This window comes from Enterobacter cloacae complex sp. IR5422, assembly GCF_049238165.1.
Classification (GTDB): domain Bacteria; phylum Pseudomonadota; class Gammaproteobacteria; order Enterobacterales; family Enterobacteriaceae; genus Enterobacter; species Enterobacter roggenkampii.
Genome location: NZ_JBMKHT010000032.1, coordinates 1 through 53686, shown reverse-complemented (window position 1 = coordinate 53686; position 53686 = coordinate 1). Strand labels below are relative to the sequence as shown.

General features: G+C 55.5%; 51 protein-coding genes and 1 tRNA gene. 22 read left to right on the top strand and 30 right to left on the bottom strand.

The annotated features are described in order from the left end of the window. Nucleotides 1-246 (top strand): hypothetical protein (locus tag ACOTXT_RS15705; protein ID WP_421625347.1); only part of this gene is annotated, 246 nt, incomplete at its 5' end. 576 nt (nucleotides 247-822) lie between these two features. Here the strand turns inward: ACOTXT_RS15705 and asnS are convergent. After that, nucleotides 823-2223: an asparagine--tRNA ligase gene (asnS, locus tag ACOTXT_RS15700; protein ID WP_021240867.1), complete on the bottom strand. Its 1401-nt coding sequence runs from the start codon at nucleotides 2221-2223 to the stop codon at nucleotides 823-825. A 166-nt stretch (nucleotides 2224-2389) separates the two neighbouring features. After that, the gene (gene pncB, locus ACOTXT_RS15695) at nucleotides 2390-3592 is read right to left on the bottom strand and encodes a nicotinate phosphoribosyltransferase (RefSeq protein ID WP_021240866.1); all 1203 of its coding nucleotides are present in this window, start codon (nucleotides 3590-3592) and stop codon (nucleotides 2390-2392) included. 254 nt (nucleotides 3593-3846) lie between these two features. Here pncB and pepN point away from each other — a divergent pair, with 254 nt between their 5' ends. Continuing rightward, nucleotides 3847-6459, top strand: coding sequence for an aminopeptidase N (gene pepN, locus ACOTXT_RS15690; RefSeq protein ID WP_008499945.1), 2613 nt, complete (start codon nucleotides 3847-3849; stop codon nucleotides 6457-6459). Nucleotides 6460-6509: 50 nt separating this feature from the next. Here the strand turns inward: pepN and ssuB are convergent, their stop codons facing one another. The 5 genes from ssuB to ssuE are packed head-to-tail and all read right to left on the bottom strand — an operon-like array spanning nucleotide 6510 to nucleotide 10750. Further along, on the bottom strand, nucleotides 6510-7280 hold the full coding sequence (ssuB, locus tag ACOTXT_RS15685) for an aliphatic sulfonates ABC transporter ATP-binding protein (RefSeq protein ID WP_045334779.1): 771 nt from the start codon (nucleotides 7278-7280) through the stop codon (nucleotides 6510-6512). Continuing rightward, nucleotides 7277-8068, bottom strand: coding sequence for an aliphatic sulfonate ABC transporter permease SsuC (ssuC, locus tag ACOTXT_RS15680; protein ID WP_333164614.1), 792 nt, complete (start codon nucleotides 8066-8068; stop codon nucleotides 7277-7279). Before ssuC ends, ssuB begins: the two co-directional genes overlap by 4 nt. A 9-nt stretch (nucleotides 8069-8077) precedes the next feature. Then, nucleotides 8078-9223 carry an FMNH2-dependent alkanesulfonate monooxygenase gene (ssuD, locus tag ACOTXT_RS15675; protein ID WP_032663859.1) on the bottom strand — a complete coding sequence of 382 codons (1146 nt, stop codon included), beginning with the start codon at nucleotides 9221-9223 and terminating at the stop codon, nucleotides 8078-8080. Next, a complete protein-coding gene (locus ACOTXT_RS15670; protein ID WP_023343696.1) occupies nucleotides 9220-10182 on the bottom strand; it encodes a sulfonate ABC transporter substrate-binding protein in 963 nt (320 codons plus the stop codon). Before ACOTXT_RS15670 ends, ssuD begins: the two co-directional genes overlap by 4 nt. Beyond that, nucleotides 10175-10750, bottom strand: coding sequence for an NADPH-dependent FMN reductase (gene ssuE, locus ACOTXT_RS15665; protein WP_008499940.1), 576 nt, complete (start codon nucleotides 10748-10750; stop codon nucleotides 10175-10177). Before ssuE ends, ACOTXT_RS15670 begins: the two co-directional genes overlap by 8 nt. A gap of 248 nt (nucleotides 10751-10998) precedes the next feature. On the opposite strand from ssuE, the gene pyrD reads away from it, so the two are divergent. After that, nucleotides 10999-12009, top strand: a complete 1011-nt coding sequence (gene pyrD / locus ACOTXT_RS15660) for a quinone-dependent dihydroorotate dehydrogenase (RefSeq protein ID WP_008499939.1) — start codon at nucleotides 10999-11001, stop codon at nucleotides 12007-12009. A 166-nt stretch (nucleotides 12010-12175) separates the two neighbouring features. Next, entirely contained in the window at nucleotides 12176-12718 is a 543-nt protein-coding gene (zapC, locus tag ACOTXT_RS15655) for a cell division protein ZapC (RefSeq protein ID WP_023292867.1), read from the top strand. Here the strand turns inward: zapC and ACOTXT_RS15650 are convergent. After that, nucleotides 12715-13824: a YcbX family protein gene (locus ACOTXT_RS15650; protein WP_063929849.1), complete on the bottom strand. Its 1110-nt coding sequence runs from the start codon at nucleotides 13822-13824 to the stop codon at nucleotides 12715-12717. The two genes, zapC and ACOTXT_RS15650, sit on opposite strands and share 4 nt — an antisense overlap. Before the next feature lie 98 nt (nucleotides 13825-13922). On the opposite strand from ACOTXT_RS15650, the gene rlmKL reads away from it, so the two are divergent. From rlmKL to rmf, 6 genes are all read left to right on the top strand, one after another. Next, nucleotides 13923-16031 carry a bifunctional 23S rRNA (guanine(2069)-N(7))-methyltransferase RlmK/23S rRNA (guanine(2445)-N(2))-methyltransferase RlmL gene (gene rlmKL / locus ACOTXT_RS15645; protein ID WP_008499936.1) on the top strand — a complete coding sequence of 703 codons (2109 nt, stop codon included), beginning with the start codon at nucleotides 13923-13925 and terminating at the stop codon, nucleotides 16029-16031. Nucleotides 16032-16043: 12 nt separating this feature from the next. Next, a complete protein-coding gene (locus ACOTXT_RS15640) occupies nucleotides 16044-17951 on the top strand; it encodes an ABC transporter ATP-binding protein (protein WP_008499935.1) in 1908 nt (635 codons plus the stop codon). Nucleotides 17952-17964: 13 nt separating this feature from the next. Continuing rightward, nucleotides 17965-19218: a membrane integrity-associated transporter subunit PqiA gene (pqiA, locus tag ACOTXT_RS15635; RefSeq protein WP_008499934.1), complete on the top strand. Its 1254-nt coding sequence runs from the start codon at nucleotides 17965-17967 to the stop codon at nucleotides 19216-19218. Between the two features lie 4 nt (nucleotides 19219-19222). Then, entirely contained in the window at nucleotides 19223-20863 is a 1641-nt protein-coding gene (gene pqiB / locus ACOTXT_RS15630) for an intermembrane transport protein PqiB (protein WP_008499933.1), read from the top strand. After that, entirely contained in the window at nucleotides 20860-21426 is a 567-nt protein-coding gene (gene pqiC / locus ACOTXT_RS15625) for a membrane integrity-associated transporter subunit PqiC (protein WP_008499932.1), read from the top strand. Before pqiB ends, pqiC begins: the two co-directional genes overlap by 4 nt. 255 nt (nucleotides 21427-21681) lie before the next feature. Continuing rightward, nucleotides 21682-21849 (top strand): ribosome modulation factor, encoded by a 168-nt coding sequence (rmf, locus tag ACOTXT_RS15620; protein ID WP_013097261.1) that lies wholly within the window; start codon nucleotides 21682-21684, stop codon nucleotides 21847-21849. 70 nt (nucleotides 21850-21919) lie between these two features. On the opposite strand, the gene fabA is transcribed toward rmf, so the two are convergent. Together fabA and ACOTXT_RS15610 are read right to left on the bottom strand one after the other, a co-directional pair. Then, the gene (gene fabA, locus ACOTXT_RS15615; protein WP_008499931.1) at nucleotides 21920-22438 is read right to left on the bottom strand and encodes a 3-hydroxyacyl-[acyl-carrier-protein] dehydratase FabA; all 519 of its coding nucleotides are present in this window, start codon (nucleotides 22436-22438) and stop codon (nucleotides 21920-21922) included. Between the two features lie 68 nt (nucleotides 22439-22506). After that, the gene (locus ACOTXT_RS15610) at nucleotides 22507-24267 is read right to left on the bottom strand and encodes an AAA family ATPase (protein WP_023343697.1); all 1761 of its coding nucleotides are present in this window, start codon (nucleotides 24265-24267) and stop codon (nucleotides 22507-22509) included. 186 nt (nucleotides 24268-24453) lie between these two features. On the opposite strand from ACOTXT_RS15610, the gene matP reads away from it, so the two are divergent. After that, nucleotides 24454-24906, top strand: a complete 453-nt coding sequence (matP, locus tag ACOTXT_RS15605) for a macrodomain Ter protein MatP (RefSeq protein WP_008499929.1) — start codon at nucleotides 24454-24456, stop codon at nucleotides 24904-24906. 65 nt (nucleotides 24907-24971) lie between these two features. On the opposite strand, the gene ompA is transcribed toward matP, so the two are convergent. Beyond that, complete coding sequence (ompA, locus tag ACOTXT_RS15600; protein WP_008499928.1) at nucleotides 24972-26027, bottom strand: porin OmpA; 1056 nt, start codon at nucleotides 26025-26027, stop codon at nucleotides 24972-24974. 354 nt (nucleotides 26028-26381) lie between these two features. After that, the gene (gene sulA / locus ACOTXT_RS15595; protein WP_023618859.1) at nucleotides 26382-26891 is read right to left on the bottom strand and encodes an SOS-induced cell division inhibitor SulA; all 510 of its coding nucleotides are present in this window, start codon (nucleotides 26889-26891) and stop codon (nucleotides 26382-26384) included. A gap of 217 nt (nucleotides 26892-27108) precedes the next feature. Between sulA and ACOTXT_RS15590 the strand changes: the two genes are divergently transcribed. Continuing rightward, nucleotides 27109-27735: a TfoX/Sxy family DNA transformation protein gene (locus tag ACOTXT_RS15590; protein ID WP_048962070.1), complete on the top strand. Its 627-nt coding sequence runs from the start codon at nucleotides 27109-27111 to the stop codon at nucleotides 27733-27735. Here ACOTXT_RS15590 and yccS read toward each other — a convergent pair. Next, the gene (yccS, locus tag ACOTXT_RS15585; protein WP_023292863.1) at nucleotides 27692-29854 is read right to left on the bottom strand and encodes a YccS family putative transporter; all 2163 of its coding nucleotides are present in this window, start codon (nucleotides 29852-29854) and stop codon (nucleotides 27692-27694) included. The two genes, ACOTXT_RS15590 and yccS, sit on opposite strands and share 44 nt — an antisense overlap. A gap of 19 nt (nucleotides 29855-29873) precedes the next feature. Beyond that, nucleotides 29874-30320, bottom strand: coding sequence for a YccF domain-containing protein (locus tag ACOTXT_RS15580; protein ID WP_008499924.1), 447 nt, complete (start codon nucleotides 30318-30320; stop codon nucleotides 29874-29876). A gap of 123 nt (nucleotides 30321-30443) precedes the next feature. Between ACOTXT_RS15580 and helD the strand changes: the two genes are divergently transcribed. After that, a complete protein-coding gene (helD, locus tag ACOTXT_RS15575) occupies nucleotides 30444-32498 on the top strand; it encodes a DNA helicase IV (protein WP_333164619.1) in 2055 nt (684 codons plus the stop codon). A gap of 59 nt (nucleotides 32499-32557) precedes the next feature. On the opposite strand, the gene mgsA is transcribed toward helD, so the two are convergent. Both mgsA and csgI read right to left on the bottom strand, forming a co-directional pair. Continuing rightward, nucleotides 32558-33016, bottom strand: a complete 459-nt coding sequence (gene mgsA / locus ACOTXT_RS15570; RefSeq protein WP_008499922.1) for a methylglyoxal synthase — start codon at nucleotides 33014-33016, stop codon at nucleotides 32558-32560. 80 nt (nucleotides 33017-33096) lie between these two features. Continuing rightward, a complete protein-coding gene (gene csgI / locus ACOTXT_RS15565; RefSeq protein ID WP_333164622.1) occupies nucleotides 33097-33759 on the bottom strand; it encodes a curli synthesis inhibitor in 663 nt (220 codons plus the stop codon). Between the two features lie 173 nt (nucleotides 33760-33932). Between csgI and ACOTXT_RS15560 the strand changes: the two genes are divergently transcribed. After that, nucleotides 33933-34346, top strand: a complete 414-nt coding sequence (locus ACOTXT_RS15560) for a CoA-binding protein (protein WP_008499920.1) — start codon at nucleotides 33933-33935, stop codon at nucleotides 34344-34346. A gap of 37 nt (nucleotides 34347-34383) precedes the next feature. On the opposite strand, the gene hspQ is transcribed toward ACOTXT_RS15560, so the two are convergent. Together hspQ and rlmI are read right to left on the bottom strand one after the other, a co-directional pair. Next, nucleotides 34384-34701 (bottom strand): heat shock protein HspQ, encoded by a 318-nt coding sequence (gene hspQ, locus ACOTXT_RS15555; protein WP_008499919.1) that lies wholly within the window; start codon nucleotides 34699-34701, stop codon nucleotides 34384-34386. Between the two features lie 60 nt (nucleotides 34702-34761). Further along, nucleotides 34762-35952: a 23S rRNA (cytosine(1962)-C(5))-methyltransferase RlmI gene (gene rlmI, locus ACOTXT_RS15550; protein ID WP_021240853.1), complete on the bottom strand. Its 1191-nt coding sequence runs from the start codon at nucleotides 35950-35952 to the stop codon at nucleotides 34762-34764. Nucleotides 35953-36126: 174 nt separating this feature from the next. Here rlmI and ACOTXT_RS15545 point away from each other — a divergent pair, with 174 nt between their 5' ends. The 3 genes from ACOTXT_RS15545 to yccX are packed head-to-tail and all read left to right on the top strand — an operon-like array spanning nucleotide 36127 to nucleotide 37776. Next, a complete protein-coding gene (locus ACOTXT_RS15545) occupies nucleotides 36127-36684 on the top strand; it encodes a kinase inhibitor (protein WP_172513190.1) in 558 nt (185 codons plus the stop codon). Between the two features lie 10 nt (nucleotides 36685-36694). Then, nucleotides 36695-37483 carry an AraC family transcriptional regulator gene (locus ACOTXT_RS15540; protein ID WP_021240851.1) on the top strand — a complete coding sequence of 263 codons (789 nt, stop codon included), beginning with the start codon at nucleotides 36695-36697 and terminating at the stop codon, nucleotides 37481-37483. An 11-nt stretch (nucleotides 37484-37494) separates the two neighbouring features. Further along, on the top strand, nucleotides 37495-37776 hold the full coding sequence (gene yccX, locus ACOTXT_RS15535; RefSeq protein WP_008499914.1) for an acylphosphatase: 282 nt from the start codon (nucleotides 37495-37497) through the stop codon (nucleotides 37774-37776). On the opposite strand, the gene tusE is transcribed toward yccX, so the two are convergent. From tusE to ACOTXT_RS15505, 6 genes are all read right to left on the bottom strand, one after another. Then, the gene (gene tusE / locus ACOTXT_RS15530; RefSeq protein WP_008499913.1) at nucleotides 37773-38102 is read right to left on the bottom strand and encodes a sulfurtransferase TusE; all 330 of its coding nucleotides are present in this window, start codon (nucleotides 38100-38102) and stop codon (nucleotides 37773-37775) included. The two genes, yccX and tusE, sit on opposite strands and share 4 nt — an antisense overlap. A 68-nt stretch (nucleotides 38103-38170) precedes the next feature. Further along, nucleotides 38171-38722, bottom strand: a complete 552-nt coding sequence (locus tag ACOTXT_RS15525; protein ID WP_008499912.1) for a LuxR C-terminal-related transcriptional regulator — start codon at nucleotides 38720-38722, stop codon at nucleotides 38171-38173. A 10-nt stretch (nucleotides 38723-38732) separates the two neighbouring features. Next, a complete protein-coding gene (locus tag ACOTXT_RS15520) occupies nucleotides 38733-39890 on the bottom strand; it encodes a CfaE/CblD family pilus tip adhesin (RefSeq protein ID WP_264883029.1) in 1158 nt (385 codons plus the stop codon). Nucleotide 39891: 1 nt separating this feature from the next. Continuing rightward, nucleotides 39892-42609 carry a TcfC E-set like domain-containing protein gene (locus ACOTXT_RS15515; protein WP_333164627.1) on the bottom strand — a complete coding sequence of 906 codons (2718 nt, stop codon included), beginning with the start codon at nucleotides 42607-42609 and terminating at the stop codon, nucleotides 39892-39894. A gap of 72 nt (nucleotides 42610-42681) precedes the next feature. Beyond that, the gene (locus ACOTXT_RS15510; RefSeq protein WP_333164630.1) at nucleotides 42682-43188 is read right to left on the bottom strand and encodes a CS1 type fimbrial major subunit; all 507 of its coding nucleotides are present in this window, start codon (nucleotides 43186-43188) and stop codon (nucleotides 42682-42684) included. Nucleotides 43189-43263: 75 nt separating this feature from the next. Beyond that, nucleotides 43264-44007, bottom strand: coding sequence for a fimbrial protein (locus tag ACOTXT_RS15505; RefSeq protein ID WP_333164633.1), 744 nt, complete (start codon nucleotides 44005-44007; stop codon nucleotides 43264-43266). 308 nt (nucleotides 44008-44315) lie between these two features. Between ACOTXT_RS15505 and ACOTXT_RS15500 the strand changes: the two genes are divergently transcribed. Next, a complete protein-coding gene (locus ACOTXT_RS15500; RefSeq protein WP_008499907.1) occupies nucleotides 44316-45068 on the top strand; it encodes a winged helix-turn-helix domain-containing protein in 753 nt (250 codons plus the stop codon). Further along, nucleotides 45065-45541 carry a hypothetical protein gene (locus tag ACOTXT_RS15495; protein ID WP_008499906.1) on the top strand — a complete coding sequence of 159 codons (477 nt, stop codon included), beginning with the start codon at nucleotides 45065-45067 and terminating at the stop codon, nucleotides 45539-45541. The genes ACOTXT_RS15500 and ACOTXT_RS15495 overlap by 4 nt, the downstream gene beginning before the upstream one ends. A 56-nt stretch (nucleotides 45542-45597) precedes the next feature. On the opposite strand, the gene yccA is transcribed toward ACOTXT_RS15495, so the two are convergent. Then, nucleotides 45598-46257: an FtsH protease modulator YccA gene (gene yccA / locus ACOTXT_RS15490; protein ID WP_021240844.1), complete on the bottom strand. Its 660-nt coding sequence runs from the start codon at nucleotides 46255-46257 to the stop codon at nucleotides 45598-45600. 270 nt (nucleotides 46258-46527) lie between these two features. Between yccA and ACOTXT_RS15485 the strand changes: the two genes are divergently transcribed. The 3 genes from ACOTXT_RS15485 (at nucleotide 46528) to ACOTXT_RS15475 (ending at nucleotide 48922) form a co-directional block, all read left to right on the top strand. Further along, on the top strand, nucleotides 46528-48156 hold the full coding sequence (locus ACOTXT_RS15485) for an ABC transporter substrate-binding protein (RefSeq protein WP_333164636.1): 1629 nt from the start codon (nucleotides 46528-46530) through the stop codon (nucleotides 48154-48156). A 130-nt stretch (nucleotides 48157-48286) separates the two neighbouring features. Beyond that, nucleotides 48287-48374 (top strand) — tRNA-Ser (locus ACOTXT_RS15480). Between the two features lie 290 nt (nucleotides 48375-48664). Then, nucleotides 48665-48922, top strand: a complete 258-nt coding sequence (locus tag ACOTXT_RS15475; protein WP_063453335.1) for a YjhX family toxin — start codon at nucleotides 48665-48667, stop codon at nucleotides 48920-48922. Nucleotides 48923-49023: 101 nt separating this feature from the next. Here the strand turns inward: ACOTXT_RS15475 and ACOTXT_RS15470 are convergent, their stop codons facing one another. The 5 genes from ACOTXT_RS15470 to ACOTXT_RS15450 all read right to left on the bottom strand — a co-directional run. Beyond that, nucleotides 49024-49860: an alpha/beta hydrolase gene (locus tag ACOTXT_RS15470; RefSeq protein ID WP_333164639.1), complete on the bottom strand. Its 837-nt coding sequence runs from the start codon at nucleotides 49858-49860 to the stop codon at nucleotides 49024-49026. A 155-nt stretch (nucleotides 49861-50015) separates the two neighbouring features. After that, the gene (locus ACOTXT_RS15465; protein WP_008499867.1) at nucleotides 50016-50234 is read right to left on the bottom strand and encodes an acyl carrier protein; all 219 of its coding nucleotides are present in this window, start codon (nucleotides 50232-50234) and stop codon (nucleotides 50016-50018) included. A 17-nt stretch (nucleotides 50235-50251) separates the two neighbouring features. After that, complete coding sequence (locus ACOTXT_RS15460; RefSeq protein WP_025912960.1) at nucleotides 50252-51685, bottom strand: AMP-binding protein; 1434 nt, start codon at nucleotides 51683-51685, stop codon at nucleotides 50252-50254. Continuing rightward, nucleotides 51682-52800: an MBOAT family O-acyltransferase gene (locus ACOTXT_RS15455; protein ID WP_055322197.1), complete on the bottom strand. Its 1119-nt coding sequence runs from the start codon at nucleotides 52798-52800 to the stop codon at nucleotides 51682-51684. Before ACOTXT_RS15455 ends, ACOTXT_RS15460 begins: the two co-directional genes overlap by 4 nt. Nucleotides 52801-52928: 128 nt before the next feature. Further along, on the bottom strand, nucleotides 52929-53686 hold a 758-nt coding region (locus ACOTXT_RS15450; protein WP_421625346.1), incomplete at its 5' end, for a D-alanyl-lipoteichoic acid biosynthesis protein DltD.

Here is a 53686-nt window from a genome sequence, read left to right as displayed (position 1 = left end):
GTCTGGCGGCGTTTACTGGAAAACTCACTGTCGGCAAAAGTCAGTTGCTGGCTCATCCGGTTACTCATTCTGGGTTCAGGTTACAACACGATGATCTCACATCTCGGACTTATTCGCACCTTCCTTAGAGTCTTTGTTATAGATTTCTGCAGCGTTGGCTGCACCGGCTACCAGCAGGGCAGGGATTACCACTGCCAGAATATTGCGCTTCATCATTATTTATTACCCTCATTGGTTTTTTTATGACACTCGCCACTGCCGTCAATAAATTCTGTCAATAAATATTTCCGGAACTATTGATGAGAGTTTGGTGTCTTTATGTATCTGACAGGCATCTTTCCATTCGCCGAAGCGTTTCGCTAGCCTGAAAGTGCTACAATTCTCAAGATTGAGTAACCAAAAGAAAATATATGTAACTAAATGTGTATTTTTGGGAACTTTGTGAACCACCTCAAACTTCAGAACGGCCTGGTTAATTAAGCGACAGTATCTATCCTATATATATGAATTCCTTATGATTAATTTGGATAAAGGCAATTCATATAAACAGACGATAAACGACTCGTTTTTTCTTATGACGCCGAAAAGCCTTCTGGATGGCTGTAAAATTGGTTGAAATTTGTGCTATTGCTTGAGGATGTAATAAGCGCAATAAGAATAGGGTTTATTTTTTGTGGCTGGATATTTCGCGGAAACAAAACGTAACAGGTAGTGGTTGTGACGGGGTGAAGGTTTGAAGATGCTGACTTTACGCTGACGAAAACTGACAATACAGGATAAAATAATGGCCAGCACAGGCTGGCCATTTTAGTCTTTTACCGATTAGAAGCTGGCGTTACGTGGCGTACGTGGGAACGGAATCACGTCACGAACGTTCTGCACACCGGTCACGTAGGCGATCAGACGCTCGAAGCCCAGACCAAAACCAGCGTGCGGTACGGTACCGTAACGACGCAGATCGCGGTACCAGCTGTAGTCCGCAGGGTTAAGACCCATCTCTTCCATACGCGCGTCCAGCACGTCCAGACGCTCTTCTCGCTGAGAGCCACCGATGATTTCACCGATGCCCGGCGCCAGGACGTCCATCGCTGCCACGGTTTTACCGTCTTCGTTAAGGCGCATATAGAAGGCCTTAATGTCTTTCGGGTAGTTTTTAACGACAACCGGCGCTTTGAAATGCTTCTCGGCCAGATAGCGCTCGTGCTCAGACGCCAGGTCTACGCCCCAGTAAACCGGGTTCTCGAACTTCTCACCGCATTTCTCGAGGATCGCCACCGCGTCGGTGTAGTCCACCTGCGCAAAATCGGCAGAGACGAAGCGCTCCAGACGGGCTACCGCGTCGCTGTCTACGCGCTCGGCGAAGAATTTCATGTCGTCCGGACGCTCTTCCAGCACCGCTTTGAAGACATACTTCAGCATCGCTTCCGCCAGACCCGCGACATCGTCCAGGTTGGCGAACGCCACTTCAGGCTCCAGCATCCAGAATTCCGCCAGGTGACGGCTGGTGTTGGAGTTTTCGGCACGGAAGGTAGGGCCAAAGGTGTAGATTTTAGACAGCGCGCAGGCGTACGTTTCGCCGTTGAGCTGACCGGATACGGTCAGGAAGGCCTCTTTACCAAAGAAATCTTTGTCATAGTCCACTTTACCTTCCGGGGTGCGCGGCAGGTTTTCGAGATCCAGCGTTGAGACGCGGAACATCTCACCGGCGCCTTCCGTATCGGACGCGGTGATCAGCGGGGTAGACACCCAGAAATAACCCTGCTCATCGAAGAAACGATGCAGCGCCTGTGCCAGCGTGTGACGTACGCGAGCAACCGCACCAATCAGGTTGGTACGTGGACGCAGGTGCGCCACTTCACGCAGATACTCAATGCTGTGACGTTTAGCCGCCATCGGATAGGTATCCGGATCTTCAACCCAGCCGGTGACTTCAATGGCAGAAGCCTGAATTTCGAAACTCTGACCCTGGCCCGGGGATGCCACGACCACGCCGGTGACGATAACGGAACAGCCCGTCGTCAGGTGCAGAACGTCATCATTGTAATTGGGCAGAGAATTATTAATGACGGCCTGTACAGGATCAAAGCAGGAACCGTCATAGACGGCAAGGAAGGAGATGCCAGCTTTAGAATCTCGGCGGGTACGCACCCATCCGCGCACGGTGACTTCTGAGTCAACGGCGACACGGCCCTGGAGTACGTCGGCTACAGGCACAACGCTCATAATATTCTCTCTGTTAATAGTCGGAAAAAATAAACACTTGTCCACCCTTATGGGGGGATATCTATGTTACCTGCCATCCGCTATCAGACAAGTAAATTTCGCGGTCAAAAGGGAAGAATTGAGAAATAAATAAGAAGAGGGGAGCCATGAAGGCTCCCTTAAGCGCTTAACTGGCTTTTTTGATCTGGGGAAGATCGAAGGCTTTGCGCAACGCGCGGACAAACGCCTTGTCATGGCAGATGGTTTTGCCCGGGCTGTCGGAGAGTTTCGCCACCGGTTTGCCATTACATTCCACCAGCTTTATCACGATATTCAGAGGTTTTACCTGAGGAATGTCGCAGGTTAACCGGGTACCGATCCCGAAGCTCAGGTTCACTCTGGCGTTGAAATGGCGATAGAGTTCGACGGCTTTCGCCAGATCGAGATTATCGGAGAAGACCAGCACCTTGCTCATCGGGTCAATGCCCAGTTTCTCGTAATGGGCAATCGCCTTCTCACCCCACTCAACCGGATCTCCGGAATCGTGGCGCAACCCCTGATAACGCTCCGCAAATTCAGGTCCAAAGTCGCGCAGGAAGGCATCCATCGTAATACAGTCCGTGAGGGCAATTCCGAGTTGATTCGGGTACTCCGCAAGCCATGCGGCCAGCGCTGCGCGCTGGCTGTTGGCGAGGTCAGGGCTGATCTGCTGATGCGCCTGGAACCACTCGTGCGCCTGGGTACCCATTGGCGTCAGATTGAGGCGACGGGCCAGATCGTAGTTACTGGTGCCCACGAACCACGGCTCCTGCTGCAGACGTTTAACGATGGCCTCCTGTACGTCGCGCGAAAAACGGCGGCGGGTGCCAAAGTCCATCAGGCGGAAGCGGGACATGTCCAGCCCTGCGGTCAGCGTGGAGAAGTCAGCGAGTTTCTTTTCCAGCGAGGCCACCGCCTGCGCTACACCCGTTTCCGGGGAACGGTAGCGGTGAGCCAGTTCACTGATTACCGCCAGAAGCGGCACTTCCCACATGATCACTTCCCGCCACGGACCTGCAAGGCGAATATCCAGCTTGCCGTTATCGTTAACCACGGTGACCTGCTCCGGCTTATAGCGGAAGTCGCGCAGCCAGTTCAGGTAGTCGGCTTTGAAGAAAGGCAGGCCAGAAAGCCACTGATATTCCTCGTCCTGCAGCGTCAGATGCTGCATAGCATTGACCTGTTCACGAATGGCGTCTGCGTAGATACCGAGCAAGTCGTCGCCACGGCAGCGGAATTCCGCCGCGACATGAACGTCATAGTAATGGTGGAAAACGGCTTGCTGCATGTGCAGTTTATACGCGTCGGTATCCAGCAACGTATGCAGAACTGGAGAAGCGAATTGAGTCATAGGTGCGCAGTAGCATCCTCTCACAGGAGCGTTTAGTACAATAAACAACTCCGGAGTATACCTTGTTTAGTGATTTATTGAACCCCGATCACAACATAAGCGCGTTTTATGGTCGAGGGCATTTTGTGCCCCGTGTTATACAAATGTAGCAAAAAAAGGTATTGACCCTGAAAAGATGAACATTCTGCATAGCGCGTTTTGCGCAACAGGAATATATTGAAACGTTACTCGACAAACGATGCATAAGGTTTTCTATGACACAACAGCCACAAGCCAAATACCGCCACGACTACCGTGCGCCGGATTATCTGATTAGCGAAATCGATCTGACTTTTGACCTGGATGCCACTAAAACCGTTGTCACGGCGGTGAGTCAGGTGACGCGCCACAGCGCAACTGCTGTGCCGCTGCGTCTGGATGGCGAAGACCTGACGCTGGTCTCCCTGCATATTAATGATGAAGCCTGGTCAGACTATAAAGAAGAAAACAACCAGCTGGTCATCGACAACCTGCCGGAACAGTTTACGCTGCGCATCGTGAATGAAATCAGCCCGGCCGCCAACACCGCGCTGGAAGGGCTTTACCAGTCAGGCGTGGCGCTGTGTACCCAGTGTGAAGCGGAAGGGTTCCGCCACATTACCTGGTATCTCGACCGCCCGGACGTCCTCGCGCGCTTCACCACCAAAATCATCGCCGATAAAACCCTGTATCCCTTCCTGCTCTCCAACGGCAACCGCGTAGGCGAAGGCGAGCTGGAGAATGGCCGTCACTGGGTTCAGTGGCAGGATCCGTTCCCGAAACCGTGCTACCTGTTTGCGCTGGTGGCAGGGGACTTCGACGTGCTGCGCGACACCTTCAAAACGCGCTCAGGCCGCGAAGTGGCGCTGGAGCTGTTTGTTGACCGTGGTAACCTGGACCGCGCGCCGTGGGCGATGACCTCGCTCATCAACTCCATGAAGTGGGACGAAGAGCGCTTTGGCCTCGAATATGACCTCGACATCTATATGATCGTTGCCGTTGATTTCTTCAACATGGGCGCAATGGAGAACAAAGGCCTGAACGTCTTTAACTCCAAATACGTGCTGGCGCGTACCGATACCGCCACCGATAAAGATTATCTCGATATCGAACGCGTCATCGGCCACGAATATTTCCACAACTGGACCGGTAACCGCGTCACCTGCCGCGACTGGTTCCAGCTGAGCCTGAAAGAGGGCCTGACCGTCTTCCGTGACCAGGAGTTCAGCTCCGATCTGGGGTCACGCGCGGTGAACCGCATCAACAACGTGCGTACCATGCGCGGCCTGCAGTTTGCGGAAGATGCCAGCCCAATGGCGCACCCGATCCGTCCGGATAAAGTCATCGAAATGAACAACTTCTACACCCTGACGGTGTATGAGAAAGGCGCTGAAATTATCCGCATGATCCACACTCTGCTGGGTGAAGAGAATTTCCAGAAAGGGATGCAGCTCTACTTCGAGCGTCATGACGGCAGCGCGGCCACCTGCGACGATTTTGTGCAGGCAATGGAAGATGCTTCTAATGTCGATCTTTCCCACTTCCGCCGCTGGTACAGCCAGGCCGGTACGCCGATTGTTACCGTCAAAGACGATTACAATCCGGAAACCGAGCAGTACACGCTGACCATCAGCCAGCGCACGCCGCCGACGGCAGAGCAGGAAGAGAAATACCCGCTGCATATTCCGTTCAGCATCGAGCTGTACGATAACGAGGGCAAAGTCATTCCACTGCAGAAGGGCGGCCACCCGGTACACCACGTGCTGAACGTGACCCAGGCCGAGCAGACCTTTATCTTCGATAACGTCTACTTCCAGCCGGTGCCTGCGCTGCTGTGTGAATTCTCCGCGCCGGTGAAGCTGGAGTACAAGTGGAGCGATCAGCAACTGACGTTCCTGATGCGTCACGCCCGCAACGACTTCTCCCGCTGGGATGCGGCGCAAAGCCTGCTGGCGACCTACATCAAGATCAACGTAAACCGTCACCAGCAGGGTCAGCCGCTGTCGCTGCCTGTTCACGTGGCTGACGCGTTCCGCGCGATCCTGCTGGATGAGAAGATTGACCCGGCGCTGGCCGCTGAAATTCTGACCCTGCCGTCAGCAACGGAAATCGCGGAGTTGTTCGAGATTATCGATCCGATCGCGATCGTGGCGGTGCGTGAAGCGCTGACCCGTACGCTGGCTGCTGAACTGGCTGACGAGTTCCTCGCCATTTATAACGCCAACAAGCTTGACGCTTATCGCGTTGAGCACGCGGACATTGGTAAACGTTCTCTGCGTAACACCTGCCTGCGCTATCTGGCGTTTGGTGAAACCGAGCTGGCGAACACCCTGGTGAGCAAGCAGTATCACGAGGCGGATAACATGACCGACGCGCTGGCCGCGCTGGGCGCAAGCGTTGCCGCCGAACTGCCGTGCCGCGATGCGCTGATGCAGGAGTATGACGACAAGTGGCATCAGGATGGTCTGGTAATGGATAAGTGGTTCATCCTGCAGGCGACCAGCCCGGCGGCCGATGCGCTCAGCAAGGTGCGCAGCCTGCTGAAGCATCGTTCCTTTACCCTGAGCAATCCAAACCGCGTGCGCTCGCTGATTGGCGCGTTTGCCAGCAGCAACCCGGCCGCATTCCACGCCGAAGACGGCAGCGGTTATCAGTTCATGGTGGAAATGCTGACCGAGCTGAACAGCCGTAACCCGCAGGTGGCGTCGCGCCTGATAGAGCCGCTAATCCGCCTGAAACGCTACGATGAGAAGCGTCAGGCGAAGATGCGTGCCGCGCTCGAGCAGCTGAAAGGGCTGGAAAACCTGTCTGGCGATCTGTACGAGAAGATTGCTAAAGCGTTAGCGTAATAAAAGTTTACCCTCCCTCTCCCTGTGGGAGAGGGCCGGGGGTGAGGGCATCAGGCATTAGCCTTAGCTCGCTGTAACTCCGTGCTCCCGCGTTTCATCACCCGATCCAGCACTTCTGCCTCCAGCTCCGCCAGTCTTGCCGAGCCCACGCGACGAGGCCGGGGAAGATCCACCGTCAGATCCAGACCGATTTTTCCTTCCTCTATTAACAGCACCCGATCGGCCATTGCGACGGCTTCGCTCACGTCATGCGTCACCAGCAGTACCGTAAAGCCGTGCGTCTGCCAGAGGGAACCAATCAAATCCTGCATTTCGATTCGCGTCAGGGCGTCGAGCGCGCCCAGTGGTTCATCGAGCAAGAGCAGGCCCGGACGGTGAATCAACGCCCGCGCCAGCGCAACGCGCTGCTTCTGTCCACCCGAGAGTGCGGCAGGCCATTCATCGGCGCGATTTTCCAGCCCAACGGCGGCCAGCGCCTGGCGGGCTTCATCCCGCCAGTTACCCTTAAGACCGAGCCCGACATTGTCGATAACCGATTTCCACGGCAGCAGGCGTGCATCCTGGAACATCATGCGGGTATCATCCTGAATATTCGAAAGCGGCGTCGTTCCTGCCAGAATGTCGCCGCCGTTGGGGGCTTCCAGTCCGGCCAGCAGCCGTAGCAGCGTACTCTTGCCGCCGCCGCTGCGCCCGACTACGGCCACAAACTGTCCGGCGGGAATATGCAGATCCAGCCCGTTAAGAATGGTGTTATCGCCGTAGCGTTTGGTGACACCGTTCAGCAGTAACGGGGTCCCCTGATTCAGTCGTGCAGTATTCATGCTTTCGCCTCCTGAAGGGTATAGGCCGGATTCCAGCGCAGCCAGCTGCGCTCCAGCCACTGGGCGCTGACGTCGGCGAGTTTGCCGAGCAGGGCGTAAAGGATAATGGCAACTACCACCACGTCCGTTTGCAGGAATTCGCGGGCGTTCATTGCCAGATAACCAATCCCGGAGTTAGCTGAGATGGTTTCCGCCACAATCAGCGTCAGCCACATCAGGCCGAGCGCGAAACGCACCCCGACCATAATGGAGGGCAGGGCGCCCGGCAGAATCACGTTAACAAAGAGGGAAAAACCCGATAATCCGTAGCTGCGCGCCATCTCCACCAGACCACGATCGATATTGCGGATGCCGTGCCAGGTGTTGATGTAAATCGGGAACAGCGTGCCCAGCGCCACGAGGAAGATCTTGGCGCTCTCATCAATCCCAAACCACAGAATGACCAGCGGGATCAGCGCCAGATGCGGCACGTTGCGCAGCATCTGGATGGAGGTATCCAGCAGCCGCTCGCCCCAGCGTGAAAGGCCGCTCACCAGACCCAGAACCAGCCCGATACTGCCGCCGATGGAAAACCCGATCGCGGCGCGCCAGGAGCTGATCGCCAGATACTGCCACAGCTCTCCGCTGACGCTCAGCGACCAGAACGCTTCTACAACGCCCTCCGGAGAGGGCAGAATGCGGCTCGACAGCCAGCCGGTGGACGATGCGAGCTGCCAGAACGCCACAATGCCGACGGGTAAAAACCACGGCGCGGCGCGCAGCAGCCATTTTTGTGAGGTGGCAGACATGGTCCCTCCTTAGCTCTGTGCGGCTTTGCGTGGAATAAATTCGTTTGCCACGGCTTCGCCCTGCAGCTGGAGCGGCTGCGGCTGCGGAACCTCCGGAATGGCGACATCAAGATGCGGGAACAACAGCTCGCCGACCTTGTACGCCTCTTCCAGGTGCGGATAACCGGAGAGAATAAAGCTGTCGATACCCAGTTCGGCGTATTCATTGATGCGCGCGGCCACGGTCGGGCCGTCGCCGACCAGCGCCGTGCCCGCACCGCCGCGCACCAGGCCGACGCCCGCCCACAGGTTCGGGCTGATCTCCAGATTCTCGCGCTTGCCGTTGTGCAGGGACGCCATCCGGTGCTGCCCGACGGAGTCGGTTTTGGCAAACGCGGCCTGCGCTTTGGCGATGGTCTCATCGTCCAGATGAGAAATCAGACGGTCCGCCGCCCGCCAGGCCTCATCATTGGTTTCACGCACAATCACGTGCAGGCGAATACCGAAGCGCACCTTGCGGCCATGGGCGGCCGCTTTCGCGCGGACCTGAGCGATTTTTTCTTTCACCAGCTCAGGCGGTTCGCCCCAGGTCAGATAGAGGTCGACCTGCTCCGCCGCCAGATCCTGGGCTACATCCGACGACCCGCCAAAATAGAGCGGCGGGCGCGGCTGCTGCACCGGCGGGAAGTAGAGCTTCGCGTCGCGAACGTGAATATGCTTGCCTTCAAAGGTGACGGTTTCCCCTTCCAGCAGGCGTCGCCAGACGCGGGTGAACTCGGCGGAGGCCTCATAGCGTTCGGTATGGTCGAGGAACACGCCGTCGCCCGCCAGCTCCTGTGGATCGCTGCCCGTTACCAGGTTAAACAGGGCGCGGCCGTTGGACAGCCTGTCCAGCGTGGCCGCCTGACGTGCCGCCACGGTAGGGGAGACGACGCTCGGGCGTAACGCGACAAGGAACTTTAGACGCTGGGTGACCGGGATCATCGATGCGGCGACCAGCCAGGCATCTTCACATGATCGTCCGGTCGGGATCAGCACCCCGGTGAAACCGATTCGGTCCGCCGCCTGTGCAATCTGCTGCAGGTAGCCATGGTCAACCGGGCGTGAACCTTCTTCTGTACCAAGATAGTGTCCATCACCGTGGGTGGGTAAAAACCAGAAAAGATTCAGACTCATGATTTAGCTCCTTCTTTGCCTGCGGGTTGCCAGATGCGTTCGCGAATAGTGACCTGTTTTGGAACCAGGCGGTTTTGATAGAAGAGGTCAGCCGTTTGTTGCTGAAGTGCGGCGACGTGTGCGTCCACCGGCGTAATGGTGGTCGGCGGACGGTGGTTGAGATAGCTCGCGATCACCGGCTCAGGTAAGCCCATGGTTTTCGCCAGCAGGGCAATGCTCTCCTGACGCTGGCTCTGAGTCAGGGCATCGGCCTGGGTAAAGGTATCCAGCACGCCCTGAATAAATGCGCCGTTCTTTTCCGCATAAGGGCGCGCGGCCAGATAGAACGAGCCGGTCTGCTTCAGCGTGGTACCGTCTTTCAGCACGCGAACGCCACCCTGCAGCAATGCGGCGGAGTAGTACGGGTCCCAGATGGCCCAGGCATCAACGTTCTTCTGCTGGAACGCGGCGCGCGCGTCAGCGGGCGTCAGGTAAACAGGCTGAATGTCAGTGAACTTGAGCCCGGCCTCTTGCAGAGCGCGCAGCAACAGGTTGTGTGAACTGGAACCCTTCTGGAAAGCGACCTTATGGCCTTTAAGATCGGCGACGCTTTTAATGTCGCTGTTTTCAGGCACCAGAATGACTTCGGCCTTAGGCTTGGGCGGCTCAACGCCAACGTAGACGAGGTCCGCTCCCGCGGCCTGGGCGAATATAGGTGGGATATCGCCCGTGCTGCCAAGATCGATACTGCCCACGTTCAGGGCCTCCAGCATCTGCGGGCCGGCCGGGAACTCCACCCAGGAGAATTTGGTGTCCGGGAAGCGTTTTTCCAGAAGCTGGTGGCTTTTTGCCAGCACCATGCTGACGCTGCCTTTCTGATACCCGATGCGTAAACTTTCCGGAGCCGTTTCTGCTGCATGGGCCAGCGAGGTAAGCGCCATCAAACCGGCCAGTCCGATGCGGGTTAACGTTTTAAACATGTGCGACTCCTTGAGGCTGACCAAACGCCGGGGCCTGGATATCCCGGCGATGCAGGGCATGCCAGAACGTTTCCAGAGCGTTATCGAGGCGGGTTTGCAGGTTAGGCGTAAAGTGGGGTTTGTGTTGATAGTCGATGACCTGTGAGTCATCGGCGAAAACGCCGTGGAGGATCTCCTGCGCTTTCAACGCGTTCAGCACCGGCTTCAGGGCATAATCCACGGCCAGTAAATGGGCAACCGTACCGCCCGTTGCCAGCGGCAGCACCACCTTGCCGTCCAGCGCGCGTTCCGGAAGCAGATCGAGCAGGGTTTTCAGGGCCCCGGAAAAGGAGGCCTTATAGATGGGCGTTGCTACGATCAGGCCGTCCGCGCCGTTAAGTTGCTCAATGAGGGTTTTCAGCGCGGGGCTGTCGAAACGGGCGTAGAGCAAATCTTCAGGTTCGAAGTTATGCAGGTTCCAGTGGCACACTTCCACATCCAGAGCATTCAGTTTTTCACGGGCATATTCCAGCAGGGCGCTGGAGCGCGAAGGGAATCGTGGACTTCCGGCCAGGGTAATGACGCGCATACTTCCTCCTTATAACTAATTGTTTGCTTTTATCTAACATTCATAACAATTTTAAGGAGTGTGACACCGCGCGTTTATTCCACTAAATGATTTATCTGCAATTAAAATGCAAAAAAGTGCATAAGAAATGGACGGGGAGGTAAACGATTGCGTTTTACGCGGGTTTTTTGCCGCAGGTCAATTCCCTTTCGCGACGGGATCGCCCATAATCCCCTCCCGGTTTGCACACCGGGAATCCAGGAGAGTTCATGTACTACCCCTTCGTTCGTAAAGCCCTTTTCCAGCTCGACCCTGAGCGCGCTCATGAATTTACATTCCAGCAATTACGTCGTATTACCGGCACGCCTCTGGCCGCGCTGGTGCGCCAGCATGTGCCGGTAAAACCTGTGCAGTGCATGGGGCTGACTTTTAAAAATCCGCTGGGTCTGGCGGCCGGTCTGGACAAAAATGGCGAGTGCATTGATGCCCTGGGCGCGATGGGCTTTGGCTCCATTGAAATCGGTACCGTCACCCCGCGCCCGCAGCCGGGAAATGACAAACCGCGCCTGTTCCGACTGGTGGAAGCCGAAGGGCTGATCAACCGCATGGGCTTCAACAACCACGGTGTTGATCACCTGGTCGAGAACGTAAAAAAAGCCCACTTTGACGGAATACTGGGCATCAATATCGGCAAAAATAAAGACACGCCGGTCGAGCAGGGTAAAGATGACTATCTGATTTGTATGGAAAAAGTCTACGCCTATGCCGGTTATATTGCGGTGAATATTTCGTCACCCAATACCCCGGGCCTGCGATCCTTACAATATGGTGAAGCGCTGGACGATCTTCTGAGTGCCATTAAAAATAAGCAAAATGAACTCCAGGCGATCCACCACAAATATGTTCCGGTCGCGGTTAAGATCGCCCCGGATCTTTCTGCCGAAGAATTGATCCAGGTTGCCGACAGTTTGGTTCGCCATAATATTGATGGTGTAATTGCGACCAATACCACTCTCGATCGTTCCCTCGTGCAGGGAATGAAAAACTGTGACGAAGCGGGTGGGTTAAGTGGCCGTCCGGTGCAATTAAAAAGCACCGAAATTATTCGTGCCCTGTCTGCGGAATTAAATGGCCGCCTGCCGATTATTGGCGTCGGCGGCATTGACTCCGTGATTGCTGCGCGTGAGAAGATGGCGGCGGGTGCGTCACTGGTGCAAATCTATTCCGGCTTTATTTTTAAAGGGCCGCCGCTGATTAAAGAAATCGTTACGCATATCTAATCTTTTCTCGTAATCAGACAACCGGGGCTTTATTTCCAGCCCTGGTTGTTTTATATTCCGTCACTGTTGCTTATTTAGACATTATAGTCTTTTATTAATGATGTTATAAACGAAGCGGCAAACAGGACATTTTTAGTACAGGACGTTTCGGGGACGGGAGAGAAACATGCGAATTAAACCTGACGATAACTGGCGCTGGTATTTTTGCGACGAGCATGACCGAATGATGCTCGACTTAGCCAATGGCATGTTGTTTCGCTCTCGTTTTGCCCGCCGAATGTTAACCCCGGACGCTTTTTCCCCGTCAGGCTTTTGCGTTGACGACGCTGCGCTTTATTTCTCCTTTGAGGAAAAATGTCGCGATCTGATGCTCTCGAAAGAGCAGCGCGCCGAGCTGGTATTAAATGCGCTGGTGGCTATCCGTTTCCTGAAGCCGCAAATGCCAAAGAGCTGGCATTTCCTGCCGCACGGCATGAACTGGACCCCGGCAACGGGCGATGCGGCCAGCGTCAACCTGAGCGATACCGCAGAAGAGGTGAGCCTGCTGGTGGTGGAGCCAGGCGATAATGCCGCGCTCTGCCTGCTGGCCCAGCCTGGCGTGACGATTGCCGGGCGGACGATGCAGCTCGGGGATGCCATTAAGGTCATGAACGACAGGCTGAAGCCCCAGCTTCGCGTGGATGCCTTCAGCCTCGAGCAGGCGGTTTAAGCTTCCAGCTGTACGGACGTTTTCGGGACGCAGCTACAGCACAGAATTGTGCCGTCATTTCCAATTGCCGACTTTTTCAACGCACTCACTTCGCCATCCACCAGTCTGATACGACAGCATCCGCAAATGCCCGCGCGGCAGGAATAGGGTATGCGGATCCCCGCTTGTTCCAGCTGCTCAAGCAGTACCTGCTGGTTGTTACCCCGGATGACGTTGCCCTGCCAGTGAATATCTACCGCAGAGGCGACGTTCGTCTCAACGTCGACAAGCTCATCCTCCTGACCCGAGCCGTACACTCTCGCTGGCCCACGAGCAAGAATTTCGACCTCATCGCCGACGCGGATCGCGCCGCTGGAGCGTGGGATCAGGTTCTGGCCGAAATCGACATCGCCATTATCCTGCGCGGTGCGGAATGATTGCAGGGTTTTCAACGGTTCGCCGGAAGGATGCTTCTGGCCTTTCTCCGGGCTCACCGTGGTGAAAATGCAGCGGCTGCAGGGCTTCACCACGTCAAAAATGACGCTGCCAATGCGGATCACTTTCCAGGTATCTTCGTCCCAGGCCTCGGCACCCGTCACCACCAGGTTCGGACGGAACTGTTCCATCTGAACGCTGGCTTTGCAGCGGCCCTGTAAATCACGCAGCGAGGCTTCGTTCGTCAGCAGGAACGGGAAGCCATCGGCGAAGGAGAGGGGAACGGCGTCGTGTCGCTTCACGCGACGCGTCAGTTCAGGTCCAACCCAGCGCAGCTGCACGTCGCGGGAGAAGAAGCCGCTTAACCAGCGGTTAATTTCATCCGGGGCGATGCGCGCGGTAAAGTGGTTCCCCCACACTTCCGTTGGCGCATCGACGGGCGCAAAATCAGCAAAGCGAATCACCGCGCTGGAACCGTCCGGCGCGGTAAGATGCAAACCGTCGTGAAGCGGGGAAGGGGTAAAGCGAACCATCTGAGGGAACTGGCGTGCGGTAATAAACGTACCGTCAGGCTCGGTGACCATAAAAATTCGATCGAAGGCGAATCCGCTCATGTCGGCCAGCGCGTGAGAGACGCCGATGCCGCGCATGGATTTCACCGGATGAATAAAAAGCCTGGATAACGTCGCCACTGCACACTCCCTCGAATGAAAATAAGCCTTCAACTTTATGACATACACGCCATATTAGCTATAATGCGCGACAATTTTCTAAGAGTAAAAGTGACGATATGAATTCTCTGTTTGCCAGTACGGCCCGTGGGCTGGAAGAGCTGTTAAAAACTGAACTGGAAAGCCTGGGCGCACAAGAGTGTCAGGTGGTTCAGGGTGGTGTCCATTTTGAGGGCGACACGCGGCTTATTTACCAGAGCCTGATGTGGAGCCGCCTGGCGTCGCGCATCATGCTGCCGATGAAGGAGTGCAAGGTTTATAGCGACCTTGACCTCTACACCGGCGTACAGATGATCGACTGGACAGAGATCTTCACCCCGAATGCCACCTTTGCGGTGCATTTCAACGGCGTGAACGACGAGATCCGCAACAGCCAGTACGGTGCCCTGCGCGTAAAAGACGCCATTGTGGACTGCTTTACGCGTAAAAATAAGGAACGTCCGAACGTCGATCGTGAAAACCCGGATCTGCGTATTAACGTCTGGCTGAACGGCGACACGGCGAGTATCTCTCTCGATCTGAGCGGCGCGGGCCTGCACCTGCGCGGCTACCGCGATCGTACCGGCATGGCACCCATCAAAGAGACCCTGGCGGCCGCCATTGTGATGCGCTCCGGCTGGCAGCCGGGCACGCCGCTGCTCGACCCGATGTGCGGTTCCGGTACCCTGCTGATTGAAGCAGCCATGCTGGCCACCGACCGCGCGCCGGGGCTGCATCGCGGTCACTGGGGCTTCAAAGGCTGGGCGCAGCACGATGAAGCGCTCTGGAAAGAGGTCAAAGACGATGCGCAGACCCGCGCGCGTAAAGGCTTGGCGGAGTACACCTCCCACTTCTACGGCTCCGATAGCGACCCTCGCGTCATTGAGCGCGCGCGCAGCAACGCCCGCCGTGCCGGTATTGGCGAGCTGGTCACCTTCGAAGTAAAAGACGTGGCAAACCTGACCAACCCGCTGCCAAAAGGCCCGTACGGTACCGTGATCAGCAACCCGCCATACGGCGAACGTCTGGACAGCGAACCGGCGCTGATTGCCCTGCACAGCCTGCTTGGCCGCAACATGAAGGACCACTTCGGCGGCTGGAACCTGTCTCTGTTCAGCGCCTCGCCGGAACTGCTGAGCTGCCTGCAGCTGCGCGCCGACCGCCAGTTTAAGGCGAAAAACGGCCCGCTGGACTGCGTGCAGAAAAACTACCATCTGGCGGAGAAGGCGGCCGACAGCAAGCCGTCCGGCGTGGCGGAAGATTACGCTAACCGTCTGCGCAAGAACCTGAAGAAATTTGAGAAGTGGGCGAAGCAGGAGGGCATTGAATGCTACCGCCTGTATGATGCCGACCTGCCGGAGTACAACGTGGCGGTTGACCGCTACGCGGACTGGGTGGTGATTCAGGAATATGCGCCGCCGAAAACAATTGATGCGCAAAAAGCGCGTCAGCGCATGCTGGACGTTATTGCCGCCACCATCGCCGTGCTGGGTATTGCGCCAAACAAGCTGGTGCTGAAAACCCGTGAACGTCAGAAAGGCAAAAATCAGTACCAGAAGATGGGTGAGAAGGGTGACTTTATCGAAGTGGGCGAATATAACGCCCGCCTGTGGGTCAACCTGACCGACTATCTGGATACCGGCCTGTTCCTCGACCACCGTATCGCCCGCCGCATGCTGGGCCAGATGAGCAAGGGCAAGGACTTCCTGAATCTCTTCTCCTATACCGGCAGCGCCAGCGTGCATGCGGGTCTGGGCGGCGCGCGCAGCACCACCACGGTGGACATGTCCCGCACCTATCTGGAGTGGGCGGAGCGCAACCTGCGTCTTAACGGCTTAACCGGGCGTCAGCATCGCCTGATGCAGGCTGACGTGCTGGGCTGGCTGCGCGACACCGACGAGCAGTTCGACCTGATCTTTATCGATCCGCCGACCTTCTCCAACTCCAAGCGTATGGAAGATAGCTTTGACGTTCAACGCGATCACCTGCGCCTGATGACCGACCTGAAGCGCCTGCTGCGTAAAGGCGGCACCATTATGTTCTCGAACAACAAACGCGGCTTCCGTATGGATCATGACGGCTTAGCAGCCCTGGGACTGAAAGCACAAGAAATCAGCCAAAAAACGCTGTCTCAGGACTTTGCCCGTAACCGTCAAATCCATAACTGCTGGTTGATTACCGCGGTCTGAAAGGAAAAATAAATGTCTTTAATTAGTATGCACGGCGCGTGGCTCTCTTTCAGCGACTCACCGCTTCTCGACAATGCAGAATTGCACATCGAAGATAACGAGCGCGTCTGTCTGGTGGGCCGTAACGGCGCGGGTAAATCCACGCTGATGAAAATCCTTAACCGTGAACAGGGCCTGGATGACGGACGCATTGTTTACGAACAGGATCTGATTGTCTCCCGCCTGCAGCAGGATCCACCGCGTCACGTGACCGGCAGCGTGTACGATTTCGTGGCGGAAGGGATCTCCGAGCAGGCTGAATACCTGAAGCGCTATCACGAGATTTCGCATCTGGTGATGACCGATCCGAGCGACAAAAACCTCAACGAACTGGCAAAAGTGCAGGAGATGCTCGATCACCACGGTCTGTGGCAGCTTGAAAACCGCATTAATGAAGTGCTGGCGCAGCTCGGGCTGGAACCCGACATGGAGCTGTCGGCGCTCTCCGGCGGCTGGCTGCGTAAAGCCGCCCTGGGTCGTGCGCTGGTCAGCGGGCCGAAGGTGCTGCTGCTGGACGAACCGACGAATCACCTGGATATCGAAGCGATCGACTGGCTGGAAGGCTTCCTGAAAACCTTCAGCGGCACAATCATCTTTATCTCGCACGATCGTTCGTTTATTCGCAATATGGCGACGCGTATTGTCGATCTCGACCGCGGCAAGCTGGTGACCTATCCTGGCGATTACGACACCTATCTGCTGGAGAAAGAAGAAAACCTGCGCGTGGAAGAGTTGCAGAATGCGGAGTTTGACCGCAAGCTGGCGCAGGAAGAGGTCTGGATCCGCCAGGGCATCAAAGCCCGCCGTACCCGTAACGAAGGCCGCGTGCGCGCCCTGAAGGCGATGCGTCGCGAGCGCAGCGAACGCCGTGAAGTGATGGGCAGCGCCAAAATGCAGGTGGAAGAGGCGTCCCGTTCCGGCAAGATTGTCTTTGAAATGGAAAATGTTAACTATCAGGTTGACGGTAAAGTGCTGGTGAAAGACTTCTCGGCACAGGTTCAGCGCGGCGACAAAATCGCCCTGATTGGCCCGAACGGCTGCGGTAAAACCACGCTGCTGAAACTGATGCTCGGCCAGCTGCAGGCCGACAGCGGCCGCATTCACTGCGGGACCAAGCTGGAGGTCGCCTACTTCGACCAGCACCGCGCGGAGCTGGATCCGGACCGTACGGTGATGGACAACCTCGCCGAAGGCAAGCAGGAAGTGATGGTGAACGGCAAGCCGCGCCACGTGCTGGGCTACCTGCAGGACTTTCTGTTCCATCCGAAGCGCGCCATGACGCCGGTGCGCGCGCTGTCAGGCGGTGAGCGCAACCGTCTTCTGCTGGCGCGCCTGTTCCTGAAGCCAAGCAACCTGCTGATCCTCGATGAACCGACCAACGATCTGGATGTCGAAACGCTGGAACTGCTGGAAGAACTGATTGACGGTTATCAGGGTACCGTGATGCTGGTCAGCCACGATCGTCAGTTCGTTGACAACACCGTGACCGAGTGCTGGATCTTCGAAGGTGAAGGGCGAATTGGTCAATATGTCGGCGGTTATCACGATGCAAAAGGGCAGCAGGCACAGTCGCTGGCGACGAAGCAGTCAAAGTCCAAAATAAGTTCTGAACCTGCTGTAACAAAAGCAGAAACTGTCAAGAAAACCTCGGCTAAACTAAGCTATAACCTGCAGCGCGAACTGGAGGGGCTACCGCAGCGTCTTGAAGAGCTGGAGGCTGCGCTTGAGGATCTGCAAAAACAGGTTGCTGATGCGTCATTCTTTACCCAATCGCATGACTATACTCAGAAAGTATTGGCTGAAATGTCCGCGGCTGAAAAAGCCCTGGAAGACGCCTTTGAGCGCTGGGAGTACCTTGAGTCTCTGAAAAACGGCGCATAAACAGGGATAACATATGTGTGACCAGCACCATGCCGACAGGCATATTTTATGCTCGCAATGCGATATGCTCGTGGCGTTGCCAGAGCTTGGTCACGGACATAAAGCCCTGTGTCCACGCTGTGGCGCGACGTTGACAACCGAGTGGGACGCGCCGCGGCAGCGTCCCACTGCTTACGCGCTGGCAGCACTGTTCATGCTGCTGCTCTCTAATCTCTTCCCCTTCATCTATATGAAGGTGGGGGGGATCACCAGTCAGGTGGATCTGCTTGAAATCCCGGGCGTGATGTTCTCGGAAGATTACGCCAGCCTGGGGACCTTCTTTCTCCTGTTTGTCCAGATAGTCCCGGCTTTTTGCCTGGTCGTCATCCTTTTGCTGGTGAACCGCGTCAGGATGCCGGCACCGCTGAAAATCCGACTTGCGCGTATTCTGTTTCAGCTCAAAAGCTGGGGGATGGCCGAGATCTTTCTGGCGGGGATCCTGGTCAGTTTCGTGAAGCTGATGGCGTACGGCGACGTGGGGATTGGCAGCAGCTTTATTCCCTGGTGTCTGTACTGCGTCCTGCAGCTGCGCGCTTTCCAGTGCGTGGACAGACGCTGGGCGTGGGATGATATCGCCCCGGCACCGACGCTTGCGCAGACGGTGAAGGTCGGCGTGCCCGGCATTCGTCAGGGGCTGCGTTCCTGCCCGTGCTGCACCGCCGTGCTGCCCGCCGATCTCGACGTTTGTCCGCGCTGCGAAACAAAGGGGCACGTACGCCGTAAAAATAGCCTGCAGTGGACGATGGCGCTGCTGGTCACGTCCGTCATGCTGTATCTGCCAGCCAATATTCTGCCAATCATGATCACCGATTTGCTCGGCGACAAAATGCCCTCGACGATCCTGGCCGGGGTGATACTGCTCTGGGGCGAAGGTTCCTATCCGGTCGCTGGCGTCATCTTTATCGCCAGTATTATGGTGCCCACCTTAAAAATGATCGCCATCGCCTGGCTCTGTTGGGATGCGAAAGGTCATGGGAAACGCGACAGCGAACGCATGCACCTGATTTATGAAGTGGTCGAGTTTGTCGGACGCTGGTCAATGATTGACGTGTTTGTCATCGCCGTTCTCTCTGCGCTGGTGCGGATGGGCGGTTTGATGAGTATTTATCCTGCGATGGGGGCTTTAATGTTTGCACTGGTCGTGATCATGACCATGTTTGCGGCCATGACCTTCGACCCTCGTTTATCGTGGGATCGTGAGCCTGAATCAAGCCATGAGGAAGAGTAAGAGCATGGAAAATAAGAGTGGAGAGGCGAAAGTGCAGAAGGTCAAAAACTGGTCTCCGGTGTGGATTTTTCCCATCGTGACTGCGCTGATCGGTGCCTGGATCCTGTTTTATCATTACAGCCATCAGGGGCCGGAAGTGACGCTGATAACCACCAATGCCGAGGGGATTGAGGGCGGTAAAACGACCATCAAAAGCCGTAGCGTGGATGTGGGCGTGGTGGAAAGCGCAACCCTGACCGACGATTTAACCCATGTGGAGATTAAGGCGCGCCTGAATGCCGGCATGGAAAAACTGCTGCACGGCGATTCCGTTTTCTGGGTCGTTAAGCCGCAGGTGGGGCGTGAAGGGATCAGCGGCCTGGGGACGCTGCTCTCGGGTGCCTACATTGAGCTGCAGCCGGGCGCTAAGGGTAACCAGCCGGCCCAGTACCAGCTTCTGGATTCACCGCCGCTTGCACCGCCTGATGCCAAGGGCATCCGCGTGATCCTCGACAGCAAAAAAGCGGGTCAGCTCACGGCGGGCGACCCGGTTCTGTTCCGCGGCTACCGCGTCGGGTCGGTTGAGAAAAGCACGTTTGATCCACAGAAACGCGCGATCAGCTATCAGCTCTTCATTAATGCGCCAAACGATCGCCTGGTCACCAGCAACGTCCGCTTCTGGAAAGACAGCGGGATCGCGGTAGATCTGACTTCGGCAGGCATGCGCGTTGAAATGGGTTCGCTGACCACGCTGTTTGGTGGCGGCGTGAGCTTTGACGTGCCGGAGGGCCTGGATTTAGGGCAGCCGGTCGCAGAGAACACCGCTTTCCGTCTCTTTGACGATCAAAAAAGCATTCAGGATGCGCTCTATACCGATCACGTTGACTTCCTGATGTTCTTTAAAGACTCCGTTCGCGGCCTGCAGCCGGGGGCGCCTGTTGAGTTCCGCGGCATTCGTCTCGGTACGGTTGGGCAAGTGCCGTTCTTCGTTCCGGGCCTTCAGCAGGTGCTGGATGATGATTACCGCATTCCGGTACTGATCCGCATTGAACCAGAGCGTCTGCTTAATCAGATTGGTGAAAATCAGGATATCGCGACTCATATCACCCAGCTGATGGAACGCGGTCTGCGCGGGTCGCTGAAAACCGGCAACCTGGTCACCGGTGCGCTGTATGTGGATATGGACTTCTACCCGAAAGCACCGCCGATTACCGGTATCCGTGAATTCGGTGGCTACAAGATCATCCCAACGGTGAGCAGCGGTCTGGCGCAGATCCAGCAGCGTCTGATGGAGACGCTGGATAAGATCAACAATCTGCCACTGAATCCGATGATTGAAGCGGCAACAAACTCGCTGAGCGAAAGCCAGGCAACGATGCGCCGTCTGCAAACCACGCTGGATAACATCAACAAGATTACGGCGAGCCAGAGCATGCAGCAGCTGCCGCAGGACATGCAGAAAACGCTGCGTGAGCTGAACCGCAGTATGCAGGGCTTCCAGCCGGGATCAGCGGCCTATAACAAGATGGTGGCAGATATGCAGCGTCTTGATCAGGTCCTGCGTGAACTGCAGCCGGTGCTGAAAACGCTCAACGAGAAGAGCAATGCGCTGGTGTTCGAAGCGAAAGATAAAAAGGATCCTGAGCCGAAGAGGGCAAAAGAATGAAAAAATGGCTATTGATGGTTGGCGCTCTGCTGTTAACGGCATGCAGTTCAGGGGGAGATAATAAAAGCTATTATCAGCTGCCTGTGGCAACCCACAGCGGTGGGCAAAGCACGGCCAGTCAGGGAAACCGCCAGCTGTGGGTTGAGCAGGTCGCCGTGCCGGATTATCTGGCAGGAAACGGCGTGGTCTATCAGACCAGCGACGTGAAATACGTGATTGCAACCAACAACCTGTGGGCCAGCCCGCTGGATCAGCAGCTGCGCAACACGCTGGTGGCCAATCTGGGCAGCCAGCTTCCGGGGTGGGTAGTCGCATCGCAGCCGCTGGGTAACGATCAGGATACGCTGAACGTCACCGTAACGGGCTTCCACGGCCGTTATGACGGTGCGGTGGTCATCAGCGGGGAGTGGTTGCTGAACCATCAGGGGCAGCTGATTAAGCGTCCTTTCCATCTGGAGCTAAAGCAGCAGAAAGATGGCTATGACGAAATGGTGAAAGTCCTGGCTCAGGGATGGGCGCAGGAGTCGGCCAGTATCGCGAGAGAGATTTCCCGGCTGCCATAAGTAAAATTCATCATCAGAAACCGCAATCGGTCTGTCGCTGATTGCGGTTTTTTTTCGTTTTCAACTCAGGTTGTTACTTGTGCCACGTCACAATTTTTGTACAAATGAACTTCCAGCTAGCTCACAAATATGACACCCGTATGAATTTTGAACATTGACGATGCGACTAATTCGGGGTATTCGTTATCTGTGCCTGTGCAGATAGTGCAGACACTGTTTTCTTTCCACCAGACAAAAGAATGAGGGAAACGAGGCATGAAGAGACAGAAACGAGATCGCCTGGAACGGGCTCATCAACGTGGTTATCAGGCCGGCATCGCTGGACGTTCTAAAGAAATGTGTCCTTATCAGACGATAAATCAAAGGTCACAATGGCTTGGAGGCTGGCGAGAAGCCATCGGCGACAGGGCACTCATAGCCTGATAACGTCTCTTTCAAAAAAGAAACCTCCGCAATGCGGAGGTTTCGCCTTTCTGGAGGTGCGAAAGCACGATCAGAACGCGGACGTGTCCTGGAACAGGCCAACCTTCAGGTCGCTTGCGCTATAGATCAGACGACCGTCTACCAGCACTTCGCCATCTGCCAGGCCCATAATCAGGCGGCGGTTAACGATGCGCTTGAAGTGAATACGATAGGTCACTTTCTTCGCCGTAGGCAGAACCTGGCCGGTGAATTTTACTTCGCCCACGCCCAGCGCGCGGCCTTTACCTTCACCACCCAGCCAGCCCAGATAGAAGCCAACCAGCTGCCACATGGCATCCAGACCCAGACAGCCAGGCATTACCGGATCGCCAATAAAGTGGCAGCCGAAGAACCACAGGTCCGGGTTGATATCGAGTTCTGCTTCTACGTAACCCTTATCGAAGTTGCCGCCGGTTTCGGTCATTTTCACGACACGGTCCATCATCAGCATGTTCGGGGCCGGTAACTGTGGGCCTTTCGCGCCAAACAGTTCACCGCGACCAGAGGCAAGAAGATCTTCTTTTGTATAGGATTCGCGTTTATCTACCATGTTCTCAGTAAGCCTTATTTTAGTGAAGGACGCAGGATAGCTAACACGTGTACGCTGAACAAGTCCGATCAGTTCGAACTAAACCAGCCCAGCCAGCGTAACGGCCATGGATAACGGTGACGAGCATCCTGCTGTGTTGCCTGAGCAATGCGCTCCTGGATAGTCTGCATCAGGGTGGTTTGCCCTTCGCCATCCCATACCAGGTTTGTCAGTAAGGGTAGTGCATCCTCAATCCCTTCGATGGCCCAGATAGCGAACTGCTCTTGTTCAACCGCATCCAGAATCTCCTGGCTGAGGCTTAAATGGCGTGCGTTGGGAGCCGGAATAATCACACCCTGTTTGCCGTTTAAACCGCGCTGCTGACAGATAGAGAAGAAGCCTTCAATTTTTTCGTTGAGGCCACCCACAGGCTGCGCACGACCGAATTGATCCACCGAACCGGTGATCGCGATGTTCTGATTGATGGGCACTTCCGCCAGAGCGCTGATTAAGGCGCACAGTTCAGCCATAGAGGCGCTATCGCCATCCACTTCGCTGTAGGACTGCTCAAACGTCAGCGAGGCGGAGAAGGGGATCTGCTGCTCAAGCTGCAGTTCAGACATCAAAAACGCCTGCATGATCATCATGCCTTTGGCGTGAATGTTTCCGCCCAGCTCGGCTTTGCGTTCGATGTCGGTAAACTCGCCGTCTCCAATATGCACAACGCAGCTAATACGGGACGGCTCCCCGAACGCGCGGGGATGGCCAGGGAATTCAATCACCGACAGGGCGTTGATCTGTCCGACGCGTTCGCCTTCGGTTTCCACCAGAATTTGTTCCAGCAGAATTTCATCCTGCATACGGTCAGCAAGATAGCCTTCCCGCCACTCACGCTGAGCCAGCATCTGGGTGAGCTGCTCCCCGGTGAACGCACCGCTACCGCTCACCACGCCCACTTCACGCAGCTGTTTGCCGATCCAGAGCGGGCAGAGTGGCAGCGTTTCCTGGTCACCGGTATAACGCACCGCTTCGCGGATCAGGCCTGGCCATGCGTCAGCCGCAGGCGTTGGCAGTGCAAAACGTTCAGCAACGGCCATCACCCACTGGCACCACTGCGCCATATCGTCGGCATCGGCAATCTGGATATTGTCTTCGTATTCGCTATACACCGCCTGTTCAGCCAGTTCAGGCTCCATTTCCTGGAAGTCTGCCAGCGATTCACGGTCGCCCGTCAGCACGACGGTTAATGACAGCGGCATAGACGGAACCGAGACAGGCAGAGGACGAGACTCATCGTAGCCGACCCAGTCGAAACGCTGCTGATGCACGATGGTTTTCAGACGCATCCACAGAAGCGGCTGCGAGAGCAGGGTACGCAGCGAGATGATCAGGACACCGCCATTTGCGCGATGTACCAGCCCAGGCTGCAGAGAAAGCTCGCCGTTAAACTGGCGCAGACAACCAAAGAGTTGTTCAGCCTCGACCCAGTTCGCGGTAATCACCTCGCCCTTAGCGGCAAAAAGGCCGTCGGCCTGCGCCGCCGGTTCGAAAGTAACATCATGTCCAGCGATACGATACTGGCCGCCAAAAACGGCGTTCGCTTCCGGCTTTAGCTGACGCACGGCATCCCCGAACAACGTCAGGTATTCCGCTTCTTCCGGGGCTTTGAGCAGCATGAAAGGCGCAGTTGCCCAGGGGCTTAATACCTGCTCCAGCGCGTAATGCAAACGGGGCTGCGTATCGCTAAGGATGAATTCGTGTTCTTTTGCGAGATCTGGCTGTGCAAACAGTTCCTGATAACTTTCGGTATCCGGAACAAGGTCACGCCATGCAAGTTTCGTAATGGTCAAAGTTGATGTTTTTTAGTCAGATGTAAAAGCGTGGAGTATACCGTAAGCGGGGGGCTGTACCCAAGCAGGATTGGGGATTTCGACAGGGTGATTGGCTGCATTCACTCACAGGATATGATTTCTTTTCAGCAGATTGCTAAAAAACTGATATTCTGAACAGAGTTACGTGGTAACACTGAGATCGCAATGAAATATCAACAACTGGAAAATCTCGAAAGCGGCTGGAAATGGAAGTACCTGGTCAAAAAGCACCGTGAAGGGGAGCTGATCACCTGCTACATCGAAGCCAGCGCTGCGCAAGAAGCCGTGGATATTTTGCTGACCCTCGAAAACGAACCGGTACAGGTCAACGGCTGGATTGAGAAACACATTAATCCTGCGTTGTTAAACCGGATGAAGCAAACTATCCGCGCGCGACGCAAACGGCATTTTAATGCTGAGCACCAGCACACTCGCAAAAAATCAATCGACCTGGAATTTGTTGTCTGGCAGCGCCTGGCCGGGCTGGCACAACGACGGGGTAAAACGCTGTCGGAAACCATCGTGCAGTTGATTGAGGATGCAGAACATAAAGAGAAGTACGCCAACCAGATGTCGACACTGAAGAATGACCTTCAGGCGCTGTTGGGCAAAAAGTAGTTTTTTTACTTTTCTTCAGACAATAAAAAACCCCGCATTGCGGGGTTTTTTTATAAGACGATAACTTATGCCGCTGGCTGAGTTACAACGTCTTTGATGCCTTTAACTTCGATCTCTACGCGACGATCTGGAGCCAGGCAGTCGATCAGTGCAGCGCGAGCTTTCACGTTGTCACAGGTGTTGCCAGTAACTGGGTTAGATTCGCCCATACCACGTGGGGAGATCTTGTTAGCTGGGATACCTTTAGAGATCAGGTAATCAACAACAGACTGAGCACGTTTCTCAGACAGTTTCTGGTTGTAAGCGTCAGAACCGATACGGTCGGTGAAGCCCAGAACCACTACAGAACCGTCTTTAGGATCCAGGTTGCTCAGCTGGGTGTACAGCTGATCCAGTGCCTGCTGGCCTTCTGGTTTCAGAGTCGCTTTGTTGAAGTTGAACAGAACGTCAGACTTCAGAGTGAAGTGCTTGGTCTGTACTTCTGGAGCTGGAGCCGGCGCTGGAGCAACAACTGGTGCTGCTTCTTCCTGCTGGCCGAAACGGTAGGAAACACCTACGCTCAGCATGCCGTTGTCTGGACGAACACCAACGGTGTTGCCGTCGCCGATGTTGTTAACCCACTGGTATTCCAGACGGGTAGCGATGTCACGGGTCATAGCCCACTCAACGCCACCAGCGAATACTGGGGAAACACCGGTGTCATGGTCGTCGCCAGCGATGCTGTTGCTGGAGTCAGCGCGCCATACCATGCCGCCCAGACGGGTGTACACGTCCAGATCGTCAGTTACTGGGTAACCCAGTTTAGCGGTCAGCTGAACGCCCTGTGCTTTGAAAGCGCCGTTTACGGTGTCGCCTTTGTATGGCATACGACCTAACCAGTCGTAACCCATTTCAAAACCAACATACGGGTTAACCTGATAGCCACCGAACGCACCTGCACCAAGCTGGCTCTCGTGAGTTGGGCCATCATTGTTCAGGCTGCTGTTGTACCAGCCGGTGTCGTGGAACTGAGACCAGCCCAGTTTACCACCTGCATACCAGGTATTATCTTTCGGAGCGGCCTGCGCTACGGTAGCGAAGCCAGCCAGTGCCACTGCAATCGCGATAGCTGTCTTTTTCATTTTTTGCGCCTCGTTATCATCCAAAATTCGCCATGAAAGTCTCAAGAGAGAATCACGGTTAAATCCTTCACCGGGGGGCGTGGTCAAATATAAATCTACCGATATCTTCGGCTTAGGCCGAGCACCCCTGGCGATGTAAAGTCTACAACGTAGCTGAAAACTTACAAGTGTGAAGTCCGTCAGGCATATGAAAAAAAAAGTTCCGTATACCGATTATTTAACATTTTTTGAACGAATTTTGTGCAATAAAATTAAGGAGAACCGCACCAGACAAGCCTTGCCGCAATTTTAAGGCCGGGAACTAAAATCCCATCTTGCGGTCAAAAAAAATTCCAGGAAAAATCTTAATTTCACTCAATGATACAAATTTGAGTGAATTTTTAGCCCAGAAAGTTGTCCTCTGCGGTAAGAATCCGATCGAACCGGACGCATAATGAACCCGATCGCATTCCCTTCTTCAGCGGCTTCAGTCAGTCGGAAATGTTCCTCTTCCGTCAATTCTTCCGGTAACCAGCCAATCACCACGCTGTAATTTCCTGTGCGTAACGCGCGGATCATCGACTCAACGGTATCGCAAGGCGAAAGTTGATTAATCTGCATGACCTTGGTCAGCGGAAGGCCTGCGGATTGAACCCACTCGCGACTCAGCTTTTGCTGAGGCGTGAGCCAAAGCTGCCAGCGCGATTGCTGACCGAGCTGTTGTAATAATGGCAGTAAAAGAAGTTGCGTTAACAAGGGCTGGTCTTCACGATAAACCACTTCACTGATAAGCCCTGTGGAAACACGCTCGACGGAATTCTGCGCGACATTACCTGCGGCAGAAGAGAGAGAGGTTGCGCGATTTGCATAGCCTGAAGTGTGCATATTCATTCCAGCCCTGTAGTTACTGTATGGATATACAGTAACCCCTGTATGCCCAAAGATCAACCTCATTTTCGGAAAGCGACTCGCAAAATTCATTCAATCTTGATGCCCCTCGAAAAATCATCTTGCTCAACGACGATAAGTTGCCTATTTTCCTGCTAACGGATCCGCTAGTAAGAAATTTCGTTGTTAGCCTATGATTTTGAAGGGAAATATCATGAAAAAGATATCTTATGAACGGATTTATAAATCCCAGGAATACCTCTCTCCGTTGGGCGAGATTCATCATCGCGCGCTGTTTGGCGGTTACACCCTGGCAGTGGATGATGCGGTCTTTGCCATGGTGTCCGATGGCGAACTTTACCTTCGCGCGTGTGAAGAGAGTGCAAAATACTGTGTAAAAAATGCTTCCTCCTTCTTGACGTTGATGAAGCGAGGCCGCCCGGTGCTGCTCAACTATTATCGTGTGGATGACGGATTATGGCAGGACAGGGAGCGGTTGCTTCAGCTCTCCTCGTTTGCACTCAGTGCGGCAAGGAAAGAGCGCTACCAGCGTCATCAACGAACCCGTCTTAAGGATCTGCCGAACCTGACCTTTCAGCTTGAAGTCTTGCTCTATGAAGCTGGTATCACCAATGAAGAAACGCTGCGGGCGCTGGGCGCCAGAGCGAGCTGGCTGAAGATGCGGGCAAAGAATAAAGCACTCAGTATAAAAGTGCTCTTTGCGCTGGAAGGGGCTATCGAAGGGCTGCATGAGGCGGCACTCCCGGCAGGTATCCGCCGGGAGCTGACGGAGTGGTTTAATGCGCTGCCTGAGCCGCAGGAGAGTCGTTCCTCCAGGTAGCGATGTGCTGTTGCAGCCGGCAAATTTCAGGCAGCAGAGCGATAAGCAGGCCTATCTGCTGAAGAACCAGCGGCGCTTTGCTGTCGTTTCCCGGGTCAAGATGCGCAATGCGTTGAGCCAGTTCATCCAGAGCCTGTCGAACGCGCGGTTCATCGGCCGGGCGGTGATGAAGCGCATCATCGACATAGCAGACGGCGTCATCGAGGAGGTTGAGAACCGCCGGGTTAGTGAGCTTCTCGCGGTGGGCCCCCAGCGTCGAAATATAGCTGGTAAAGGTATGGTTCAGGCAGAGCAGGCGGAACGCTGTCTCACGAATCTCGGCCGTGGCGCCCGGCTCCGTTGACATGTTAGAGACAACGGAGGCCAGTTCAGCATCACTGTTGTGCGCGTCGCGACGTGCTATCCGGTAAGCCAGACGGTTATCGCGGCCCTGGTGGTACTGCTCCAGAATTGCGTCAAGGTAACGACAGTTGGCATTCATCGCCCTGTCTACCACGCGCGGCAAATTGCGAAAACGCCAGTCCGGCCAGATAAAGCTGACCGCGGCCCAGGCAATCGCGCAGCCAATCAGCGTATCAATCACGCGGGGCAGGGCGACTTCAAACCCTTCACCCAGCAGATTAAAGCAGAGCAGCACCAGCAGCGTGATGAACATGGTGGCATGGGCGTACTGCACGTTGCGAAACGCAAAGAACAGCACGCCGGTGATCACGATCAGAATCAGCTGACCTTCGACGGAAGGCACGAAATAAAGCACCGGCAGGCCGATTGCGACCCCGACCAGCGTGCCGATAATGCGCAGCGCAAGACGGTGTCGGGTGGCGTTATAGTTCGGCTGGCAGACGAACAGGCTGGTCAGCAGGATCCAGTAGCCATGATGCAGCCCGGTTATCTGGATAAAGGCATAACCCACGCACAGCACCAGCGACATTCTCACCGCGTGGCGGAAGAGAGCCGACTCCGGGGTAAAGTTGCGGCTCAGGCGTAGCCACATATCGCTAAAACTGTGCACGCTGTCATCAGCAAGCTGATTGTCGACCTCACTGCCCGGAAGCGCCATCGCCTGCTCGGATTCGATGGTCGCCAGCTGTGCGTCAATTGCCCGCAGGTTGTTCAGCAGAAAGCCCAGCGCTTTAATGTGTTCCGGTGACGTTCCGCTGGCCTGAACGCGGTCGAGCGCCGCGTCAAGATGGCTGAAGACGCGTTCAAAACGTGGGTCATGCTGATAAGGCGTGCGCAGCAGAATGGAGCGCGAGAGCTGCTGGCACGCCTGGGACTGCATGGACAGCAGGCGCTGGAAGCGGAACATCACGTCGCTATAGCGGAACTTCTCTCGCAGGGCGGCATACTGGACGTGCGAGGAGCTGGCGCGTTCATGAATGTCCTGGGCGGCAAAATAGTAGTGTAAGGTTCTTCGCGTTCCGCGCTGACCGCGATCGCCGCGCAGACGGGTCAGCAGAGAGGCTTTTGTCTGGTTAAGGGTGGCGACCAGTTGACCATTTGCCAGCGCCAGATCGTAGAGCGGCGCCTGGCTTTCTTCCTCGATATCCGGGTCGAACAGCCGGGATTTCAGTTCCAGATAGTGGGCTAGCTGCTCAAAGCTGCGGGCAAGGTTGTCCTGCAGAGGACGAACAGGGAAGATCAGATGACCGGTTAAGGTCAGCAGGTTATACCAGATGGCGCCGAGCAGCAGCAGAACCGGCTGCTGGTACCACTGGTCGTAGAGGGATGCGCCCAGCATGGTATAGATGGCGATCAGCAGGGCGCCAAACGCGATAGTGGCATAGCGCTGCCCGAGGCCGCCCAGCAAAATAAACCCGCTGGTTGAGAGCGTCAGACCCAGGGCAAACAGCCAGGGCCAGGGGAAAAGTAACTCAACGGACGCTGACGCAATAAAAAAGCAGACGAGCGTGATGACCAGGTTGCGTAAACGCCCGGCCAGACGATCGTCCAGGTCCGCCAGCGCCCCGGCCACGACGCCCAGCGTGAGCGGGATGGTGAGCTTGACGTCATTCAGCCACCAGGGCAGGGCAACCGTGCCGCAAAGTGCGATAAATATCCTGACGTTATAAAGCCAGGTGCTGTTCCAGGTATAACGGCGAAGCAGTGGGCTTAGCATAAACGCGGCCAGTCCTTAGTTACTGAAAACGACGACGCGCATTGGCTTCACGCGCCGCCTGGGCCACTTCGACCGGAACAACCCTGCGCCCGACGGGCCAAAGAGCGATAGCGGCGATCTTAAAGTTCGCGATCCCCACCGGAATACCAATAATCGTGATGCACTGCGCAATACCCGCAAAAATATGCATGATGCAGAGCCACCAGCCGAAGAAAATCAGCCACAGAATGTTAAGCAGGGTACCCCCCGTATTCATCAGGGCGTTTTTGCTCTCCGGATTCAGCTCGTCAACGTGGATGGCTTCATTTCCGTAGGGGACGAAGGAGAGTTTTGTGATTTCCCAGCAGGAGCGAGTCAGGGGGAGCGTGAAAATCAGGACGATGCTCACCAGCGTGGCAAAAAGCCAGGAAAGGGTGGTGGCAAAACCGCCCAGCACAAAATTCAACACATTCAGAACGGTACGCATAAACCCTCACTTCCTTTCGATAAAATTAACGCCCAATGATTGTAACGTTTTTTTAGGCTGGAGCACCTTAAAACTGGCAGTTACACTGTCAGGTAAATTATCTCTTCGTGGATTTGGCGGAACATGGAACTGAAAGCAACGTCGTTAGGTAAACGTCTGGCGCAACACCCTTACGACCGGGTGGTTCTCCTTAATGCCGGGGTAAAAGTCTCTGGAGAACGCCACGAATACCTTATTCCGTTTAATCAGCTTCTGGCTATCCACTGCAAACGCGGGCTGGTGTGGGGCGAACTCGAGTTCGTACTGCCTGACGATAAAGTCGTGCGTCTTCACGGCACCGAGTGGGCAGAAACCCAGCGTTTCCATCATCACCTGAACGCGCTCTGGCAGCAGTGGAGTCAGGATATGAGCGTGATTGCCGCCGGAGTGCTTCAAAAGGTGTTGGACGATATCGCGCAAAGCAACGCGCAGCATTCGTGGCTCACCCGTCAGCAGACCGCCGGGTTGCAGCAAAAGATCCGGCAGGCGCTCTCGGCGCTGCCGTTATCCGTGGCTCGTCTTGAGGAGTTTGACAATTGTCGCGACGCCTGGCGCCAGTGCCAGGCCTGGCTGAATGATAAGGATAAAAGCCGACTCGCCCATAATCAGGCCTGGACGGACGCCATGCTCACCCAATACGCCGACTTTTTCAGTACGGTGGAGTCTTCTCCGCTTAATCCGGCTCAGGCGCGCGCGGTGGTCAACGGCGAGCAGTCGCTGCTGGTGCTGGCGGGGGCCGGTAGCGGTAAAACGTCGGTGCTGGTTGCGCGTGCCGGCTGGCTGCTGACGACCGGGGAAGCGGTCGCCGATCAAATTCTGCTTCTGGCCTTTGGCCGCAAGGCGGCCCAGGAGATGGACGAACGGATCCAGGAACGTCTGCATACCCGGGATATCACGGCCAGAACCTTCCATGCCCTTGCCCTGCATATTATTCAGCAGGGCAGTAAAAAAGTGCCTGCTATCAGTAAGCTGGAAAACGACGCGCAGGCGCGCCTGGCGCTGTTTATCAAAACGTGGCGCCAGCAGTGCAGTGAGAAAAAGGCGCAGGCGAAAGGGTGGCGCCAGTGGCTCGAGGAGGAGCTCAACTGGGACGTGCCGGAGGGCAGCTTCTGGCAGGATGACAAACTGGCGCGTCGGCTGGGTTCACGGCTTGACCGCTGGGTCAGCCTGATGCGAATGCACGGCGGAACGCAGGCAGAGATGATTGAAAGCGCGCCGGAGGCGATCCGCGATCTGTTTTCGAAGCGGGTCAAGCTGATGGCGCCGCTGCTGAAGGCCTGGAAAACCGCGCTGAAAGCGGAAAATGCCGTCGATTTTTCCGGCCTAATCCACCAGGCCATCATCATTCTGGAGAAGGGGCGCTTTGTCAGCCCGTGGAAACATATTCTGGTGGATGAGTTCCAGGACATCTCTCCGCAGCGCGCAGCCCTGCTTTCGGCGCTACGGGCGCAAAATAAGCATACTTCGCTGTTTGCGGTGGGTGACGACTGGCAGGCCATCTATCGCTTCAGCGGGGCGCAGCTTTCGCTGACGACCGCATTCCATCACTATTTTGGCGAAGGCGATCGCAGCGATCTGGACACCACCTACCGCTTCAATTCACGAATTGGTGAAATCGCCAACCGCTTTATCCAGCAGAACCCGCATCAGCTGGCAAAGCCGCTCAATAGCCTGCGGGCAGGGGATAAAAAAGCTGTGACCCTGCTGGCGGAAGACCAGCTGGAACCGCTGCTGGACAAGCTCAGCGGCTACGCGAAGCCTGATGAACGTATCCTGGTGCTGGCGCGATACCATCACCTCAAACCCGAGGCGCTGGAAAAGGCGGCCACCCGCTGGCCGAAGCTGCAGCTTGAATTTATGACGATTCACGCCAGCAAAGGGCAGCAGGCCGACTATGTGATTGTCTTGGGGCTGAAAGAGGGGAGCGACGGTTTCCCGGCCCCGGCCCGCGAGTCGGTCATGGAGCAGGCCCTGCTGCCGGTGCCGGAAGACTTTCCGGATGCCGAAGAGCGGCGTTTGCTGTATGTGGCGATGACCCGCGCGCGCCATCGCGTGTGGCTGCTGTTCAATAAAGAGGATCCATCCGTGTTTGTCGATATTTTGAAGAGTATTGATGTGCCGGTGGCGCGGAAGCCATAACGACGAAGGGTAAGGATGGGTAGGCCGGGTAAGGCGTAGCCGCCACCCGGCAAAAAAAGCTACTTCAATCTCTCTGAAAGATAACGCTGATAGTCCGGAATAAGGATATCTACCGGCGAGTTAAACTGCGGCGATTCGATGATGAAATCCGCCGTCGAGAGGTTTGTCGCCACCGGAATATTCCACACCGTCGCCAGGCGCAGCAGGGCCTTGACGTCCGGGTCGTGCGGAACCGCGTTTAGCGGGTCCCAGAAGAAGATCAGCACATCAATCTTCCCTTCGGAAATCTGTGCGCCGACCTGCTGATCGCCGCCCATCGGGCCGCTCAGCATGGCGTTTACCTCCAGACCCGTTTCGCGCTGGATCAGGTTACCGGTGGTGCCGGTCGCCGACAGGGCGTGCTTTTCCAGCAAAGACTGATGGCGGCGAACCCAGTTAAGCAGCATTTGTTTACAGTGATCGTGCGCTACCAGAGCAATGTGTTTGCGTTCCGGGAGCGTGCGTGTTGTCAGTTCCATAATCATATCCATCAGGTTAACTGCCTACACGATGACGGGAACCGTCTGACGCTGCAAGAGAAAGGCGTAAAAAATGTGGCTTATGATGAAGGTTGTTGTTTTGCCCACTGTAAAAACCGGGCCCGCGTGTCGGCATCGGCCTGCTGGAACCAGAATTTAAGGCGCTGTTCCGTCAGGGCCTGGGACTGGGGAGGAATGACGTCCAGTTCAGAGACGCCGGAAAGCAGCGTACTGTCGTCAGCCATCATGGTGGCAAACTGAGGAAGCGACGCGCGTTTACCGGCTTTGTTATAGGTCTGCGTCGCGGCCTCGTAGTCCGGACCTTTCGGTGAAGTCGTCAGCGCCAGAATATCCAGCTTCGCCGGAATCGGCATCGCATCCCCGTCCAGCAGTTCAATGCGGGGAGACGCGTCGAAGGCCGCTGACTCCTTCTCCGTTTCAAGGCGTGGCAGGGTAATATTCACCTGACTGATTTGTCGGGTATTAAAGCTGACAATCAGCTGCGGAGAGATGTACATCCGTTGCTCGTGATTGGCCAGACCGATCGATTTTTCTACGCGGAATACCAGCTGATGCGGTCCGTTATCCAGCTCGATACTGTCCGCACCGCGTAATAACGAACTGGAGACCTTTTTTCCGTCCAGTACCAGGAGATCAATATCGGTAGAGAGCCGGAGCGTGGTCGCAAAAACGCAGACCGGCATCACTAATGCAATCAGAGCAGTGGCAATACCGGTTTTCATAGAAGGCTCCCGTCAGAAATCCTGTCGCCGCATTAATGTATCTAAATTTTTCGATAATCACGTTTACTAACATATAGACATATTTGGCCGTTTTGCCCTCATGCATCGGTATGGGATGGATGGTTGAGATGTGCGGTTTGGCGTACACTTTTAAAAAAGCCAGGAGAAAAACCATGAAAGAGAACGATATTGCCGAGATTCTGACATCCACGCGTACCATTGCGCTGGTGGGCGCGAGCGATAAACCCGATCGTCCCAGCTATCGGGTGATGAAATACCTTCTCGATCAGGGCTATCACGTCATCCCGGTCTCGCCAAAAGTGGCGGGGAAAACCTTACTGGGCCAGCAGGGTTATGCCACGCTCGCTGACGTGCCGGAAAAAATTGATATGGTCGATGTCTTCCGTAATTCCGAGGCGGCGTGGGAAGTGGCGCAGGACGCTATCGCCGTCGGGGCGAAAACGCTGTGGATGCAGCTGGGCGTGATTAACGAGCAGGCTGCCGTGCTGGCGCGGGATGCGGGGCTGAACGTCGTCATGGATCGCTGTCCGGCGATCGACATCCCCCGTCTGGGGCTGGCGAAGTAATAAAAAAAAGCCCGTTCATCGGGCTTTTTTTACACGCTTAGTTCCGCAGGCGCGGAGCCTGTAACTGTTTGCGGATAGTCTGAGCAAGTTCATCCATAGTGGGTTGCTCCGGATGCTCTTCCTGCAGCTCGCTGCTTAGCTGCGCTTCGGCAAGGTAGGTGTGGACGGGTTGCCCGTCGTCACCTTCCATCACCACATGGTACCAGGGTGCAGCGCGAAGCTCTGCGTTCACCGCCAGCTCGTCTGCTGACGGCTCATCAAGGGAATACTCCGGGTCGATATCCACGACCACACCCAAATACCCGAGCAAAGTGTGGCGGACCTGCTGGCCGATACCGAATTTGCTGGCAATCATAGTCACCTCCCGGGAAATACGACTTACACGTTATGTGCGGGCAATATTTCTCTTTTCAAGTTACATGACGCGACAGGCAAACCCTTTCAGATACAGTCCTTCCGGGTAGGTAGCAATCACGGGGTGATCGGCTGCCTGACGGAACTGCTCTATAAATTGTACATCACGGCCAGCATCTATTGCGGCATCAGCGATGATTTTCTGAAATAAATCTGTGGTCATCAGGCCGGAGCAGGAGAAGGTGAGCAAAACCCCGCCCGGGTTCAGCAACTGGATAGCCAGCATGTTGATATCTTTATATCCGCGGCAGGCGCCCATCAGCTGGCTTTTGTTCTCCACAAACTTTGGCGGATCCATCACGATGACGTCGAACTTCTCGCCCTGGTCGCGGTATTTACGCAGCAGCTTGAAGACGTCGTCGCGTATAAATTCGGCTTTGCTCAAGTCCAGTTTGTTCAGCTCGACGTTCTGTTTTGCCACGTCCAGCGCTTCCTGCGAGGTATCCACGCTAACCACCTGGGCACAGCCGCCCATCAGCGCCGAAACGGCAAACCCACCGGTGTAGGAGAAGCAGTTGAGCACGCGTTTGTCGGCAACGTACTGACGCGTCGCGAGGCGGCTGTCGCGCTGGTCAAGGTAGTAACCCGTTTTGTGCCCGCCCTGAATATCCACCAGCAGCTTCATGCCGTGCTCTTCAATTGGCAGCAGGGCAGGCGGCAGTTCACCCGTGACCGGCCCCTGAGTCAGCTCCATGCCTTCTTTTTTGCGCACCGCCACATCGCTGCGGTCATAAATGGCGCACTGCGGGAACAGCGTTTGCAGGGCGCTAATCAGCGCAGCGCGCTGGTATTCCGCCCCGGCGCTCAGGAGCTGCAGCACCAGGAAGTTACCGAAGCGATCGATGGTCACGCCCGGCAGGCCGTCAGACTCACCGGCAATCAGGCGGTAGCTGTCCAGCCCGTCGCGTTTAGCCAGCCAGTCGCGCCACTGCTGCGCCTGCTGCAGACGGCGGACGAAGAAGTCGATGTCGATGGTTTCGTCTTTATCGAATGTCCAGACGCGCGCGCGGATCTGGGAGGCTGGCGAGTAGGCGCCTCGCGCTAACCATTTCCCCTGGTGGTCCACGATATCAATGGTTTCACCGAGGCTGGCTTTGCCTTCCATACGGGCAACCGCGCCGGAAAAGACCCAGGGATGACGGCGCAGTAATGATTTCTCGCGCCCTTTGGCTAACACTAAACGTACACTCATAGTTTGCTGTTCTGTCGATTTCAGGGAAATGGCGCGTAGAGTAGCACATTCAGCAAGGCGCAATCATCTGCGGATGCCGTTGAGCGTTTCGGCACAAAATCAAATCGCTTAGGCACATTAGGGCATTGTTGCGTGCTTTATCTTAGGGATTCCGGTTCAGCAAAGGAAACCCCCATGAAAAAGCGCAGTGTCATCATAATAGCCGCTCTGACGGCAATGAGTTTTCAGGTTTTAGCCGCAACGCCTTTCAGCATGACCAGCCGGGATATTTCCGGCGACCGGCGGTTAGCGCCACAGCAGGTGTTTGAGGGATTTGGCTGCCACGGTGGTAACCAGTCCCCGCAGCTGGCGTGGACAAATCCGCCCGCGGGTGCGAAAAGTTTTGCCATTACGGTCTATGACCCGGATGCGCCTACCGGCAGCGGCTGGTGGCACTGGACAGTAGCCAACATTCCCGTGAAGACAATGACGCTGCCCGCTGATGCCGGTAACCCAAATGGCGAAAAATTACCTGCTGGCGCTGTGCAGGGGCGTAATGATTTCGGTTATTCTGGATTCGGCGGCGCATGTCCGCCTGCAGGCGATAAGCCTCACCGCTATCAGATGACCGTCTGGGCGCTGGACGTGGATACCCTGCCCATCGACAACAATGCGAGCGGCGCGCTGGTCGGCTTTATGCTCAATAGTCACGTTCTGGCAAAGGCTCAGTTAACCGCAACCTACAGCAGATAAGGATGAACCGGTGCAGGAGTTCCATTTTCGACATAAACATCTCACGGCGGGTGAAGTGAGTGCCAGCAAAATGCATCGCCTGCACCAGGTTAAGCTCTTTTTCCCGGCGATTTGCCATATCACTCACGGCAGTAAGGTGATTGTGCAGGACGATAACCGCCTGGTGGCCACCCGGGATGAACTCATCATTATCCCTGCCAATACGGCAATGGAGATCATCAATCAGCCTGCAAACGGTCTGTTTCACTCGGACTTGCTGATGTTATCGCCGGAAATCGTTGCCGAGTTTAAAGCGCATTACCTGAAATCCTGGCCGCGCACGACGCTGCATTCGCTCTGCGCTCCGCTGAGCGAGGGGCTGGCGTTTATGTGGGATAACCTGCTGCACGCCGTGCGTCAGGAGTTACCGGAGGCGCTGCAAAAACATCAGGCCTTCGGTCTGTTGCTGGCATTGCTGCATGACGGCGTGGCAGGTCCGCTGCTTATCGAGCGAAGCAATAACCTGACCGAGCAGGTGCGACAGTTCATTATGCTGTCGCCCGCCAGAGCCTGGACCGCGCAGGACGTCGCCAGCCGTCTGGCCCTGAGCGTGCCGACGCTGCGCAGACGGTTACGCGAGGAATCACAGAGTTTTCGCCAGATTGTCGAGGAGGTGAGGATGGCCGTGGCTTTGTCACAGTTACAGTCAACCCGATTACCGATCGGCGAAATCGCATTACAATGTGGGTATCTGTCCAGCTCTCGTTTCACCGCCCGTTTCCGGCAGCACTACGGCTGTTTGCCGAAAACGCTACGTTAAGGAGAAGAAGAATGTCTAAAGTCTGCACTATTGCCTGGGTTCACGGCGTCGTTCAGGGCGTGGGTTTCCGCTACAGTACCCAGCGCGAAGCGATTGAGCTTGGGCTAACGGGATACGCGCGCAACATGGATGACGGCAGCGTTGAGGTGGTCGCCTGTGGCGAAGCAGAGCAGGTTGACAAGCTGGTGGCGTGGCTGAAAGCGGGTGGGCCGCGCAGCGCGCGGGTTGATAAGGTCTTAACGGAACCCCATCAACCGGGGCGCGAATACGTCAACTTCGGTATTCGGTATTAAATACACTTCACCGGCTTAGGCAGGCCGGCAATTTTGGTGGCCTGTTTTGCCGGACCTTTCGGGAACAGACGATAGAGATAGCGGCTGTTGCCTTTCTCTTCACCGAACTTATTGGCCATCGCCTTGACCAGCATGCGGATGGCCGGAGAGGTGTTGAACTCGAGATAAAACTCGCGCACAAAACGCACCACTTCCCAGTGTTCGGGGGAAAGAGTAATCCCTTCGTTTTCCGCAATTTTCTCCGCCAGCGGTTCGCTCCAGAGCGTTGTATCTTTCAGATAGCCTTCGCTATCGGTCTCAATTTCCTGGCCTGCAAAAATGAACATAATCTTCTGTCGTAGGTGAAAAATCGGCGACAGTGTAGCAAAAAAGCGGGCTCAGGATAAACCGTGACCTACAGGAGCAGCTGAAGCAGGTTGTTGGCATTGAGCTTCTTCAGCGCGTTGCATTTATGGGTTGAAACCTGTTTCTCCGACATGTGCGTCACGATGGCAATGTGGCGGACCGGCAACCCGGTCAGCATCAGATCGAGCACGTTGAATTCCGGAACGGTCAGGCAGCAGTCCAGGCTTCGAACGCGGCGTGGCTCTTTTGCCAGCAAATACGCCGCATCGGCAACGGCGATCCGGTCGTCGATGATATAAAGCGTTAGCGTACTGAAACGCTTGCGTAAATGCGTTGCCAGCGCCCACCCCTTTTCGTTGCAGACCAGATAAAGACTGCCTTTCCAGCGGGCGGCTTCCAGCCTGAGCAAAATATTGATCAGCGCCTGATGCGTCGCCGCCACGGAAAAACGGCAGCGGACGACAATCACGCGGCGGGTAAGCAGCGTTGGCTGCCATTGTACGGTATCGCTCTGGACTTCTAACTGAACGCCCCGACGCAGCAGCGCATAGCGCAGTCCTTCGGCGTAAAATCGATTATTGTCGAGAATGGCGTAACTCACGGTGACCTCGTTATAACGTGCTGGGCGTATAGATGACGCGCAGCGTGCCGGTATAGTCGCCCGCGTTTTTACTGCTGGCGGCGAACGCGGGGGTTTTCAGGATAATTGGCGCAGGAATGCACAGTACGCTCTCGCGTCCGCCGGGCAGCACGACCTGACGCAGATACTGCGGATCGTTAGTGCCTTGCCAGACTACGGTTTTACCGTTCGCGACGGTTTCGGTTGCGCCTGTGATGGGATGGGTAACGGAGACCTGATAGTCGAGACGGTCCCGCGCATCCGTCTGGCTTCCACCGCGCCGCCGGATAGAAAACGCGCCTTCGGCACGTCCCGCAGAGGGAAGCCCGTCATCTTCAAAACGAAGATAGGCGCGGGTGCTGGTGCTGTTTTTGCCGTCGTACAGGCACATATCCAGCGTGTTTTCCCCCTTGATCTCGCTGCCCCCGGGGCGCCCCGGGAAGTTGGTCAGGTTGAGGTTAACGATGGGCGTGGAGTGCGGAAAGGCTGGCAGATAAATCTGCTGGTTTCCCGGGTCGACCACCTCAATGCGAATATTTGCCTGCCATTTGGCGATGGTGAGATAGCCAGGACAGCCGACATTCACGTCATTGAAGTTGCCGCCGCAGTCGGCGCTTCCCCACTGGCGCAGGTTCTGCTTCAGCGTGGCGGTCCAGATCCCCGGCAGGGCGAGCTTATCCAGTTCGCTTTTCACGATATAGAAATCGAAGTAGGGCTCTCTGTTCCAGTTAGCAATTTCCGTCGTCCCTCCCGTGACAAAGCTGGCAAAGGTGAACACTTTATTGTTGATAAACATGTAGTGATCGCCATACACCTTGATATTCACCGTCTTGCCGGTAAGGGAATGGGTAAACGCTAAATTGATGGCATAAGGCGCGGCCGGGTTCGCCGAGAACCAGACCGGTGAGTTCATGCAGGCGCCGTTCGTGGTATCGGTACGGGACTGACAGGTCAGGGTATTGCGCCCCCACTTTTGCGGATCGGCGGCGTCAAAGCCGCCCGATTCATGAAACCAGATGTCAAAACGCGCGGGCGGCGCGGTGCGATCGAAGCTGATCCCTACGCTGGTATTTCGTCCCGCGGGAGAGCCTGCCAGCGTCTGGCTGGCCCACAGGCTTAAGAACAGTAAAATAAAGAGGCACTTAATCACATCATTTCCCTTTAGTGAGGCTATCGGTGTTCATGGCAGTCGGTCCAGCAGGGACCGACCGTCCGGCCAGCATCAGCTGTGCCTGCTGCTGGACGGCATCCGGCAGGGCGGAGAAGGTTAACTCCTTACAGGGGATCGACCCGACATAACGCACCACGTCGCGCATACTCTTCACGTTCAGCGCGCACTGATAAAACTGCTGCTGACGCACCAGGTAGAGGTTATGCAGCAGGGCGTCGCTTTGGGCGCTAAACCCGCCGTTGCCAAGGTCGCTCCAGCCGTTCACGTTCAGCGGCACGCCGCCGATAAACGGCGAATGACGCTCGTCGGTTAACTGGCCGAGCCAGGTGTAGCTTGCGGTGGTTTGCACGTCCCGGCGCAGCAGTTTGCCAGGCACCATAAACAGCGTTCTGCTGCCCGATCCTTGCGTGATTTCACTGCTGGCTCCTCGTGAGACATCCAGCGATTCGTTAACCGTCAACGTTGTCTGCTGATAGCCCGGCACCGCGAAGAGGGCGCGGCTATTGCCTGGAATATCGGCACTGCCGCCGTTATCCAGCGACACGGCGACGCGCGGATCCTGAGCATCTTCCGGCGTGGTCACGTTCACCGCGACGGCGGAAGCAGGGCGACCGTCGCTCCAGCGGCCCAGCCAAAGGCCAGAGCGGGACAGCGCAAACGTCGAGCTGTAGTTGCCGCTGCTGCTCAGCGTATGGCGACGATCCTGACGATCCCAGGCGTCGCTGACGGTCAGACTCCCGTTGCCATATCGTCCGCCCTGGCGCGTATAGGCTGAGGTATTCAGCGAGTCGCTGTTAATGCCCGACGCGCTGAGGCCGTACTCATTTTCGCCGCGGGCATCGGCATACCAGTTATGCGCCACGTTGTAGCTCAGCTGGTTTTTTTCACGCTGCTGGTGCTGCCATGTCGCGCCCAGAGAGGTGTAGCTTGACGCATCGCCCTGGCGGTTATGCGCCATGGACAGGCTCACGCTCAGGTAGCCGCCTTTATCCCTGCCTTCGCGGGCGTCATCGTTACGCATGAACAGGTTAATGCTGCTGTTAATGTTCAGGCCATGGGTGCTGAAGGCATTGCTCAGGCCAGCCTGCCAGGCCCGCGTGCGCGAGCGGGTCATATAGACCGATTCCCACGGCAAACCAGCATCGTGGCGATCGTCACTGTCCGGCAGCTCCCGGCGTGAAACGTACCGGCCTTCGTTGCGGTTATCCGAATAGCCCAGGCTCGCATACCAGGCGCCGACCGGGACGGAGAACATCACCGAGAGGGTGCGATAACAGCCGTTCACGGCGTCAAATCCCGCGCTTTGGGTGTTGCAGTTTTCAGCGGATAACGCGTTGCGATAGACGCTCAAAGAAAAACCGTCGTTGTAGCTGATTTGCTGAATATTGCCGCGCTGGCCTTCGCTGCCGTAGAGGTAGCTAAACCGGGTACTCAGCACGCCATCGATCGGGCCCGCGTTGAAGCCCCGGCTCCAGTCGAGCGCGTTCTCCAGGAAACGCTGGTTTTTCTTGAACGTTGCGCCGCTGGTCAGCGCCAGCGTCGGGGTGACGGGCAGACGAATGCCCGCCTGCGCAACCGCGCGGCGCTCTTCGTTTTGATCGCTATTATCGGTTTCACCCGCCTGCAGGAACCACTCGACGCGGTCGAATGGCGTAATGCCGGTTCGGGTAAACGGCACCTGCTCGGTGCGCGTCAGCCGGTTATTTTCATAGATGGAGAGCGTCACGGTGTAGCTCCCGTCCGGGAACGATCGCGTGTCCAGGGTTTGCGCCCCGGCATTCAGATAGAAGCTCGCCAGCAGCTGATTGCCCCGGCGGGCGTCGATACGCGCGTCATGGGAAAGCAGCACGGTAACAGGGGTTCCCTTCGACTGCTGAACCGGGTTCATCCACGCCCGTGTTGAACCCGTGCGCAGGCCGCGAATTTTGCCCAGCGGCAGCTGGCTGAGGGTGATATTTCCGCCGGCATTGCTGAACAGATCGCGGGTATCCATCTCGCCTGCCTGGACGTAGTACTGACGCAGGATATCCTGGCGGAACCAGGCGTTGTTGACGGTGACCTCCTGCTGCTGCTGGTGCCGTGAACGCTGCCCCAGCCAGGTCCAGTCGAGATTCACATAGCCGTCCTGGGTGAGCGCCAGCGCGCCGTTGCCCTGCACGGTGGCCGACTGATAATCCCTGTCGGCAACGAAGTTAATGTTTTGTTGATGGATCAGCGCATTTTCGGTGCCGTGCGTGGGCTGATACCATGCATTCTCTGCCGTCTGCTTAGGCAGAAATTTCTTGTCCAGGAACAGGTTAATGCGGGCGTTATTCTCGTCATAAATAATGGCCGCGCGATCGGTATCGATGTAATCGCAGCCCGCTGCGGAGCCGTTGCTGCTGCAGGCCAGGTTGCCGTTACGGGCAAGCGGAACGGCCAGCGCGGCAGAGACGGTGGCAACGAGGGATGGGGCGTCATTAAACCGGCGTTTGATGGCCGCTACCACGGTCTCAGGTGCGACAAAGCTTACCGTTTCAAGCGTGATATCCGTTTCAAAAAGGCCCAGCGATTCGCCGTAGAGGTTCACCTCTGTCCACAGGCGCTGCGTCTTTGCCAGATCTTCAAAACCTTGTGGGACGGCCAGCCCGGCGCAGGCGAGTTGGATGGAAGCGGGTAACAAAGCAACAAAGAGGAGAGTATTTCTGTGAAACGCCATGAACGAGCCTCGACATCATCCTGACGTCAGAGGGTGGGCACCCTCTGACGTTATTCCTTAGGTGCTGTGGTGTTACGCACCGCCTTCCGTGGTCGTCGCCTGCGTCAGCATCAGGCTGACAACGCCGCTGTACTGACCGGTTTTCAGAATGCCTTTGGTGGTCTGGGAAATGGTCAGCGGCATTACCGCAGAACCGTTTTCAATGCTCCCCGGGAACAGTTCGGTACCGGTGTATTCAACATCTGCGGTAGAGAGGGTTTTATCGCCCAGCTTCACCGTCATAGGGATGGTTTCAGCACCGTCGGCATTCGCCAGCTTCGCGGCGCTCACCAGACGGACTTTCACGTTGCTGGTGGCGGAGTTAGACCACACCTTGGTATTCAGACGGTAGCTTTCCAGACCGCGGCCAGGCAGGTACTGCATATCGATGCTTGCCGGCAGCGGCGTGTTATCGGCCTGGGTCATATCCAGCTGTGAATCAACGCTGGCGTTGACGGTAATATCTTTTTGAATCGCCAGCGCGCTAACGGACGTGGTCATCGCGGCAACAATCATCAGAGGTTTAAAGTACTTACGCATTGATATCTCCATATTTACAAATGAGCACCCTGGCTCTTTAATCAAACCCTGTGGGGTTTTTACGGTGACGTCGTGTTATTGCACGACGGGTAAATCAGCTTCTTCAGCGCTTTTATTCAGCCAGTTGAAGTAGCGGAATTTATATTTCTGGCCTTGTACCTTCGTGAGCGTTTTTAATTTCCGTTCGGTGTCCGGATAAATCGTCGCGTCTTCTTTAATCCATCTACACGATGAATCCGCATCACAAACACCGATCTCCCTGAGCGGCACGCGCAACGTGCCGTTGTTTTTTAACGTTCCCCTGAGAGGGTCAATCGTCAGTGAAACCACTCTTTTTTCCGGTGCGAGATGGATCAGGGCGCCCCAGATCACATTGACGCCCAGTCTTGCCGTCGCCGCAGGGCTTTCTGCCTTGCCCGGAATAATGCTGTCAGGCTGCTTTACGCCTTCAAAATAGACGCGCCAGGTCGTCTCTTTTTCCGGTGGTGCAAGCGATACCAGGCGAACCACGCGCATTGCGCCTGCCGCAAGGGCGAATTTTTCCGGTGTGACAACCACGCCACCTTCTTTCCACGAGGCCACATCAATCTCTTTTTCCTGGGGCGTGCCGGGATTAAGAATTTTCTTTTGCCTCACCCGAATGAACTGAATATCATCCGTTTTTGACGCCACCTTAATTTGCGCCGCACCGGACTTATCCACGTTAAGTTCCATGGGATACACGCTCATATTGGCCAGTGCCATTTCTGAGAAAAATGGCAATGACAGCGCGGCGATATAAAAGGCAGTTGTCTTATTCACACTATTTTTCTGTTTCACTTTCTGTCCGCCTGCGTTGAGTTCATTCCCGGCGCATTCACAACGGGACACCCTCTGCTAACGTATTGCTTCAGGGCAGGGAAACTTTAACCAGAACAGCGGTTTGTGAAAATTTGTATTAATTAACTCGTTATATACAGTTTTTTATCCTGCTTTCCTGGCTTTAAGGTTGTATAGTTAAGCGAAAATACCGCGACCCGGGATGGGGAGAAAACTCCTTCTGATGAAAAAACAATCAGTTCAGGAGGCGATTTTCTTGTCGTTGTATCAGGGATTAAAAAGCATGCGGTAACAGCCGAGAATAAAAGATGTTTTTTATATGCAATAATTCGTTGTTATTCGATCCTGAAGCACATGCAATAAGTATTGTTGGGCAACCCGAGTCTGTATTAACGCTTTCGGCTCCGGCCGTTCGTCTTTTACAGGAGTTTATTCGTCATAAAGGGCGCGACCTGAGCCGGGAAGAGTTGATCACTCGCGTGTGGGAGGAGTTCGGCTTTACGCCGTCGGGAAATAACCTCAATAAGGCGGTAAGTGAATTACGCAAAAGCTTCCACGCCCTGGGCGACAGCCACGACTATATCGTGACCGTGCCCCGGTTTGGATTCCGCTTTGACGCCGACGTTATTTTTAAGCCCGCAGAGAGCGTTACGCCCGAAGTATCTCAGCCGTCCGTTGAGCAGCCGTCAGGATATAAGCGTTTATCCAAAAAGTGGTGGCTGGTTTTAGCGGTATTAACGACGTCAGTCGTGGGGTTTAGCCTGTTTTTTAGCCGACAGCTTGAGATAACCGTACCCGCAACACTCAAACCCGTTAAGGAAAAAATAGCTGGCTGTCGGCTCTGGGTGATCAACGATCATGGCCGACCGCTGGTGTTATCAAAATTGGCCGAGCTGCTGAAGAAAAATAACGTCGCGTGCGAGCGCGAGGAGTACAACATTTATTATTTCAGCGCCCGCTTTTCGCTTGCCGCCGCCGATGAGGTTTTCATCGGCGCCTGCCCGGTGAGTGAAGCCAGCCTGTGTAAAACTATTCGCTATAAAAGCGGGGCGGAAGAATGAAAAACAGACTTCTGTTCGGACTGGGTGGCGCAGTCGTTGGCGGGGCGTTTGCGCTCTTTATCTACACCGGCGGAGCCTATAAGCGCGATGCGCTGGCCTGCAGCACCGAGTTTAATTTTACGCGCAATCAAGGAAAGGCAAATGAAGTGAAGGTCAATGCCGTTGCCCAGTTCTATTTTCATCGTAACGGCACCGGCCTGACCACCTACAAAGGCGCTGCAAAGGCTGAAGGTAAGAGCCTGATCGTTGACAGGGATGTGGATTTTACGTGGGAGCGACGGGACGATGATAAGGTAATTGTCCTGAGCTACACCAAGACCTGGCGTCGACACAATGACAACACCCCTGATGCCCAGTGGGGAAGCTTTGCCAGCCCGACCGCACGCTACTATCTCACGATCTCTGAACTCTCGCCTTCCGTATGGCTGATTCAGGACCGGCGTTACCCCACCTATATTTGCCGGGGTGATTAAGGCATAAAAAAAGGAGAATGCCGGGGGCATTCTCCTTTTTGTTTCAGCAGGTCAGCTTAATCGCGGCTGGCGAAGCCCAGGATGCTCAGCAGGCTGACGAAGATGTTGTACAGCGACACATACAGGCTCACGGTGGCGCGGATATAGTTCGTCTCACCGCCGCGAATGATGTTGCTGGTTTCAAACAGGATCGCGCCGGAAGAAATCAGAATAAATACGGCGCTGATCGCCAGGTGCAGAGCAGGCAGCTGCAGGAAGATGTTGGCCACCATACCCACCAGCACCACCACAACACCCGCCATCAGCATGCCGCCGAGGAAGGACATGTCCTTACGCGTGGTCAGCACGTAGGCCGAGCAGCAGAAGAACACCAGCGCGGTGCCGCCCAGCGCCATACCAATCACATCGCCCATTCCGGCGGACAGATACGCGTTCAGGATTGGCCCCAGGATGTAGCCCAGGAAGCCGGTGAAGGCAAACGCGGACAGAATACCGACCGGTTTGTCAGCGGTTTTGTAGGTCAGGAACATCAAACCATACATACCCACCAGGGTCAGGATCAGCCCCGGAGACGGCAGCATCAGCACGGTGCTGGCGGTGGCGGTGATCGCCGAAAACGCCAGCGTCAGGCTGAGCATGAAATAGGTATTGCGCAGCACCTTGTGGGTGCTGAGTAGCGATGTGCGGTCGCGTGAGGAAGTAATTATACGATCCATGAGTCACTCTCTTATGACAGATGTAATTAACGGAAAGAATAGGAAACGGCGCGTCACTCTCAAAGTGGTTTTACCCATCTTTACTCAGCAGGTTAGCGCGGGACCTGGTTGTTTCTTCTGCATAAATACGTTTCACCAGTATGAACAGCGGTTTGACGCGATTAATCAGATCAACCTCTTATAGGTTACTGAAAATTATTGCGTTATTACCATAAGGCCGCTAAGAGTTATTTCCGGATCGTCACAAAAACAGACAATAAGGCGAAGGACATGAAACCACAAACACGCACGCGCTTTACGCTCTCTTTACTTACCGCCGGGATCCTGTGCGCCAGCACGGCGACCTGGGCGGCTAACGTGCCGGCAGGAACCGCGCTGGCCGATAAACAGGAACTGGTCAGGAATAATGGCAGTGAACCGGCTTCGCTCGACCCGCATAAAGTCGAAAGCGACGTCGAATTCAATATTATCAGTGATTTATTCGAAGGTCTGGTGAGCGTTTCCCCGTCGGGTGACGTCCAGCCCCGGCTGGCGGAAAAATGGGAGAACAAGGACAACACCGTCTGGACGTTCCATCTGCGTCCGGGCATCTCCTGGAGCGACGGCACGGCGATTACCGCAGAGGATGTGGTCTGGAGCTGGCAGCGCCTGATTGACCCGAAAACGGCGTCACCGTACGCGAGCTATCCGGGCAACATGCATATCGCCAACGCGGCCGATATCGCTCAGGGGAAAAAAGCGCCCGATACGCTGGGCGTGAAAGCCATTAACGACACCACCCTGGAAGTGACGCTCACCCAGCCAAACGCGGCGTTCCTCGCCATGCTGGCGCACCCGTCGCTGGTGCCGGTGGATAAAGTGCTGATTGGCCGTTTCGGCGAAAAGTGGACCAAGCCTGAGCACTTCGTCAGCAGCGGGGCGTATAAGCTGTCGCAGTGGGTGGTCAACGAACGCATCGTGGCGGAGCGCAACCCGCGCTACTGGGATAACGCGCACACCGTGATTAACAAGGTGACCTACCTGCCCATCACGTCCGAGGCCTCGGATGTGAACCGCTATAAAGCGGGCGAAATCGATATTGTCTACACGGTACCGATTAACCAGTTTGCTCAGTTGAAGAAAACGCTTGGCAGCCAGCTGGATGTTTCCCCGCAGTTGGCGACCTATTACTACGAATTCAATACCACCCGACCGCCGTTCAACGACGCCCGCGTGCGCAAGGCGCTGAACATGGCGCTCGATAAAGACATCATTGCCGGAAAAGTATTAGGGCAGGGGCAGCGCCCGGCGTGGCTCATCAGCCAGCCGGACATCGGCGGCGTCAAGCTCCAGAACCCGGATTACGCCAGCTGGCCGCTGGACAAGCGCATCGCCGAGGCGAAAAAACTGCTGAACGAGGCCGGATATAACGAAAGCCATCCTCTGAGCTTCAACCTGCTCTATAACACTTCTGAATCGCACCAGCGCATCGCGATTGCCGCCAGCTCCATGTGGAAGAAAAACCTCGGCGTGGACGCGAAGCTGCAAAATCAGGAGTGGAAAACCATGCTGGATACCATGCACACCCACAACTTTGACGCGGTGCGTTACGCCTGGATTGCCGACTACGACGACGCGGCGACGTTCCTGAACAACTTCCGCACCGGCGACAGCGAAAACACCAGCCAGTACAGCAATCCGGAATACGACCAGGCGCTGGTGAATGCCGCAAAAGCCAAAACAACGGAAGAGCGGGGTAAGTTCTACCAGCAGGCGGAAGATCTGCTGGGACGCGATGTGCCGGCCATTCCGGTGTATCACTACGTCCGTACGCACCTGGTGAAACCGTGGGTGGGCGGATTTACGCCGGATAAGCTGGGGTACTATTACACGAAAGACATGTACATCAAAAAACACTAGGCCTGTGCTGATAAAATCGTCGATGTGTTGTCAGTTCAACCGATTAAACACGTTTTGACTATTTTTACAGCGAACGATTGCTGGCACTCTTTACAGCACGCGGTGAGGTGTTTATAGTTCGCCTCACTCAGGAAGTGTGGCCGAGCGGTTGAAGGCACCGGTCTTGAAAACCGGCGACCCGAAAGGGTTCCAGAGTTCGAATCTCTGCGCTTCCGCCAGATATAAACCCCAGGTTACTTGTGAACCTGGGGTTTTTCTTTTGGATTAGCCGATCCGCCTCACATTTTTAAGACCCGGTTATTTCCCTGTAAAACCCCGGCGTTATCATTCACCCCGTAAATACCTTTTCATCGCTTACCGAGGCTTTGATGCTGGAGAATGTTTTCATCAGATAATCAGCTTCCCGCCCTTTTCAGGACGGACTGGTTATCGCTGCGCTTAAACCTTACGCACGCACCTGCGGGTGTGGGCTCGTTTTTACGCATGATGATTACACAGGTTTTCCAGTATGAATTTATCCCGTCAGGAACAACGTACCTTACACGTTCTCGCCAAAGGTGGGCGTATCGTGCACGTCCGCGACAGTTCCGGCCGCGTTACGTCCGTAGAATGCTATACCCGTGAAGGGCTGATACTGAGCGACTGCACGCTCAGCGTCTTCAAAAAACTCCGCACCAAAAAGCTCATCCGCTCCGTGAACGGGCAGCCTTACCGCATCAACACCACCGGGCTGAACAACGTTCGCGCCCAGCTGGATAATCGCTAAGCGGAATAAACAACGCCACCCTCGGGTGGCGTTCATGCATTGAGCGGGATATCGTGGCGTAGGCCGGGTAAGCGCAGCGCCACCCGGCAAGAAACGCGGCGTTATGAGCGAATAAAGGCCAGAATGTCCGCGTTGATAGTATCCGCATGGGTGGTATGCATCCCGTGCGGGAAGCCCGGATAAATTTTCAGCACGCTGTTCGCCAGCAGCTTGTCCTGGAGAAGGGCGGCATTTTTATACGGTACAACCTGATCGTCATCGCCCTGCAGCACCAGAACGGGAACGGTGATGGTTTTCAAATCTTCCGTCTGGTCGGTCTCTGAAAACGCCTTAATCCCCTCATAGTGGGCTTTGGCGCTTCCGATCATCCCCTGACGCCACCAGTTCTGGATCGTACCCTGCGAAACGTCGACACCATCGCGATTAAAACCGTAGAAAGGACCGCTGGCAACGTCGAGATAAAACTGGGCGCGGTTAGCCGCCAGCGCTTTGCGGAAGCCGTCGAAAACCTCGATCGGCGTTCCGCCGGGATTCGTCTCCGTTTTGACCATCAGAGGCGGGACGGCGCTGACGAGCACCGCTTTGGCGACGCGCCCCTGCGGCTGGCCGTACTTCGCAACATAGCGGGCGACCTGGCCGCCGCCGGTGGAGTGACCGACGTGCACGGCATTGTGCAGATCCAGGCTTTCAACCACGGCTGACGCATCGGCCGCATAATGATCCATATCGTGGCCTTCACTCACCTGGTCCGATCGTCCATGTCCGCGGCGATCGATAGCGATAACGCGATAGCCTTCTGCCAGGAAGAAGAGCATCTGGTTATCCCAGTCATCGGCACTCAACGGCCAGCCGTGGTGGAAGACAATAGGCTGAGCCTCTTTCGGACCCCAGTCTTTGTAGTAAATGTTGACGCCGTCTTTCGTGGTTACGAATGCCATACCGCAGACTCCTCTGTTAAGAACAACACGACCCCTAAAGTGTAGGAGAAATCCCAAAAGCGGTTGGTTTAATTCCGGTGAAGGATATTCATTTTGCGTCTGGGCCCTGGCGCGATGCGCCAGGGCCTTCAGGGCAGGATTAACAGCAGGGGCGTTTAGCGGTTTTCTTCAATATAGCGGGCCAGGTCCGCCGGGGTTTTCAGCACCGTCGCCACGTCTGTCGGCGGGATCATGCAGCCGTAAACGTCCTGCACTTCCAGAACCATATCGACCGCCAGGATGGAGTCGAGAATGTCGGATTCAATCAGCTCATCGTGAAAGCCCACCTTACGGGATAACACTTTTTCGAACAGGGCGAGAATTTCTTGTTCCATAATTTTTCCTGGAGTCATTAATTTGTGCGGGCGTAAGCGTCCAGCAGCTTGCGGTCAATTTTGCCGTTAGGATTCAGCGGCAAAGCGTCTTTTACGATAATTTGTGACGGCACCATGTAGTGGGGAACCACCTTCGAGAGCGAGGTTTTGATGGTATCCGGCGCCAGCTCCGTCACGCAGAACGCGGCAATGCGCAGCACGCTGCCGCAGGGTTTCATCAGTGGCATCACCACCGCTTCGTTAATCCCGGACATCGCCAGCAGGCGGTTTTCAATTTCGTTGATTTCAATACGGTAGCCATTCAGTTTGACCTGGCTGTCGTTGCGTCCCTGGCAGTAGATAAGCCCCGCTTCATAGCCCAGATCGCCGGTCCGGTAGCCGCGAAATGCTTCATTTTCCCGACGGAGTAATTTTTCTGCGTTCTCCTGCGGCAGGCCGAGGTAGCCGCGCATGACGTTTTTTCCCCAGATGATCAGCTCTCCCTCGGCGGAAATTTCCATTCTGCTCTCAGGCATCATGACCCCCACCGGCAGCACGGCGCTGTCGCTGTTCATGATCGCATCCGTGATCTCGACCACGGTGGTCGCGATGGTCGCTTCCGTTGGGCCATAGGAGTTGATGATTTTGGCCTGCGGGAAGCGGCGGCGAAGCTGTTTAACCAGCGCTTTATTCAACACTTCACCAATGAAGATAAAGACGTTGAGTTCAGGTAAATACTCGCTGTTGAACTGCGGGGAAAGCAGCTGCTGGTAAGCAAAAGAGGGGGTGGAAACCCAGGCGGAGACTGCATTGCTTTTCAGTCGCTCCAGCCAGTTCGCTTTCTGAATATCGTCTTTGGCGTTCAGCACGATGTGTCCACCCATCGCCAGATTCGCCAGCAAAGGGATCAGGGAGAGGTCAAAACTGAACACCGCGTGGTTCATCAGGACCGGTTTTTCCGGCAGCGAAAAGTCCTGGCTGACCCATTTCATGAAGTGCCACACGCTTTCACGCCCAATCTGCACCCCTTTAGGCTTGCCGGTGCTGCCGGAGGTAAACATGATGTAGGCCAGATCCTGCTCCTCCAGCACCTTGCCCGTCTCACCGGTGGCGATGAACTGTCGGGTCGCGACATCGTAATAGTAAGGGGCGCTGGCCAGGTGGCAGATCTCCCGCAGGCGCTCCTGCGGGTATATGCAGTCCACCGGAATGTACGGAATGTTGTGCAGCAGGCAGCTATAAATCGCCACGGCGAACTCGGCCTGCTGGTGTCCGTACAAGACGACCGGCGTACCGGCAACAGGCTGGCTACGCTGATAGCGCTGCGCCCAGTCCGTCACGGCAGCGGAAAGCTGCAGCCAGCTTAAGGCTTCGTCGCTGCCGCTGATGGCCAGCTGCTGCGGGGAGGCGGGATCGCATAATGCCGCACGCAAGAAATCCTGCAGTTCCTGAAGATCGGAGAGATTTTTCATAGAGGTGACATTCCACTAAAGATGTAAAGGGCGCCCGCGGCGCTTCCCAGCGTCAGAATGCGCCCTAAAAACGCAACAGCCGGATACTGCAACCCGCGGTGTAACACCGGGCTGCGTTTGGCTGACCACAGCAGCATGTTGTGCGCGACAGAAATGGCGCCAAACAGCGCGCCGCTGATGACGTAATGGCGTTCCAGGCCATTCCATGCCCCCATGCAAAACAGGGTGCAGAAAATACCGATATTTTGCGCCAGCGTTTTGTTCTGACGGAAAAAATTGAACTTCATCAGGTTCATATAAACGGGCATAAAGACCACATCGCGCAGCCATTCAGACAGGCTGATGTGGAAGCGGCGCCAGAAATCCTGCGGGTTCTTTGCCAGAAGCGGCATATTGAAGTTTGCCGGGATGTTGAGCCCAAACAGGCGGCCCGCACCGATGGCCATATTGCTGTAGCCCGCAAAATCAAAGTAGAGGTAGGCGCTATAGGCAATCGACATCACCACGCCCACGGTCAGCGTAAACGGCTTATGGCTCCAGGGCTGTACGACCAGCGAATCAACCAGCATGGCAAACAGGAACTTCTGGATAATGCCGGTAATGATTTGCTCCAGCGCCACTAAAAACTGTTCGCGGTTAAGGGCAAAGACGGGCTTGCTGACGTCGTTCATCCATGTCCGCCAGCGGTACATTGGGCCTGCCAGAATAATAAAGGGCATAAACAGATAGCAGAAATAGTGCAGGAAATTCTGCCCTTCTTTTTTACTGCGATAGAGCAGCACGTCCACCGCGCGGAATGTCATAAAAGAGAGGCCGATCATGCCGAGATGATGATTAAGGTGCAATTTCACCAAAAATAAAGGAAGCAGCGTTAACACAATCGCCTGCCAGGTTTTTAACCATCCTTTTTCTTTTAACGCGGCGACTAGATAAAAAATGATAAAAACGACCGCGGGAACACGGTAATCACCCTGAAAAATATAGCCCCAGCCTAATGCGGCCATGACGGATAAGGCCGTTAAATACGTCAGGCGATGGCGTAATAGGCGATTGACCAGCGCAAACGCCAGGGCGGATGAAAACAAACAGACAAAAAACATTCCTGAGCTATACATCATTCGGCCTCAGAACTTTTGATATTCAAAATGCAGCTGCATACTCATACTGTCATCGACAGAGGTCCACGCGACGATGGTGATCGCCAGCAGGAGATAAAGGAAAAAAAGACGAATCGCGATTTTCATTATTTAAAGCTCTGTGCAATAAAGCGAATCATAGGAACCCAGGCCAGTTCGGAAGGGTGCAAACGATCCCAGTTCCAGCCATTCTGATAAGGCATGGCGTACATATCAAAATATGGGATCTGGTTCTTTTCCAGAATGGTTTTTATTTGCTTATCCACCGGGCGGAAGGTATCGGTGTTGTAAAGCGCCCAGGGGTTAACCGGGTCGACGATAGCAATCACCTGCACGTGGTGTTCTTTAAGCAGCTGGACGGTTTTACTGAAGGCGGCGATTTGCGCAGGCACGACCGGCGTGTCATCCCACTGTTGCCGCGTACCGTCCTCCTCGTAAATCGTTTTGTCCATCCACAGGGTGGCCGCGCTCTGCTGGCGTTTTTTATTTAACTCGCGGGCATTCGCCAGCTCTTTATCCCAGTCAGGGGCAATGTGGGTGGTCGGCTGTGGCGGCCACGGCTGTTCCGTCCGGGGCGTGACGTGAAGCAGCGCCAGCCAGTCGTTTTTTATCAGGGTGCAGACGTTGGCAAACTGGAAACTCACCTCGTCCCATATCAGATCGGGGTGCCAGCCAAAGACACGCATTTGGCCAAAGGTTAAATGGCTTATTTCTTTACTATCAATATGTTTTAAATAATTAAGGAAGGTGCGAATAAGTCCGAGATGTGAGATCATCGTGTTGTAACCTGAACCCAGAATGAGTAACCGGATGAGCCAGCAACTGACTTTTGCCGACAGTGAGTTTTCCAGTAAACGCCGCCAGA

What these genes read in the sequence shown, in the direction of transcription:
- pqiB (WP_008499933.1), top strand. Translation starts at nt 19,223, where the DNA reads ATGGAAAATAAGAGTGGAGAGGCGAAAGTGCAGAAGGTCAAAAACTGG.
- ACOTXT_RS15580 (WP_008499924.1), bottom strand. Translation starts at nt 30,320, where the DNA reads ATGCGTACCGTTCTGAATGTGTTGAATTTTGTGCTGGGCGGTTTTGCC.
- fabA (WP_008499931.1), bottom strand. Translation starts at nt 22,438, where the DNA reads ATGGTAGATAAACGCGAATCCTATACAAAAGAAGATCTTCTTGCCTCT.
- helD (WP_333164619.1), top strand. Translation starts at nt 30,444, where the DNA reads ATGGAACTGAAAGCAACGTCGTTAGGTAAACGTCTGGCGCAACACCCT.
- ACOTXT_RS15545 (WP_172513190.1), top strand. Translation starts at nt 36,127, where the DNA reads ATGAAAAAGCGCAGTGTCATCATAATAGCCGCTCTGACGGCAATGAGT.
- rlmI (WP_021240853.1), bottom strand. Translation starts at nt 35,952, where the DNA reads ATGAGTGTACGTTTAGTGTTAGCCAAAGGGCGCGAGAAATCATTACTG.
- matP (WP_008499929.1), top strand. Translation starts at nt 24,454, where the DNA reads ATGAAATATCAACAACTGGAAAATCTCGAAAGCGGCTGGAAATGGAAG.
- ACOTXT_RS15470 (WP_333164639.1), bottom strand. Translation starts at nt 49,860, where the DNA reads ATGGCATTCGTAACCACGAAAGACGGCGTCAACATTTACTACAAAGAC.
- ssuB (WP_045334779.1), bottom strand. Translation starts at nt 7,280, where the DNA reads ATGAATACTGCACGACTGAATCAGGGGACCCCGTTACTGCTGAACGGT.
- zapC (WP_023292867.1), top strand. Translation starts at nt 12,176, where the DNA reads ATGCGAATTAAACCTGACGATAACTGGCGCTGGTATTTTTGCGACGAG.
- pncB (WP_021240866.1), bottom strand. Translation starts at nt 3,592, where the DNA reads ATGACTCAATTCGCTTCTCCAGTTCTGCATACGTTGCTGGATACCGAC.
- pqiC (WP_008499932.1), top strand. Translation starts at nt 20,860, where the DNA reads ATGAAAAAATGGCTATTGATGGTTGGCGCTCTGCTGTTAACGGCATGC.
- mgsA (WP_008499922.1), bottom strand. Translation starts at nt 33,016, where the DNA reads ATGGAACTGACAACACGCACGCTCCCGGAACGCAAACACATTGCTCTG.
- ACOTXT_RS15475 (WP_063453335.1), top strand. Translation starts at nt 48,665, where the DNA reads ATGAATTTATCCCGTCAGGAACAACGTACCTTACACGTTCTCGCCAAA.
- yccX (WP_008499914.1), top strand. Translation starts at nt 37,495, where the DNA reads ATGTCTAAAGTCTGCACTATTGCCTGGGTTCACGGCGTCGTTCAGGGC.
- ACOTXT_RS15485 (WP_333164636.1), top strand. Translation starts at nt 46,528, where the DNA reads ATGAAACCACAAACACGCACGCGCTTTACGCTCTCTTTACTTACCGCC.
- ompA (WP_008499928.1), bottom strand. Translation starts at nt 26,027, where the DNA reads ATGAAAAAGACAGCTATCGCGATTGCAGTGGCACTGGCTGGCTTCGCT.
- ssuD (WP_032663859.1), bottom strand. Translation starts at nt 9,223, where the DNA reads ATGAGTCTGAATCTTTTCTGGTTTTTACCCACCCACGGTGATGGACAC.
- ACOTXT_RS15515 (WP_333164627.1), bottom strand. Translation starts at nt 42,609, where the DNA reads ATGGCGTTTCACAGAAATACTCTCCTCTTTGTTGCTTTGTTACCCGCT.
- yccS (WP_023292863.1), bottom strand. Translation starts at nt 29,854, where the DNA reads ATGCTAAGCCCACTGCTTCGCCGTTATACCTGGAACAGCACCTGGCTT.
- asnS (WP_021240867.1), bottom strand. Translation starts at nt 2,223, where the DNA reads ATGAGCGTTGTGCCTGTAGCCGACGTACTCCAGGGCCGTGTCGCCGTT.
- yccA (WP_021240844.1), bottom strand. Translation starts at nt 46,257, where the DNA reads ATGGATCGTATAATTACTTCCTCACGCGACCGCACATCGCTACTCAGC.
- ACOTXT_RS15500 (WP_008499907.1), top strand. Translation starts at nt 44,316, where the DNA reads ATGTTTTTTATATGCAATAATTCGTTGTTATTCGATCCTGAAGCACAT.
- sulA (WP_023618859.1), bottom strand. Translation starts at nt 26,891, where the DNA reads ATGCACACTTCAGGCTATGCAAATCGCGCAACCTCTCTCTCTTCTGCC.
- ssuE (WP_008499940.1), bottom strand. Translation starts at nt 10,750, where the DNA reads ATGCGCGTCATTACCCTGGCCGGAAGTCCACGATTCCCTTCGCGCTCC.
- tusE (WP_008499913.1), bottom strand. Translation starts at nt 38,102, where the DNA reads ATGTTCATTTTTGCAGGCCAGGAAATTGAGACCGATAGCGAAGGCTAT.
- ssuC (WP_333164614.1), bottom strand. Translation starts at nt 8,068, where the DNA reads ATGTCTGCCACCTCACAAAAATGGCTGCTGCGCGCCGCGCCGTGGTTT.
- ACOTXT_RS15495 (WP_008499906.1), top strand. Translation starts at nt 45,065, where the DNA reads ATGAAAAACAGACTTCTGTTCGGACTGGGTGGCGCAGTCGTTGGCGGG.
- ACOTXT_RS15560 (WP_008499920.1), top strand. Translation starts at nt 33,933, where the DNA reads ATGAAAGAGAACGATATTGCCGAGATTCTGACATCCACGCGTACCATT.
- pepN (WP_008499945.1), top strand. Translation starts at nt 3,847, where the DNA reads ATGACACAACAGCCACAAGCCAAATACCGCCACGACTACCGTGCGCCG.
- pyrD (WP_008499939.1), top strand. Translation starts at nt 10,999, where the DNA reads ATGTACTACCCCTTCGTTCGTAAAGCCCTTTTCCAGCTCGACCCTGAG.
- ACOTXT_RS15465 (WP_008499867.1), bottom strand. Translation starts at nt 50,234, where the DNA reads ATGGAACAAGAAATTCTCGCCCTGTTCGAAAAAGTGTTATCCCGTAAG.
- ACOTXT_RS15670 (WP_023343696.1), bottom strand. Translation starts at nt 10,182, where the DNA reads ATGTTTAAAACGTTAACCCGCATCGGACTGGCCGGTTTGATGGCGCTT.
- ACOTXT_RS15640 (WP_008499935.1), top strand. Translation starts at nt 16,044, where the DNA reads ATGTCTTTAATTAGTATGCACGGCGCGTGGCTCTCTTTCAGCGACTCA.
- ACOTXT_RS15460 (WP_025912960.1), bottom strand. Translation starts at nt 51,685, where the DNA reads ATGAAAAATCTCTCCGATCTTCAGGAACTGCAGGATTTCTTGCGTGCG.
- rmf (WP_013097261.1), top strand. Translation starts at nt 21,682, where the DNA reads ATGAAGAGACAGAAACGAGATCGCCTGGAACGGGCTCATCAACGTGGT.
- ACOTXT_RS15455 (WP_055322197.1), bottom strand. Translation starts at nt 52,800, where the DNA reads ATGTATAGCTCAGGAATGTTTTTTGTCTGTTTGTTTTCATCCGCCCTG.
- rlmKL (WP_008499936.1), top strand. Translation starts at nt 13,923, where the DNA reads ATGAATTCTCTGTTTGCCAGTACGGCCCGTGGGCTGGAAGAGCTGTTA.
- ACOTXT_RS15510 (WP_333164630.1), bottom strand. Translation starts at nt 43,188, where the DNA reads ATGCGTAAGTACTTTAAACCTCTGATGATTGTTGCCGCGATGACCACG.
- hspQ (WP_008499919.1), bottom strand. Translation starts at nt 34,701, where the DNA reads ATGATTGCCAGCAAATTCGGTATCGGCCAGCAGGTCCGCCACACTTTG.
- ACOTXT_RS15590 (WP_048962070.1), top strand. Translation starts at nt 27,109, where the DNA reads ATGAAAAAGATATCTTATGAACGGATTTATAAATCCCAGGAATACCTC.
- csgI (WP_333164622.1), bottom strand. Translation starts at nt 33,759, where the DNA reads ATGAAAACCGGTATTGCCACTGCTCTGATTGCATTAGTGATGCCGGTC.
- pqiA (WP_008499934.1), top strand. Translation starts at nt 17,965, where the DNA reads ATGTGTGACCAGCACCATGCCGACAGGCATATTTTATGCTCGCAATGC.